Origin of the sequence: Anaeromassilibacillus sp. D41t1_190614_C2 (assembly GCF_015558525.1) — a bacterium.
In the GTDB taxonomy this organism is placed as follows: Bacteria; Bacillota; Clostridia; order Oscillospirales; family Acutalibacteraceae; genus Anaeromassilibacillus; species Anaeromassilibacillus stercoravium.
In genome coordinates, this window is the sequence record NZ_JADMOD010000001.1 from 609217 (window position 1) to 666637 (window position 57421).

62 protein-coding genes (1 of these 62 cut by a window edge) are annotated in these 57421 nt (G+C 52.9%); 56 read left to right on the top strand and 6 right to left on the bottom strand.

Annotation, left to right across the window (positions count from 1 at the left end; translation table 11 throughout):
• Window positions 1–135: 135 nt before the first annotated feature.
• The 38 genes from I2G69_RS02645 (at window position 136) to nagA (ending at window position 22249) form a co-directional block, all read left to right on the top strand.
• Entirely contained in the window at window positions 136–354 is a 219-nt protein-coding gene (locus tag I2G69_RS02645; protein ID WP_087230490.1) for a hypothetical protein, read from the top strand.
• 7 nt (window positions 355–361) lie between these two features.
• Window positions 362–1798 carry a proline--tRNA ligase gene (gene proS, locus I2G69_RS02650; RefSeq protein ID WP_195560153.1) on the top strand — a complete coding sequence of 479 codons (1437 nt, stop codon included), beginning with the start codon at window positions 362–364 and terminating at the stop codon, window positions 1796–1798.
• Between the two features lie 61 nt (window positions 1799–1859).
• Window positions 1860–2402: a PH domain-containing protein gene (locus I2G69_RS02655; RefSeq protein ID WP_195560154.1), complete on the top strand. Its 543-nt coding sequence runs from the start codon at window positions 1860–1862 to the stop codon at window positions 2400–2402.
• Between the two features lie 131 nt (window positions 2403–2533).
• Window positions 2534–2803 (top strand): hypothetical protein, encoded by a 270-nt coding sequence (locus tag I2G69_RS02660; protein WP_191441150.1) that lies wholly within the window; start codon window positions 2534–2536, stop codon window positions 2801–2803.
• Between the two features lie 444 nt (window positions 2804–3247).
• Entirely contained in the window at window positions 3248–3559 is a 312-nt protein-coding gene (gene rpsJ / locus I2G69_RS02665; protein WP_038325938.1) for a 30S ribosomal protein S10, read from the top strand.
• A 69-nt stretch (window positions 3560–3628) separates the two neighbouring features.
• On the top strand, window positions 3629–4261 hold the full coding sequence (gene rplC, locus I2G69_RS02670) for a 50S ribosomal protein L3 (protein ID WP_054324015.1): 633 nt from the start codon (window positions 3629–3631) through the stop codon (window positions 4259–4261).
• A 17-nt stretch (window positions 4262–4278) separates the two neighbouring features.
• Complete coding sequence (gene rplD / locus I2G69_RS02675) at window positions 4279–4902, top strand: 50S ribosomal protein L4 (RefSeq protein WP_087230503.1); 624 nt, start codon at window positions 4279–4281, stop codon at window positions 4900–4902.
• On the top strand, window positions 4902–5192 hold the full coding sequence (gene rplW / locus I2G69_RS02680) for a 50S ribosomal protein L23 (protein ID WP_191363108.1): 291 nt from the start codon (window positions 4902–4904) through the stop codon (window positions 5190–5192). Before rplD ends, rplW begins: the two co-directional genes overlap by 1 nt.
• 99 nt (window positions 5193–5291) lie before the next feature.
• The gene (gene rplB / locus I2G69_RS02685) at window positions 5292–6125 is read left to right on the top strand and encodes a 50S ribosomal protein L2 (RefSeq protein WP_087230509.1); all 834 of its coding nucleotides are present in this window, start codon (window positions 5292–5294) and stop codon (window positions 6123–6125) included.
• A 26-nt stretch (window positions 6126–6151) separates the two neighbouring features.
• Window positions 6152–6427 carry a 30S ribosomal protein S19 gene (gene rpsS / locus I2G69_RS02690; RefSeq protein WP_054324019.1) on the top strand — a complete coding sequence of 92 codons (276 nt, stop codon included), beginning with the start codon at window positions 6152–6154 and terminating at the stop codon, window positions 6425–6427.
• Window positions 6428–6448: 21 nt separating this feature from the next.
• The gene (rplV, locus tag I2G69_RS02695) at window positions 6449–6790 is read left to right on the top strand and encodes a 50S ribosomal protein L22 (RefSeq protein ID WP_087230512.1); all 342 of its coding nucleotides are present in this window, start codon (window positions 6449–6451) and stop codon (window positions 6788–6790) included.
• A 19-nt stretch (window positions 6791–6809) separates the two neighbouring features.
• Window positions 6810–7475, top strand: coding sequence for a 30S ribosomal protein S3 (rpsC, locus tag I2G69_RS02700; protein ID WP_087230515.1), 666 nt, complete (start codon window positions 6810–6812; stop codon window positions 7473–7475).
• Entirely contained in the window at window positions 7475–7900 is a 426-nt protein-coding gene (gene rplP / locus I2G69_RS02705) for a 50S ribosomal protein L16 (RefSeq protein WP_054324022.1), read from the top strand. Before rpsC ends, rplP begins: the two co-directional genes overlap by 1 nt.
• Window positions 7900–8106: a 50S ribosomal protein L29 gene (rpmC, locus tag I2G69_RS02710; protein WP_054324023.1), complete on the top strand. Its 207-nt coding sequence runs from the start codon at window positions 7900–7902 to the stop codon at window positions 8104–8106. Before rplP ends, rpmC begins: the two co-directional genes overlap by 1 nt.
• An 18-nt stretch (window positions 8107–8124) precedes the next feature.
• The gene (gene rpsQ, locus I2G69_RS02715) at window positions 8125–8382 is read left to right on the top strand and encodes a 30S ribosomal protein S17 (RefSeq protein WP_054324024.1); all 258 of its coding nucleotides are present in this window, start codon (window positions 8125–8127) and stop codon (window positions 8380–8382) included.
• Window positions 8383–8415: 33 nt separating this feature from the next.
• Window positions 8416–8784: a 50S ribosomal protein L14 gene (gene rplN / locus I2G69_RS02720; protein ID WP_087230518.1), complete on the top strand. Its 369-nt coding sequence runs from the start codon at window positions 8416–8418 to the stop codon at window positions 8782–8784.
• Between the two features lie 16 nt (window positions 8785–8800).
• Complete coding sequence (gene rplX, locus I2G69_RS02725) at window positions 8801–9121, top strand: 50S ribosomal protein L24 (protein WP_087230522.1); 321 nt, start codon at window positions 8801–8803, stop codon at window positions 9119–9121.
• Between the two features lie 13 nt (window positions 9122–9134).
• The gene (gene rplE, locus I2G69_RS02730) at window positions 9135–9674 is read left to right on the top strand and encodes a 50S ribosomal protein L5 (RefSeq protein WP_191405187.1); all 540 of its coding nucleotides are present in this window, start codon (window positions 9135–9137) and stop codon (window positions 9672–9674) included.
• Between the two features lie 12 nt (window positions 9675–9686).
• On the top strand, window positions 9687–9872 hold the full coding sequence (locus I2G69_RS02735; RefSeq protein WP_054324028.1) for a type Z 30S ribosomal protein S14: 186 nt from the start codon (window positions 9687–9689) through the stop codon (window positions 9870–9872).
• Between the two features lie 23 nt (window positions 9873–9895).
• Window positions 9896–10294, top strand: a complete 399-nt coding sequence (gene rpsH / locus I2G69_RS02740) for a 30S ribosomal protein S8 (protein ID WP_087230528.1) — start codon at window positions 9896–9898, stop codon at window positions 10292–10294.
• Window positions 10295–10310: 16 nt separating this feature from the next.
• Window positions 10311–10859, top strand: coding sequence for a 50S ribosomal protein L6 (gene rplF, locus I2G69_RS02745; protein ID WP_087230531.1), 549 nt, complete (start codon window positions 10311–10313; stop codon window positions 10857–10859).
• A gap of 14 nt (window positions 10860–10873) precedes the next feature.
• Window positions 10874–11233, top strand: coding sequence for a 50S ribosomal protein L18 (gene rplR, locus I2G69_RS02750; protein ID WP_087230534.1), 360 nt, complete (start codon window positions 10874–10876; stop codon window positions 11231–11233).
• A gap of 57 nt (window positions 11234–11290) precedes the next feature.
• Window positions 11291–11758 (top strand): 30S ribosomal protein S5, encoded by a 468-nt coding sequence (gene rpsE, locus I2G69_RS02755; RefSeq protein WP_087231000.1) that lies wholly within the window; start codon window positions 11291–11293, stop codon window positions 11756–11758.
• 15 nt (window positions 11759–11773) lie between these two features.
• Window positions 11774–11953, top strand: coding sequence for a 50S ribosomal protein L30 (rpmD, locus tag I2G69_RS02760; protein ID WP_087230537.1), 180 nt, complete (start codon window positions 11774–11776; stop codon window positions 11951–11953).
• A 28-nt stretch (window positions 11954–11981) separates the two neighbouring features.
• Entirely contained in the window at window positions 11982–12422 is a 441-nt protein-coding gene (gene rplO / locus I2G69_RS02765; protein WP_087230540.1) for a 50S ribosomal protein L15, read from the top strand.
• Window position 12423: 1 nt separating this feature from the next.
• Window positions 12424–13755 (top strand): preprotein translocase subunit SecY, encoded by a 1332-nt coding sequence (secY, locus tag I2G69_RS02770; RefSeq protein WP_087230543.1) that lies wholly within the window; start codon window positions 12424–12426, stop codon window positions 13753–13755.
• A gap of 15 nt (window positions 13756–13770) precedes the next feature.
• The gene (locus I2G69_RS02775; protein ID WP_087230546.1) at window positions 13771–14403 is read left to right on the top strand and encodes an adenylate kinase; all 633 of its coding nucleotides are present in this window, start codon (window positions 13771–13773) and stop codon (window positions 14401–14403) included.
• A 2-nt stretch (window positions 14404–14405) separates the two neighbouring features.
• A complete protein-coding gene (gene map, locus I2G69_RS02780) occupies window positions 14406–15158 on the top strand; it encodes a type I methionyl aminopeptidase (protein ID WP_087230551.1) in 753 nt (250 codons plus the stop codon).
• A gap of 12 nt (window positions 15159–15170) precedes the next feature.
• Window positions 15171–15458 carry a KOW domain-containing RNA-binding protein gene (locus I2G69_RS02785; RefSeq protein ID WP_237966303.1) on the top strand — a complete coding sequence of 96 codons (288 nt, stop codon included), beginning with the start codon at window positions 15171–15173 and terminating at the stop codon, window positions 15456–15458.
• Window positions 15440–15658, top strand: a complete 219-nt coding sequence (infA, locus tag I2G69_RS02790) for a translation initiation factor IF-1 (RefSeq protein ID WP_054324038.1) — start codon at window positions 15440–15442, stop codon at window positions 15656–15658. Before I2G69_RS02785 ends, infA begins: the two co-directional genes overlap by 19 nt.
• 69 nt (window positions 15659–15727) lie before the next feature.
• Window positions 15728–15841, top strand: coding sequence for a 50S ribosomal protein L36 (rpmJ, locus tag I2G69_RS02795; protein WP_054324039.1), 114 nt, complete (start codon window positions 15728–15730; stop codon window positions 15839–15841).
• A 129-nt stretch (window positions 15842–15970) separates the two neighbouring features.
• Window positions 15971–16339 (top strand): 30S ribosomal protein S13, encoded by a 369-nt coding sequence (rpsM, locus tag I2G69_RS02800; RefSeq protein ID WP_054324040.1) that lies wholly within the window; start codon window positions 15971–15973, stop codon window positions 16337–16339.
• Between the two features lie 19 nt (window positions 16340–16358).
• Window positions 16359–16766, top strand: a complete 408-nt coding sequence (rpsK, locus tag I2G69_RS02805; protein WP_054324041.1) for a 30S ribosomal protein S11 — start codon at window positions 16359–16361, stop codon at window positions 16764–16766.
• 24 nt (window positions 16767–16790) lie between these two features.
• Window positions 16791–17384 (top strand): 30S ribosomal protein S4, encoded by a 594-nt coding sequence (gene rpsD / locus I2G69_RS02810; protein WP_087230554.1) that lies wholly within the window; start codon window positions 16791–16793, stop codon window positions 17382–17384.
• 72 nt (window positions 17385–17456) lie between these two features.
• Window positions 17457–18410 carry a DNA-directed RNA polymerase subunit alpha gene (locus tag I2G69_RS02815; RefSeq protein WP_087230557.1) on the top strand — a complete coding sequence of 318 codons (954 nt, stop codon included), beginning with the start codon at window positions 17457–17459 and terminating at the stop codon, window positions 18408–18410.
• A gap of 35 nt (window positions 18411–18445) precedes the next feature.
• On the top strand, window positions 18446–18787 hold the full coding sequence (gene rplQ / locus I2G69_RS02820) for a 50S ribosomal protein L17 (protein ID WP_054324043.1): 342 nt from the start codon (window positions 18446–18448) through the stop codon (window positions 18785–18787).
• A gap of 276 nt (window positions 18788–19063) precedes the next feature.
• Window positions 19064–20641 (top strand): leucine-rich repeat protein, encoded by a 1578-nt coding sequence (locus I2G69_RS02825; protein ID WP_191362932.1) that lies wholly within the window; start codon window positions 19064–19066, stop codon window positions 20639–20641.
• A gap of 471 nt (window positions 20642–21112) precedes the next feature.
• Entirely contained in the window at window positions 21113–22249 is a 1137-nt protein-coding gene (gene nagA / locus I2G69_RS02830) for an N-acetylglucosamine-6-phosphate deacetylase (RefSeq protein WP_191448319.1), read from the top strand.
• Between the two features lie 163 nt (window positions 22250–22412).
• On the opposite strand, the gene I2G69_RS02835 is transcribed toward nagA, so the two are convergent.
• The 3 genes from I2G69_RS02835 to serC form a co-directional block, all read right to left on the bottom strand.
• Window positions 22413–22640 carry a helix-turn-helix domain-containing protein gene (locus I2G69_RS02835; RefSeq protein WP_087230566.1) on the bottom strand — a complete coding sequence of 76 codons (228 nt, stop codon included), beginning with the start codon at window positions 22638–22640 and terminating at the stop codon, window positions 22413–22415.
• A 107-nt stretch (window positions 22641–22747) separates the two neighbouring features.
• The gene (locus I2G69_RS02840) at window positions 22748–23911 is read right to left on the bottom strand and encodes a 3-phosphoglycerate dehydrogenase family protein (protein WP_195560155.1); all 1164 of its coding nucleotides are present in this window, start codon (window positions 23909–23911) and stop codon (window positions 22748–22750) included.
• Window positions 23912–23978: 67 nt separating this feature from the next.
• Window positions 23979–25064, bottom strand: coding sequence for a 3-phosphoserine/phosphohydroxythreonine transaminase (gene serC / locus I2G69_RS02845; RefSeq protein WP_195560156.1), 1086 nt, complete (start codon window positions 25062–25064; stop codon window positions 23979–23981).
• Window positions 25065–25428: 364 nt separating this feature from the next.
• Between serC and I2G69_RS02850 the strand changes: the two genes are divergently transcribed.
• The 10 genes from I2G69_RS02850 (at window position 25429) to I2G69_RS02895 (ending at window position 36130) form a co-directional block, all read left to right on the top strand.
• Window positions 25429–25740, top strand: a complete 312-nt coding sequence (locus I2G69_RS02850; RefSeq protein ID WP_191362935.1) for a hypothetical protein — start codon at window positions 25429–25431, stop codon at window positions 25738–25740.
• 42 nt (window positions 25741–25782) lie between these two features.
• Window positions 25783–27795 carry a V-type ATP synthase subunit I gene (locus I2G69_RS02855; RefSeq protein WP_195560157.1) on the top strand — a complete coding sequence of 671 codons (2013 nt, stop codon included), beginning with the start codon at window positions 25783–25785 and terminating at the stop codon, window positions 27793–27795.
• A 2-nt stretch (window positions 27796–27797) separates the two neighbouring features.
• Window positions 27798–28280, top strand: coding sequence for a V-type ATP synthase subunit K (locus tag I2G69_RS02860; protein ID WP_087230583.1), 483 nt, complete (start codon window positions 27798–27800; stop codon window positions 28278–28280).
• Window positions 28281–28323: 43 nt separating this feature from the next.
• Window positions 28324–28926 carry a V-type ATP synthase subunit E gene (locus I2G69_RS02865; RefSeq protein WP_195560158.1) on the top strand — a complete coding sequence of 201 codons (603 nt, stop codon included), beginning with the start codon at window positions 28324–28326 and terminating at the stop codon, window positions 28924–28926.
• Window positions 28923–29900: a V0D/AC39 family V-type ATPase subunit gene (locus I2G69_RS02870; RefSeq protein ID WP_442858877.1), complete on the top strand. Its 978-nt coding sequence runs from the start codon at window positions 28923–28925 to the stop codon at window positions 29898–29900. The genes I2G69_RS02865 and I2G69_RS02870 overlap by 4 nt, the downstream gene beginning before the upstream one ends.
• 11 nt (window positions 29901–29911) lie before the next feature.
• Window positions 29912–30229: a V-type ATP synthase subunit F gene (locus I2G69_RS02875; RefSeq protein WP_087230589.1), complete on the top strand. Its 318-nt coding sequence runs from the start codon at window positions 29912–29914 to the stop codon at window positions 30227–30229.
• A 77-nt stretch (window positions 30230–30306) separates the two neighbouring features.
• Complete coding sequence (locus tag I2G69_RS02880) at window positions 30307–32076, top strand: V-type ATP synthase subunit A (protein WP_195450502.1); 1770 nt, start codon at window positions 30307–30309, stop codon at window positions 32074–32076.
• Window positions 32077–33474 carry a V-type ATP synthase subunit B gene (locus I2G69_RS02885; protein ID WP_191362940.1) on the top strand — a complete coding sequence of 466 codons (1398 nt, stop codon included), beginning with the start codon at window positions 32077–32079 and terminating at the stop codon, window positions 33472–33474.
• A gap of 36 nt (window positions 33475–33510) precedes the next feature.
• Window positions 33511–34182 carry a V-type ATP synthase subunit D gene (locus I2G69_RS02890; protein WP_087230598.1) on the top strand — a complete coding sequence of 224 codons (672 nt, stop codon included), beginning with the start codon at window positions 33511–33513 and terminating at the stop codon, window positions 34180–34182.
• Between the two features lie 382 nt (window positions 34183–34564).
• Window positions 34565–36130, top strand: a complete 1566-nt coding sequence (locus I2G69_RS02895) for a hypothetical protein (RefSeq protein WP_191441144.1) — start codon at window positions 34565–34567, stop codon at window positions 36128–36130.
• A 204-nt stretch (window positions 36131–36334) separates the two neighbouring features.
• On the opposite strand, the gene I2G69_RS02900 is transcribed toward I2G69_RS02895, so the two are convergent.
• The 3 genes from I2G69_RS02900 to I2G69_RS02910 all read right to left on the bottom strand — a co-directional run bounded on the left by I2G69_RS02900 (window position 36335) and on the right by I2G69_RS02910 (window position 40485).
• Window positions 36335–38275 (bottom strand): fructose-1,6-bisphosphatase, encoded by a 1941-nt coding sequence (locus I2G69_RS02900; RefSeq protein ID WP_195560159.1) that lies wholly within the window; start codon window positions 38273–38275, stop codon window positions 36335–36337.
• 84 nt (window positions 38276–38359) lie between these two features.
• Entirely contained in the window at window positions 38360–39163 is an 804-nt protein-coding gene (locus I2G69_RS02905; protein ID WP_191405181.1) for a TIGR03915 family putative DNA repair protein, read from the bottom strand.
• 2 nt (window positions 39164–39165) lie between these two features.
• Window positions 39166–40485 (bottom strand): putative DNA modification/repair radical SAM protein, encoded by a 1320-nt coding sequence (locus tag I2G69_RS02910; RefSeq protein ID WP_195560160.1) that lies wholly within the window; start codon window positions 40483–40485, stop codon window positions 39166–39168.
• 198 nt (window positions 40486–40683) lie between these two features.
• On the opposite strand from I2G69_RS02910, the gene I2G69_RS02915 reads away from it, so the two are divergent.
• The 8 genes from I2G69_RS02915 to I2G69_RS02950 form a co-directional block, all read left to right on the top strand.
• A complete protein-coding gene (locus I2G69_RS02915; protein ID WP_087230608.1) occupies window positions 40684–41136 on the top strand; it encodes a C-GCAxxG-C-C family protein in 453 nt (150 codons plus the stop codon).
• Entirely contained in the window at window positions 41124–41588 is a 465-nt protein-coding gene (locus tag I2G69_RS02920) for a helix-turn-helix domain-containing protein (protein WP_195560161.1), read from the top strand. Before I2G69_RS02915 ends, I2G69_RS02920 begins: the two co-directional genes overlap by 13 nt.
• 891 nt (window positions 41589–42479) lie before the next feature.
• Window positions 42480–49151, top strand: coding sequence for a glycoside hydrolase family 2 TIM barrel-domain containing protein (locus I2G69_RS02925; protein WP_195560162.1), 6672 nt, complete (start codon window positions 42480–42482; stop codon window positions 49149–49151).
• Window positions 49152–49591: 440 nt separating this feature from the next.
• Window positions 49592–50590: a sugar ABC transporter substrate-binding protein gene (locus I2G69_RS02930; RefSeq protein WP_087230618.1), complete on the top strand. Its 999-nt coding sequence runs from the start codon at window positions 49592–49594 to the stop codon at window positions 50588–50590.
• A 15-nt stretch (window positions 50591–50605) separates the two neighbouring features.
• Window positions 50606–52108, top strand: coding sequence for a sensor histidine kinase (locus tag I2G69_RS02935; RefSeq protein ID WP_087230621.1), 1503 nt, complete (start codon window positions 50606–50608; stop codon window positions 52106–52108).
• A 106-nt stretch (window positions 52109–52214) separates the two neighbouring features.
• Window positions 52215–53822 (top strand): response regulator, encoded by a 1608-nt coding sequence (locus I2G69_RS02940; RefSeq protein ID WP_087230623.1) that lies wholly within the window; start codon window positions 52215–52217, stop codon window positions 53820–53822.
• Window positions 53822–54868: a sugar ABC transporter substrate-binding protein gene (locus I2G69_RS02945; RefSeq protein ID WP_191405904.1), complete on the top strand. Its 1047-nt coding sequence runs from the start codon at window positions 53822–53824 to the stop codon at window positions 54866–54868. The genes I2G69_RS02940 and I2G69_RS02945 overlap by 1 nt, the downstream gene beginning before the upstream one ends.
• Window positions 54869–55110: 242 nt before the next feature.
• Window positions 55111–57421, top strand: the beginning of a protein-coding gene (locus I2G69_RS02950) for a carbohydrate-binding protein (protein WP_195560163.1). Its footprint extends 3599 nt past the window's final position; the window shows 2311 of its 5910 coding nt (coding positions 1–2311); it begins with the start codon at window positions 55111–55113; the stop codon falls past the right edge of the window.

A 57421-nucleotide genomic window follows, 5' to 3' on the forward strand; every position in this document is an offset into this window, starting at 1 on the left:
CTCCTGACTCAAAATCCGCCGTGCACCGCACGGCGGATTTTTTACTTGAAAAGCATGGAGCCTTCTTATATAATGAAAGTTACGATATGGAATGTTTTTCAGTAGAAAACGCCGGACACGCTTGAGGTGATAACAATGGATCAATTGGATGCGCTGGCGTTGGCAGGGCAATGCCTGTTGGGAGTTCTCGGCTTTATGGCGCTGATCGGGCTGGCGTTGCTGCTGGTCAATTGGATCGGGCGCAGGCGCGGGGAAAAGACGGACGCGCCGGCCTCCCAGAACGCCGGGGACACGGGCGAAACTGCCGGACACAAAACCATAGAACAATCGACCAAGAAGGATAAAGGGGAGTAAACGAACAATGGCGGATCAAAAGAAGATGGTAGAGGCAATCACCCCCATGGAGGAGGACTTTGCCAAGTGGTATACCGATATCGTCAAAAAAGCGGAACTGATGGACTACACCAGTGTGCGCGGCTGCATGGTGATTGAACCGTATGGGTTTGCGCTGTGGGAGAATATCCGTGACAATCTGGATGCGCGCTTTAAGGAGCTGGGGCATGAGAACGTCTCCATGCCGATGTTCATCCCGGAGAGCCTCCTTCAGAAGGAGAAGGACCACGTCGAGGGCTTTGCGCCCGAGGTGGCTTGGGTGACGATGGGCGGCAACGAGCAGCTGGAAGAGCGCCTTTGTGTGCGCCCGACCTCTGAAACGCTGTTCTGCGACCACTATGCGCGCGTGATCCACTCCTGGCGCGACCTGCCGAAGCTGTACAACCAGTGGTGCAGCGTTGTGCGTTGGGAGAAGACCACCCGCCCGTTCCTGCGCAGCGTGGAGTTCCATTGGCAGGAGGGCCACACCATGCACGAGACGGCCGAGGAAGCCATGGCGGAGACGGAGCAGATGCTCAAAGTCTATGCAGACTTCTGTGAGAACGACCTCGCCATCCCGGTCATCAAGGGCCGCAAGACGGACAAGGAGAAGTTCGCAGGCGCGGAGGCGACCTACACCATCGAGGCAATGATGCACGACGGCAAGGCGCTGCAGAGCGGCACGAGCCACTATTTTGGCGACGGTTTTGCCCGCGCGTTTGGCGTGACCTTCACCGGGCGCGACAACTCCATCCAATATCCGCATCAGACCTCCTGGGGCATGAGCACCCGCATCATCGGCGGCATCATTATGACCCATGGCGACAACAACGGCTTGGTGCTCCCGCCCGCCGTAGCGCCAGTCCAGGTGATGATTATCCCGATCGCCCAGCACAAGGAGGGCGTGTTGGAGAAGGCGGGCGAGCTGCTTGCGCGCTTGAAGAAGTCCTTCCGGGTGCGCATGGACGATTCCGAGCAGTCCCCCGGCTGGAAGTTTGCACAGTATGAGATGAAGGGCGTGCCGCTCCGTTTGGAGATCGGGCCCAAGGATATTGAGAAGAACCAGTGCGTCCTGGTGCGCCGCACGGACCGTGAGAAGGTCTTTGTGCCGCTGGATCAGCTGGAAACCGCCATTGCGGAGCAATTGGAAATTGTGCGCAAAACGATGTACGATACGGCGCTGGCCCGCCGCGAGTCCATGACCTATACGGCCACGACGCTGGATGAACTCAAGGAGATCGCGGAAAACAAGCCGGGCTTCATCAAGGCGATGTGGTGCGGGGACCAGGCGTGCGAGGAGAAGCTTAAGGAAGTGGCGGGCGTATCCTCCCGCTGCATGCCGTTTGAGCAGGAACACCTTGCAGATACCTGCGTGTGCTGTGGGAAGCCCGCAAAGGCCATGGTCTACTGGGGCAAGGCGTATTAATCAATAACAAACCGGCCCGCTGTGGAGGCGGACTGGCTGCACGGGGAGGAAGATGAGAGCCATGCGCAAAGCTGCTGCAATGGAAACGGGGACCAAATATAAATCCAAGATTGACCGGGCGTTTTACATCAAAGTGCTGGTGACACTCCTGTTGGGCATCGGCCTTTTGGTATTCTATTTCATTTTCCGCAACGTCATTGTTGGAATTCTCGGGACATGGATGTTTGTAGCGTTGCTGCTGATCTTCCTTCCGGAGTATCGGAGTACATATTACATCATCCGCGACAACGGCCTGCTCGTCAAAAACGGCTTGTTTGACAAGGTGACGATCCTGTACCGCCAGATGATGGAGGTTGCGGAAGAACAGGGGGAAGCCCGCCACGGGTCCTCCAAGGTTGCTTTGAGCAAGGACCGCCTTTACATCCGCTACCGTGTGAAAAAGAAAGAGTATTGGATGGCGATTTCCCCGGAGAACAAGGAGCAATTCCTGGAGGAGATCCAGGAGAAGCGCATCGCGATGCCGAACCGCAAACATCTGGCGGAAGCAGCGGAACAGCAGCGGGCGCTGGAGGGGACTGTGGCCCAAGGAGAGAAAACCGAGTGAATCCAAAAGCCCTTCCCGCAGGGGGCAAATAAGGACAATGGGATCAAAGGGCTATTGCGGAGATGGATCTGGCAATAGCCCTTCTTCTATTTTATTATGTGGGGAAATCAAAGGTCGAAAGGGGGGAGGATTTGAAAAACGGATGGTTTGGTTTGGCGCTCCTCTTCAGCGTGCTTGGCGCAGTGGGAGTTGCTTGCCAGAAGTTAAGCAGGCCTCCGAAGATCCACAATGCGCAGGGACAAGCCGTCACCGTCATCGGCGGGGCGGATGGGCCGGCGGCAATCGTTGTGGCAGGGCATGGCCGCCCGTCCCTTTGGCGGACGGTTTGGGTACACGCCTGCATCGCCGTTTCGAGATGGGCGCGATTCCGTGCCCGGTGGAACCGCCGGAAAAGGCGATGAAATCGCGGGTTATCGCCCTTGTGGGCCGCTTTTGGAGCGAAGAAACTCCCTTTTTGGGGCGTTCTGGAAGATATAGGCGAAATAACCAAAAAATTGCAGGAAAATTCTTGCAAAAAAGAGAAGATAAGTCTTGCTATTTGGGGACCTATATGGTATTATAATCTAGCATGACTGCGACAGATATGCGTTGAAGCGGGAGGTTGCGGCTGAAACACGCCGGTTTTTCCGTGGAGTATGTCCGATTTTAAACCGGGCGACAGATATTTTGAGCATGCGAAGGGCTTGGGTTGCAATTGCGCCCTTTTGCGCTCAGACGTTTTTGCCTACACCCGGATACATCTTGCAAAAGATGATCCGGTTTTTCAATGCCGGTTGAAGAAACACCCGGCGCCGTGTTAGGATTTAAAAACGCCGCCCGCCAACTACAATAAGGAGGCGATTCAAGTGGCAGTCAAGGAAAAAATCAGGATCAGAATCAAGGGGTACGACCATCAGCTGGTTGACCAGTCCGCAGAGAAGATTGTGCAGACGGCGAAACGCACGGGCGCAAGAGTTTCCGGACCGGTGCCGCTGCCGACCGAGAAGCAGATCATCACGATCCTGCGTGCGGTCCATAAGTATAAGGACAGCCGTGAGCAGTTCGAAATGCGCACCCACAAGAGATTGATCGACATTCTCAGACCTTCCAACAAGACCGTTGAGGCTTTGATGGGTCTGGAACTCCCCGCAGGCGTTGAAATCGAAATCAAACTCTGATTTTAACCTACCAGCGGTCGAGGTCAAGTTGGCGCGAGCCAACCAATAACCTGTACAGGAGGTAAAATAATGCAAAAAGGTATTATCGGCAAGAAGATCGGCATGACGCAGATCTTCGACGAACACGGGAAAGTGGTCCCGGTAACCGTCATCGAGGCGGGTCCCTGCGTGATTTCGCAGAAGAAAACCGTTGAAAACGACGGCTACGCAGCAGTCCAGATGGGCTATGGCGACATGAAGGCGCACAAGGTTAACAAGCCGATGCAGGGTCATTTCGCAAAGGGCGATGTCGCTCCGAAGAAGGTCCTGCGCGAGTTCCGTCTGGAAAACACGGATGCCTACAATGTGGGCGACCTCGTCAAAGTCGACGTCTTCGCGGCTGGCGACAAGGTGGACGTGTGCGGCACCAGCAAAGGTAAGGGCTATGCCGGCGGCATTAAGCGCTGGAATTTGCACCGGCTCAAGGAAACCCATGGTTCCGGTCCTGTTGCCCGCCACGCTGGTTCCAACGGCGCATGTTCCGATCCGTCCAGAGTGTTCAAGGGCAAGCATCTGCCCGGCCACCTCGGTGCGGAGAAGGTCACCGTCCAGAACTTGACCGTCGTCAAGGTGGACGTCGAAAACAACCTCATCGCCGTCAAAGGCGCAGTACCGGGTCCGAACGGCGGCACCGTCGTGATCCGTGACAGCGTGAAGGCGTAAGGGAAGGAGGATTTGGTATGCCTACAGTAGCAGTACTCGATATGGCTGGCAAGGAGATCGAAAAGATCGACCTGTCCGAGTCCGTATTTGGAATTGAGCCCAATGTGAGCGTGATGCACGACGTGGTTAAGAATTACCTCGCCAACCAGCGCCACGGCACACAGTCGGCACTGACCCGCGCTGAAGTTTCCGGCGGCGGCAAGAAGCCGTGGAGACAGAAGGGCACCGGCCATGCCAGACAGGGTTCCACCCGCGCGCCCCAGTGGACGCACGGCGGCATCGTGTTTGCGCCGAAGCCGCGCAGCTATCGTTATACTTTAAATAAAAAGGTACGCCGTCTTGCAATGAAGTCCGCGCTCTCCAGCAAGGTTGCCAGCAGCAACATGATCGTTCTGGATAAGATCGCACTGGACGAATACAAGACCAAGACCATTGCTAACATGCTTAAGGCAATCGGCTCCGAAAAGAAGACGCTGATCGTTCTGCCCGAGCTCAACAGCAAGGTGGTTGCTTCCGCAGCAAACATCCCGGGCGTGAAGACCGCAATGGTGAACACCTTGAACGTCTACGACATCCTCAACGCCGACAAGTTCGTCGTTGTGAAGGACGCCGTCTCTCAGATTGAGGAGGTGTATGCATAATGGTAGCACAGGACATCGTCATCCGCCCCATTATCACGGAAAAAAGCATGGCCGGTATCGGCATGAAGAAGTACACCTTTGAAGTCGCAAAGAGCGCGACAAAGGTTGACATCAAAAGAGCGGTAGAAGAGCTCTTTGGCGTAAAGGTCAGCAAGGTCAACACCCTGCATGTGCGCGGACATCTCCGCCGCCAGGGAAGAACCGAGGGCTACACTCCTTCTTGGAAGAAGGCCGTCGTTACCCTGACCGAGGACAGCAAGTCCATCGAATTCTTTGAAGGTATGATGTAAGAAGACCGGATGCGCCCCTAGAGCGCGCCCAATGTCTTCGGCAAGGTATGGGGCGTCGGCAACGTCCCGCAAAGCCATCATGAGGAGTGTGAAACCGAAATGCCTATTACTAACTATAAACCGACAACCAATGCCAGACGGAATATGTCCGTAACGGATTATACGGGCCTTTCCAAGGTTGCACCGGAAAAGAGCCTTTTGGCTTCCAAGAAGAACCATTCCGGCCGCAACAGCTATGGCAGAATCACCGTCCGTCACCGCGGCGGCGGCAATCGCAAAAAGTACCGCATCATCGATTTCAAGCGCCAGAAGGCGGATATGCCGGCAACCGTGCTCACGCTGGAGTACGATCCGAACCGTTCCGCGTTTATCGCGCTTGTTCAGTATGAAGACGGCGAGAAGCGCTACATCATCGCACCGCACGGCCTGAAGGTCGGCGACGTGGTCGTCTCCGGCGCGTCTGCGGACATCAAGCCGGGCAACGCGCTGCCGCTCGCCAATATCCCGACCGGTACCTTTGTCCACAACGTTGAGCTGTATCCCGGCAAGGGCGCACAGCTGGCACGTGCAGCTGGTAACATGGCGCAGCTGATGGCAAAGGAAAACGGCATGGCTCTTCTGAGACTGCCGTCCGGCGAGCTCCGCAATGTCCCCGCAACCTGCATGGCTACCGTTGGCCAGGTCAGCAATATCGACCACGAGAACGTGAAGATCGGTAAAGCGGGCCGCAAGCGTCACATGGGTTGGAGACCGACCGTCCGCGGTTCCGTCATGAACCCGAACGACCACCCGCACGGCGGCGGCGAAGGCAAATCGCCGATTGGACATCCGGGCCCGATGACCCCGTGGGGCAAGCCGGCGCTCGGCTATAAGACGCGCGCCCACCACAACCGTTCCGATAAGTTCATTGTGAAACGTAGAAACGGCAAATAAGGCGTACGGAAAGGAGCTTGTAACGTATGAGCAGAAGCATTAAAAAGGGTCCTTTTGTACAGCCTGTGCTGCTGAAAAGGATTCAGGAAATGAATGCGGCCGGCGAAAAGAAGATCGTGAAGACCTGGAGCAGAGCGTCCGTGATCTTCCCGGATTTCGTAGGCCACACCATCGCGGTCCATGACGGCCGCAAGCATGTTCCGGTGTATGTCACGGAGGACATGGTTGGCCACAAACTCGGCGAGTTTGCCCCGACCAGAACCTTTAAGGGCCATGCCGGTTCCAAAACAACTGGTAAATAAGGGCCGAAAGGAGTATAGACAATGGAAGCAGAAGCAAGGGCTTATCTGAAATACGCCCGTATTTCTCCCCGTAAAGTGTCCATCGTACTGGACCTGATTCGCAACAAGCCGGTGGACGTTGCAATGGCTATCCTCAAGAATACCCCCAAGGCCGCTTGTGAATATCTTCAAAAGCTGTTGAAGTCGGCCATGGCGAATGCTGAGAATAACCATAACATGGATGTATCCAGACTGTACGTAGCAGAGTGCTTCGTATGTCCGGGCCCGATCCTCAAGCGCATCCGTCCCAGAGCGCAGGGCCGCGCGTATAGAATCGAGAAGAGAACTTCGCACGTCACCCTCGTGCTCAAGGAAAAAGAATAAGCAGATGAGGAGGTAAACTATGGGCCAGAAAGTAAATCCACATGGTTTCCGTGTGGGCGTAATTAAAGATTGGGATTCCCGCTGGTTCGCGAAGGACAATGTTTTCGGCGATACGCTCGTTGAAGATTACAACCTGCGCAAGACCTTGAAGAAGCAGCTGGCAGCCGCTGGCGTTCCCAAGATTGAAATCGAGCGCGATGCCTCCAAGGTGCGCGTTCATATCCACTGTGCAAAACCCGGCATGGTCATCGGCAAGGGTGGCGCAGAGATCGAAAAGCTCCGCCTCCAGTGCGAAAAGATGCTCGGCAAGCCGGTTGCCATCAATATTGTTGAAGTGAAGTCCCCGGACCTCAACGCTCAGCTGATCGCAGAGAACATCGCACAGCAGCTGGAAAAGAGAATTTCTTTCCGCCGCGCGATGAAGCAGTGCATCGGCCGCGCGATGAAGCTCGGCGCAAAGGGTATCAAGACCCAGGTCTCCGGACGTCTGGGCGGTGCAGAAATCGCTAGAACGGAGCAGTATCACGACGGAACGATTCCGCTGCAGACCATTCGCGCGGACATCGATTACGGCTTTGCAGAAGCCGCCACCACCTATGGCCGTATCGGCGTTAAGGTGTGGCTCTACAAGGGCGAGGTTCTCAACGATAACCGCAAGCCCCGCAGGGAAGGAGGCAATAAATAATGCTGTTGCCTAAGCGTGTAAAATACCGCAGAGTGCATCGTGGCCGTCTGACCGGCAAGGCATATCGCGGCAATACGGTGACCTACGGCGATTTTGGCCTCCAGGCCATGGAGCCGGCGTGGATCACCTCCAACCAGATTGAAGCAGCTCGTGTTGCTATGACACGTTACTGCAAGAGATTCGGTAAAGTTTGGATCAAAATTTTCCCGGATAAGCCGATCACTGAGAAACCGGCTGAAACCCGAATGGGTTCCGGTAAAGGTTCCCCGGAATACTGGGTGGCCGTTGTTAAGCCAGGCAGAGTGATGTTTGAAATCGGCGGCGTCTCCGAGGAGACCGCCAGAGAAGCATTGCGTCTTGCATCCAACAAGCTGCCGATTAAGTGCAAGTTTGTCAAAAAGGAAGGAACGGGTGGTGAGCAGTAATGAAGGCCTCAGAAGTCAGAGATTTAACAACTGCAGAACTGGAAAGTAAGCTGAAAGACCTCAAGGCCGAGCTTTTCAACCTGCGCTTCCAGCTTGCTATTAATCAGCTCGATAACCCGATGCGCATCTCCGCTGTGAAGAAGGACATCGCGCGCGTGAAGACGGTTCTGCGCGAGAACGAGATCAAGGACAGCGCGAAGGCGTAACGGAAGGGAGGATTAACTGTGAGCGATCGTAATTTGAGAAAAACAGAGGTTGGCAGAGTTGTCAGCAACAAGATGGATAAGACCGTCGTCGTTGCCATTGAGGACAGCGTGAAGCATCCGCTGTATAAGAAAGTTATCAAACGTACCGTTAAGCTGAAGGCACATGATGAGAACAACGAATGCTCCATCGGTGACCGCGTGCGTGTGATGGAGACCCGTCCGCTCAGCAAAGAGAAGAGATGGCGTCTCGTCGAGATTATTGAGAAGGCCAAATAAGTTCGTTTGGCTTAAGCGAAGGAGGAACGCACTGTGATACAACAGCAGACCTACCTGAAAGTGGCCGACAACACCGGCGCGAAGGAGCTTATGTGCATCCGCGTTCTCGGCGGTACCGGCAGAAGGTATGCAAATATTGGCGACGTGGTCGTTGCTTCCGTTAAGAAGGCAGCGCCCGGCGGCCAGGTGAAAAAGGGCGAAGTTGTGAAGGCGGTTGTTGTCCGCACCGCTTCCGGCGTACGCCGCGACGACGGCACCTACATCCGTTTTGACGAGAATGCAGCCGTCATCATCAAAGAAGATAAGAATCCGAGGGGGACGCGTATCTTTGGGCCTGTGGCAAGAGAGCTGCGCGATAAGGATTACATGAAGATCCTGAGCCTTGCCCCCGAAGTGCTGTAATGGGAGGTGCTCACTGATGAATAACAAAGTTCATGTAAAAACGGGTGACACCGTCATCATTATCAGCGGAAGAGACCGCGGCAAGAAGGGCAAGGTTCTCGCCGTGAGCCCGAAGGAAGGCAAAGTGATCATCGAGGGCCGCAACATGGTCAGCAAGCATGTGAAGGCCCGCAAGATGGGCGACCAGGCTGGCATTGTCCAGGCTGAAAGCGCTATCTATGCCTGCAAGGTCCAGATTGTCTGCCCGCGCTGCGGCAAACCGACGCGTGTCGCACATAAGGTTTATGAAGACGGCACCAAGGAACGCATTTGTGCAAAATGCCGTGAGTCGCTGTAAGGGAGGATAAAACATGGCCAGACTTAAGGAAACCTACAAAAAAGATGTCGCTCCGGCGCTGATGAAGAAGTTTTCCTATAAAAGCGTGATGCAGATCCCGAAGCTCGACAAGGTCGTCATCAATGTTGGCGCCGGCGAAGCGAAGGACAACGCGAAGGTGATCGACGCCATTATGACGGATCTCGCAGCCATCACCGGCCAGAAGCCGATGATCTGCAAGGCGAAGAAGTCGGTTGCAAACTTCAAGCTCCGTGAGGGCATGAACATTGGCGTGAAGGTAACGCTCAGAGGAGACCGCATGTATGAGTTTGTGGACCGTCTCTTCAATGTTGCGCTCCCGCGCGTCAGAGACTTCAGAGGCATCAACCCGAACTCTTTTGATGGCCGCGGCAATTACAATTTGGGCATCAAAGAACAGTTGATCTTCCCGGAGATCGACTATGATAAGATCGATAAGGTCCGCGGAATGGACATCTGTTTCGTGACTACCGCAAACACCGACGAGGAATCCAGAGAGCTTTTGTCCCTCATGGGCGCCCCGTTTGCGAAATAAGGAGGGATTATTGTGGCCAAGACTTCTATGAAAATCAAACAGCGTAGACCGGCGAAGTATTCTTCCCGTGCGTATAACAGATGCAAAATCTGTGGCAGGCCGCATGCCTATCTTCGCAAGTTCGGAATTTGCCGCATCTGCTTCCGCGAGCTCGCCTACAAGGGTGAGATTCCGGGCGTGAAAAAGGCCAGCTGGTAAAGCTTAGCAAAGGAGGTAACGGTATGCAAATTACAGATACAATTGCTGATTTGCTCACCCGTATTCGCAATGCGGTTTCCGCAAAGCATGATTCCGTTGACATCCCCGCTTCCAACATGAAGAAGGCCATCGTGCAGATTCTGGTGGACGAGGGCTATGTAAAGAATTATACGGTCGTTGAGGACGGCAAGCAGGGCATCATCAAGGTCAATTTGAAATATGGCGAGGGCAAGACCCCGGTCATCAAGGGTCTGCGCCGGGTATCCAAGCCGGGCCTTCGCATTTATTCCAGCGCTGAGGAGCTGCCGAAGGTCATGAAAGGCCTGGGCGTCGCGATCATCTCCACGTCCAAGGGCGTCATGACGGACCGTCAGGCCCGCAAGGAGAATGTTGGCGGAGAGGTCCTCGCATTTATTTGGTAATTAAGGGGGTGCAGAAATGTCTCGAATTGGAAGAAAACCCATAAATATTCCCGCTGGCGTCAACGTCAAAGTCGACGGCAACGTTATCACGGTCAAGGGCCCGAAGGCAACCCTCACCCAGCAGTTCCACCCGAACATGACGGTGGCTGTGGAGGGCAATGAGATCCTTGTGACCCGTCCGAACGATGAAAAACAGAACCGCTCTCTGCACGGCCTGACCCGTACGCTCATCCACAACATGGTGATCGGCGTAACGGAGGGCTTTAAGAAGGAGCTGGACGTCAACGGCGTCGGCTACCGTGTGCAGAAGCAGGGTAAGAACCTCGTTATGAACCTGGGCTATTCCCATCAGGTGATTGTTCCGGAGGTTGACGGTATCACGATTGAGTGCCCGTCCGCGAACAAGATCGTGATCCTGGGCCCGGACAAACAGAAGGTCGGCCAGTTTGCGGCGGAAGTCCGCGAGAAGCGTCCGCCGGAGCCGTACAAGGGCAAGGGTATCCGCTATACTGGCGAATTTGTCCGTCATAAGGAAGGCAAGGCCGGTAAGGGCGCCAAGAAGTAAGGAGTGAATGACAAATGGTGAATAAGGCTGATACAAACAAAGCCAGATTGAACCGCCACAAGAGAGTGCGCGGCAAGATTTCCGGCACCGCAGAGTGCCCGCGCCTGAATGTATTTCGCTCTACCAAAAACATCTACGCCCAGATCATCGACGATGTAAAAGGAGTTACCCTCGTGGCAGCTTCTTCCCTGGACAAGGAGTTCAATGGTAACGGCGGAAACAAGGAAGCCGCACGCAAAGTTGGCGAGATGATCGCTAAACGCGCCGCTGAAAAGGGCATTTCCCAGGTCGTATTTGACCGCGGCGGTTATATTTTCCACGGCCGCGTCAAAGAGCTGGCCGAAGGCGCCCGCGAGGGCGGCCTCAAGTTCTAAGAAGGAGGGATACTTTTGGCTAGATTTGACGCACCCAGACAGCAGTCTCAGGATGAGATGCAGGAGCATGTAGTCGCAATCAACCGTGTAAGTAAGACCGTCAAGGGCGGCCGTATCTTCAAGTTTGCTGCGCTCGTCGTGGTGGGCGACGGAAAAGGCACCGTTGGTTTCGGCATTGGTAAAGCAGGCGAAGTTCCCGAGGCGATCCGCAAGGGCATTGAGGACGCCAAGAAGAACCTGATCAAGGTCGCTATGCGCGGCGGTACGATCCCGCATGAGATCATCGGCGAGTACGGCGCAGGCCGCGTCCTGATGAAGCCTGCGGCACCCGGTACCGGCGTCATCGCCGGCGGCCCGGTTCGTGCGGTGGTCGAGGCTGTGGGTATCAAGGATATCCGTACCAAGGCGCTGCGTTCCAACAATCCGTGCAATGTTGTCCGCGCGACGTTGGCCGGCATGGCCCAGCTGCGCACGGCGGAGGAAGTTGCCGCAATCCGCGGCAAGTCCGTGCAGGATATTCTTTAAGGAGGGGGAAGCAAGATGGCACAGATCAAAGTAAAGCTGGTAAGAAGCCTTATCGGCAGCAAAAAAGACCAGATTGCAACCGCCCAGGCGCTTGGTCTTCGCAAAATTGGTGACGAGTCCGTTCAGCCGGACAACGACCAGACCAAAGGTAAGGTGGCCAAGATCGTCCACCTCGTCGAGGTAGTCGAAGCGTAAGCTAAGCAAGCAAGGAGGTGCGAGTAAAATGAATTTGCATGATCTAACTGCGACGCCGGGTTCCACAAAGGAATCCAAGCGGATCGGCAGAGGCCACGGCTCTGGACAGGGCAAGACCGCGGGCAAAGGTCACAAGGGTCAAAAGGCCAGAGCAGGCCACGGCATGCGTCCGGGCTTTGAAGGCGGCCAGATGCCTCTGCAGAGACGTGTTCCGAAGAGAGGATTCAACAATATTTTTGCCAAAACCATCGTGGCGATCAATGTAAGCGCGCTGGAGAAGTTTGAGACAGGCGCGGTTGTTGACGCGCAGGCGCTCAAGGATGCGGGGATCGTCAAGAAAACCTGCGACGGCGTTAAGATTCTCGGCAACGGCGCACTCACAAAGAAGTTAACCGTCAAGGTCACTGCCTATTCCGAAGCTGCAAAGCAGAAGATTGAGGCCGCCGGTGGGAAGGCAGAGGTGATCTGAGTTGTTTAAGACAATTAAGAATGCCTGGAGTATCCCGGATCTGCGCAAAAAGATCCTCTTTACTCTGTTGATTATCGTGGTGTTCCGTTTCGGCGCCACGATCCCGGTCCCGTTCCTGGATGTCGATGCCTTGCAGGGCTTGATGGGCACGGTCAACGAGACGGGGAATGCACTCAGCTACCTGGATATGTTGTCCGGCGGCGCCTTCGCAAATGCGACCATGTTTGCAATGGGCATTAGCCCGTACATCAACAGTTCCATCATTATGCAGTTGTTGACAGTTGCCATTCCTCCCCTGGAGCGTATGGCGAAGGAAGGCGAGGAAGGGCGCAAGAGAATTGCGACCATTACACGTTACGTCACAGTTGCTTTGGGCTTGATCCAAGGTACCGCGTATTACTTCTATCTGCGCAACAGCACCTATCAGGGCGCTCCGATTGCCCTGTATACCTCGGGCTGGGAGCAGGTATTCGCAGCGATTGTCATTATCCTGGCGTTTACCGCTGGTACGGCAATCATGATGTGGATGGGCGAGCAGATCAACCAGAAGGGCATTGGAAACGGTATTTCCATCCTCCTGTTTGCTGGTATCGTGGCAAGAATGCCGCACACCATCCGTTTGCTTACCCAGTATATCTCGGCTGCAATTGCAGACCCGTCCAACTATGGACAGTATTATGCATTTGTCCCGCTCTTTGTGATCCTGTTCCTGGCTGTGATCTGGGTAATCGCTTTCATGAACGATTCCGAGCGCCGCATCCCGGTTCAGTATGCAAAGCGTGTGGTTGGCCGGAAGATGTACGGCGGCCAGAGCACGCATATCCCGATCAAGGTTGCGATGTCCGGCGTTATGCCGATCATCTTCGCAAGCTCGATCCTCTCCATTCCGAGCACAATCCAGCTCTTCATGGGCACCAATGTGTCGGGCTTCTGGCAGTCCTTCTTTGAGGCATTTTCTTCCACGGGCTGGCTCTACTCGGTATTGTATTTCATTCTGATTATCCTGTTTGCTTACTTCTATGTAACCATCCAGTATAATCCGATTGAGATGGCCAATAATCTTCGTCAGAATAATGGCACCATCCCGGGCATCCGCCCCGGCAAGCCGACTTCTGATTTTATTTCGAAGATTCTTTCCAAGATTACGTTGATTGGCGCGTTGTTCCTCGCGGTGATTGCGTTGCTGCCGATTCTCTTCGGTGCTGTTACTGGTATGCACAACCTCTCCTTGGGTGGTACTTCTATCATCATCTTGGTTGGCGTTGCGCTGGATACCATGAAACAGATGGAATCCCAGATGATGATGCGCCATTACAAAGGTTTCCTTGACTGATAAGGAGGAAATGGTATGAATCTGATTCTTCTTGGCGCACCGGGCGCCGGTAAAGGAACCCAGGCAGAGGTCATCTGCCAGCATTTATCCATCCCCGCGATTTCCACGGGGAATATGATCCGCGAAGCGCTGAAGAGCGGCACGGAGATGGGCTTGAAGGCAAAGTCCTTCATGGACGCAGGCAAGCTTGTACCCGATGAGGTCGTGATCGGCATCGTCAAGGAGCGTTTGGCGCAGGACGATTGCAAGAACGGTTTCGTGCTGGACGGTTTCCCGCGCACCATCCCCCAGGCCGAGGCTCTGGACAAGATGGGCATTGTCATCGACAAGGTGATCGACATCGAAGTGGCCGATGACAAGATTGTGGAGCGTATGTCCGGACGCCGTGTCTGCGAAACTTGCGGCGCCACCTACCACCTGCTTTACAATAAGCCGGAAGTAGAGGGCAAATGCGGCAAGTGCGGAGGCGCCCTCGTTCAGCGCAAGGATGACCATCCGGATACAGTGAAAGAACGCCTGCATGTCTACCACGAGCAGACCGAGCCTCTCAAGGATTACTATGAGAAGCAGGGCAAGCTCCGCATTGTAGAAGGTCAGGAAGAAGTGGCCGACACCACCAAACTGACGTTGGCAGCATTAGAGGCGTAACCATGATTGTGCTTAAAACCAGCCGCGAGCTCGCAATTATGCGGGAAGCGTGCCGGATCTCTGCGAAAGCACTGAGGCTGGCTGGCGAAGCGGTCGAACCCGGGGTTTCCACCTGGGAGATCGACCGCGTTGTCCGCCGCGCGATCGAGGAAGAGGGCGGAAAGCCCAACTTCCTTGGTTACGGCGGTTTTCCGGGCAGCGCATGTGTCTCTGTAAACGATGTGGTGATCCACGGCATACCCCATAAGGAGATCATCCTCAAGGAGGGCGACATTGTCAGCATTGACACTGGCGCCTTTTACGAGGGATTTAATGGCGACAATGCATATACCTTCCCGTGTGGGGATGTAAGCGAGGAAGCCAAGCGCCTTATGGATGTCACACGCGAAAGCCTCTTTGAGGGCATCAAGGCCGCCCAGGCCGGGGCCCGCATCGGGGATATTGGCAGCGCGGTCCAGCGGTATGTCGAGGCGCGCGGCTACTCGGTGGTACGGGATTTTGTCGGCCACGGAGTAGGTGCGAAGCTGCATGAAGACCCAAGTGTTCCCAATTACGGCACGCCGGGCAGAGGCGTGCGCCTGTTACCAGGCATGACCATCGCAATTGAACCAATGATCAACGCCGGTGTGAAGGAAGTCAAAACGCTGAAGGACGGTTGGACGACCGTCACGGCGGATGGAAAGCTTTCTGCGCACTTTGAGCATACCATCGCGATCACCCCGGACGGACCGGTGATTATGACTCTGCCGGAATAAAAGGGGGAGACCATGGATTTTGTCAGAGGACTCGTCGTCCGCGCCCTTGCCGGGCGGGACAAAGGCGGCTTCTTCGCGGTGCTGGAGGCCGACGGCGACATGGCCGTGATTTGCAACGGCAGGCGGCGCAGCCTTTCACATCCAAAGAGAAAGAAGCAAAAACATCTTCTAGCGACCAAGACGGTCTTGGAAGAGGGTTCATTGCAAACCAACCGTGAAATTCGCCACGCTCTTCGTCCGTTTGAAGAGAAGAGCTGTTTTCCACAAGAGGAGGCTACTGTATGTCAAAACAGGACGTAATTGAAACCGAGGGCATTGTGACGGAAGCACTCCCAAACGCAATGTTTATGGTAGAGCTTCAAAACCACCACCAGGTGCTGGCCCACATTTCCGGAAAGCTCCGGATGAACTTCATCCGCATCCTTCCGGGCGATAAGGTCACGATCGAACTTTCTCCGTACGATCTGACCCGCGGCCGCATCACGTGGCGTTCGAAATAAAGGGATTTCGCAGGGCCAAGACAGCTTGCGGAATTTCAACACGAGACTTCACTAAGGGAGGGCGCACAAATGAAAGTCAGACCTTCTGTCAAAAAGATTTGCGAGAAGTGCAAAATCATTAAGCGCAAGGGAAAAGTCATGGTCATCTGTGACAACCCGAAGCATAAACAGCGCCAGGGTTGAAAGCTGCGCTTTCAGACACGGCCCGCCTGATGGCGGGGACCGCGAGGCTGGGAAAGAATCCCAAGCCCGTGTTCCGCTTAGGGGAAACGATCCCCATCAATTTGAAAGACTAATTGGAGGTGCAACAGTATGGCGCGTATAGCAGGTATTGATCTGCCCAGAGACAAGCGCATCGAAATTGCTCTTACCTATATTTATGGCATTGGCCGCAAGACCGCCACGGATATTTGCAAGGCAACGGGTGTGAACCCCGACATCCGCGTAAGAGATCTGACGGAAGACGACGCATCGAAGCTGAGAGAATATATCGACCACAACTGCCGCGTGGAAGGCGACCTTCGCCGCGACGTTGCGTTCGACATCAAGAGACTGATTGAAATTGGTTGCTATCGCGGTCTCCGTCACCGCAAGGGTCTGCCCGTAAGAGGCCAGCGTTCGAAGACCAACGCACGTACGCGGAAGGGTCCGAGAAAGACCATGGCCAACAAGAAGAAATAAGCAGGGAGGGATTTAAAAGATGGCAGCACAGAAGGGCGCTAAGAGAGGTACTACTGTTCGCAGACGCCGTGAACGCAAAAATATTGACCGTGGAGCTGCTCATATCCAGTCCACCTTTAATAACACGATTGTGACCATCACCGACACCCAGGGCAACGCGATTTCCTGGGCGAGCTCCGGTGAGCTGGGCTTCAGAGGTTCCAGAAAGTCCACCCCCTTTGCCGCACAGACCGCAGCGGAAACCGCAGCAAAAGCAGCGATGGAGCACGGCATGAAGACGGTTGAGGTTTATGTGAAGGGACCGGGCGCAGGCCGTGAGGCTGCAATCCGTGCGCTGCAGGGCGCGGGTCTCGAAGTCAGCATGATCAAAGATGTCACCCCGATTCCGCACAATGGATGCCGTCCTCCGAAGAGAAGACGTGTATAGTTTTGTAAAAGGAGGAAACGAGCTATGGCGAAAAATATGCAGCCGATCCTGAAAAGATGCAAGGCACTGGGAATCAGCCCCACCGTTATGGGCATCAACAAGGAGACCAGACGCAACCCGAAGCCGGGTAGAAGAAAGCAGAGCGAGTATGCTGTCCAGCTGAATGAGAAGCAGAAGGCAAAGTTCATCTATGGCGTGCTCGAGAAGCAGTTTAGACATTACTATGAGCTGGCGAGCAAAACCCAGGGTGTTACGGGTGAAAATTTGCTCCAGCTTTTGGAAAGAAGACTTGACAACGTTGTTTACCGCCTCGGTTTTGCCAACACGAGAAGAGAGGCAAGACAGATGGTCAACCATGGCCATATTACGGTAAATGGCAAGCGCGTGGATATTCCGTCCTATCAGGTTAGCCCGGGCGAGGTAATCTCCATCCGCGAGAAAAGCCGTGGTTCTGAGCATGTGAAGCAGATTCTGGAGAAGAATGCGGCTACCATGATTCCGAAGTGGCTGGAGCTGAACAGAGAGACTCTGCAGGGCAAGGTTGTTGCACTGTCTGAGAGAAGCGACATTGATTTCGACATCAATGAGACTTTGATCGTTGAGTTGTACTCCAAGTAATGCAGTTGCCTAACCGCATAAAAACCAGGATGGCAGGCAGAATCATCCGCTTTATGTCAAGGAGGGTCGCTAATGATCGAGATTGAGAAGCCAAAAATTGAAACAGAAATCCTGAGCAATGACGGAACCTACGGTAAATTTGTAGTGGAACCGCTGGAACGCGGCTTTGGTACCACGCTGGGCAACAGCCTGCGCCGGGTACTGCTTTCCTCCCTGCCGGGCGTTGCGGTCACGTCGATTAAGATCGACGGCGTGCTGCACGAGTTTTCTACCGTCCCGGGCGTTAAGGAGGATGTCACCGAGATTGTTCTGAACATCAAAGGTTTGACCGCGAAACTCCATTGCGACGGCCCCAAAACAGTGGAAATCTGTGCGGAGGGCCCGTGTGAGGTGACGGCCGACTCTATCAAGTGCGACAGCGAGGTTGAGATCCTGAACCCGGAGATGCACATTGCAACGCTGGGCGAAGGCGCGAAGCTGTATATGGAACTGACCCTGGACAAAGGCCGCGGGTATGTCCCCGCAGAACGGAATAAGCAGAACATGCCTGCGGGTGTGATCGGCGAGCTTCCGGTTGATTCTATCTACACTCCTGTTTATAAAGTGAATTATAATGTGGAACCCACCCGTGTGGGCCAGCGCATTGATTACGATAAGCTCACCTTGGAGGTTTGGACCAATGGGGTGATCGGGGCGCAAGAGGCGGTTTCTTTGGCCGCGAAAGTCCTGACTGAGCATTTGAATCTCTTCGTCAACCTGTCTGATAAGGGCAGCAGCACGGAGATTATGGTCGAAAAGGACGACAAGGGCAAGGAGAAAGTGCTGGAAATGACGATTGAAGAGCTGGATCTCTCCGTCCGTTCCTTCAATTGCCTCAAGCGCGCTGGAATCAATACGGTGGAAGACCTCATCAACAAGTCCGAAGAGGACATGATGAAGGTCCGGAACTTGGGACGCAAGTCCCTGGAGGAGGTCGTTTGGAAGCTGGCCTCCCTCGGCTTTAATCTGCGCAAGGACGACGAATAAGACCTTGCAAACCAAAGGTAAAGGAGTGATATTCGATGCCCGGAACCAGAAAGCTCGGAAGAGCGACCAGCCACAGAACGGCAATGCTGCGTGCGATGGTCACATTCCTTCTTGAGAACGGCAAGATCGAAACCACAGTCACACGTGCTAAGGAGGTCCGCTCCCTGGCCGAAAAGATGATTACGATCGCAAAGACGAACGATCTGCACAGCAAGCGCCTTGTGATGGGATTTGTCACAAAGGAAGCTGTTACAAATAAGCTTTTCACGGAGATTGCGCCGAAGTATGCTGACCGCAACGGCGGTTATACGCGCATCACGAAGCTCGGGCCGCGCCGCGGCGACGCAGCGGAGATGGCGATCATCGAGCTGATCTAATCGATCCATAATCATAAGAGAATGGGGCTCTGCACTTGGTGCAGGGTCCTTTTTCTATGCGAAGAAACTCCCTTTTGGTTTCGAAATCGGGGAAGAAATTTCTGGCATTCTTTATCCAAATATTGTCATCTGAAATTACACAAGTGTAACCGCCTGTATGCTTGCCAATCATGTGCGGGTGGAGTATAATAGTACTTACCAAAACCGCCAAATTTGGGTAAAAGTACCGTCATGTTTCGGAGTTAATTTGAATGAACATAAAAAGGAGAGGAACGTATGAGAAAAGCCAAAAAGCTATTGTCGCTGGCTTTAGCGGCAATGATGTTTGTTTCTGCGTTCAGCAGTACAGCGTTTGCATCCGATATGGACGATGCATATGAGGTTGACCGCGTGGATGGGAAATATGCGGTCGTGCGTGTGGAGGATGATGGAGAATACTACGATTCCAAATCTTCCATCACCATCCCCAGTAAGATCAACAGCCGCACGATTACCCGCATCGGCGACGGAGATTCCTCCATCTTTGCGAGTGGTGGTTCTGAGAAAAATATCTACCTTCCGAATACGGTTGACATCATTTCAGATGGCGCTTTTGAGGATTCCACTGTGAAGCGCGTATCAATGGAAGAAGGGCCGGTAGAGATCGGTGAACGTGCTTTTGCAAGTTGCGAAAATTTAACATCGGTCACATTTGCAGATAGCATCACAAAGATGGGGATTGAGGCGTTCAGCGGTTGTACATCCCTGAGAAGCGCGGTATTGCCCGCAAGCTTAACAAAAATCCCGGACAATGCATTCCAGGATTGCATGGACTTACGCTCGGTTACCATCGGAAGCCATGTCACCAGCATCGGCGATAGCGCTTTTTCCGGTTGCGATAGCTTGGAAGAAATAACCATCCCGCCGAACGTAACCCGGATTGGCTATGATGCCTTTGACGATTTTATTTTGATTAAGGGTTATAATGGAACGGCTGCACAGAAATATGCGGAGGAAAACGACATTGATTTTGAGAATTTGGGTTCCTCTTATAGTGCGGCAGTACGTTTGAGCACCTCTTCCTTGACTGTTCCGGTCAATGGGAGCAATACCTTTACGGTTACCAACCCAACCAATGGAAGCTTTAGCGTTACTTCGAATTCCAGCGCGGTCAGCGTGACACAGAGCGGTTCTACGGTAACCGTGCGCGGTGTTTCTTCGGGAACCGCTACCTTGACCGTTTCTGCGACTGGCTATGCATCTGCCAGCCTAACAGTCACGGTGTCCACAAATGCAATTGCTAACTCAGGTTCTGCTCTTTCTTTGGACACCAGTTCCTATTCCTTTAATGTAGGAAATGTCTATTATCCGCTGGCAAGAACCAATTCCGCGACGGCGCCGACCTGCACCAGCAGCAATCCAAACGTCGTGACGGTCAAGTATCAGGCAGACCGCTCCAATCGTGCAGATCTGCGCGGCAGCTACACACATGCGTATCTGTATCAGATTCAGGGAAAGTCTGCTGGTACAGCCACCATCACCATTACGAGCGGCAGTTACAGCGCGTCTTTCCCGGTGACGGTAGGGACCTCCCCGAATGGTTCTGCTTTCTGCAATCCGAGCGTCAATTTCGGTGTATATAAGGGAAGAAGCTACGATGTCCAGATGACAGTGACGGGTTCCAATAATATGCCGAGTTTTACGGTAGGAAATGGCAATGTGTTCAAAACACAATACGTAGGGAAGAGCGGCAATGTCTATACGTTCCGTGTATGGGCTATTGGCAATCCTGGTGAAAAGACGGGGCTGTATACACAGATGCCGGGCGATTCCAAGGTTGTCTTACATTGCGAGGGGCAAATTGCATACGGTTGATCGGAAATAGGAAAAGTTTAAAGGAAGGGCTTCCGCAGTTGCGGAAGCCCTTTTATAATCGTACTATTTTAATAGATTTATACAATGAGTAAAATATTAGATGGATACGGAGTTGAGCCTTGATGAACAACGCTGAGTCATAAGATATACGAATTGTATAATTTATATATTTTAATACAAATCTAAAATAAAAATATTTATAAAAAGAATTTTATGAAGCTAAAACGTGCATAATTGTGTATTCTTTTGACATTTCCAGTGCGTTGAGTTGTAACTCGAAACTATTTGGGCTATAATGAGTGTAACAAAATAGAATGGGCTTCCAGAAACTAGGCTCAACCTATCTTCCATTGGATAATAAAAAATGGATGGAAATGCTTCAAAACATATGGGCCGTTTTCAAAGGAATCGTTCCTTCATAGGAGACAGATTCCAGCTTGTGGAATGCCCACAAAGATGGGGTGAATTCGCATGATTTTGAAAAATGCAAAGATTATGGACGACACATTTACATTGGTGGATGCTTGCCTGTCAACCGAAGGGGAGCGGATTGCCGACATTGCCCCGGATCTCCATGGGGAGGAAGAAATCGACCTCACGGGCTGTGTGGTAGTCCCTGGGTTTGTCGATATTCATATCCACGCCTGCGTGGGAGCGGATACCTGTGATGCCTCCACTGCGGGCTTGGCGAAAATGGCAGCGCACTTGGTGACAAAAGGGGTAACCAGTTTTTGCCCGACGACCATGACTGTCTCCCATGAAGAGATTGAGGACGCCTTGGCGACCGTCAAAGCCTGCATGGACGACCGCCCGTTTGGCGCGGCAATTATGGGTGTCAATATGGAAGGTCCGTATATCTCGATCAATAAGAAGGGTGCGCAGAAGGGCGAGTACGTCAAAAATCCCGATTGGGAAGAATTTAAAGGGTTCTATGACGGCTGCGGCGGCATCATCAAGCTGGTGGATATTGCGCCGGAATGCGAGGGGGCCGATGAATTTATTAAAAAGGCTAGTAAGCTTTGCACCGTCTCGATTGCCCATACGGATGCGGATTATGACCAGGCAAAACATGCTTTCAATATTGGCATTACCCACGCGACACACTTGTACAATGCGATGAGCGGGATGACGCACCGCTCCCCGGGCGTGGTTGGCGCAGTGTTTGACGACGAGCGCGTGCGTGCGGAGATCATCTGCGACGGCTTCCATATCAATCCGGCGGTGCTGCGGGTCACTTTCCGTCAGCTCGGCGAGGACCGGAGCGTGATTGTCAGCGACTCCATGCGCGCCGCCGGCGAACCGGACGGCATTTCCGAACTCGGCGGACAGACGGTCTACGTGAAGGACGGGCAGGCCCGCTTGAAAGATGGAACAATCGCTGGTTCCACAACCAACATGCACCAGGAGGTTTGCAATCTGGTGCGGTTTGGCGTGCCGTTCAAGCAGGTGATTAAGAGCGCAACGATCAATCCGGCGCGCGAAATCCATGAAGACGCCGACATCGGCAGCATCAAGGTGGGGAAATTTGCCGACCTCGTGGTGCTGGACAATGATTTGAACATCAAAATGGTGATTGCCCGTGGGAAGATTGCAGTGGACAACCGGTAAATGGGAATTTTTCCGTATGTGAGGAAGATTGGCCCAGGGACGGTTATCGAGAATCCTTCTTGCGCTTTACGTATGGAAATGGATGCATAATTTTAAAGGGTGGGACGGAATCCGTCCCACCCTTTTGCCGCTAATAGTATTACGAAAGAGAACCGAACGATCGTTAAAGAATAGAATCTTCCTTTTCCGCTTCCTCCGGTAGATATTCCGCAATTTCATAGAGCTTGCAATCCAATATCCGGCACAATTTATCCAGCGTATCCGTCGTGACAGTTTGATTGGCCCGCAGCCGGCGGATGGTCCGGCTGTCGATGTCGAAACGGTCCCGCAATGCATAGGTGGACACATGTTTTGCCTTCATGGTCTCCCAAAGCTTGTCAAAAACAATCATCTGCTTCCCTCATATCCAATCGCAGTTTCATATACATGGAATTTAGTAAAACAGCCTGCTGTAAAAACTTACAGCAGGCTGTCGTTATCCAATCACGTTTTTAAAATTTAGATGACACGGACTCTGATGATATCCTCGGATTCTTCCATCTTCTTGGCCGAATCACTGCTGAAATCTCCCGTTACATCCAAAATGGTGTAAGCATAATCCTTGCGGGATTTGCTCTGCATGTTCTCAATGTTGATGCCTGCATCCGCGAGCTTGCCGGCCAACAGGCTGATCGTGTTGGGAACATTGCGGTGAATAATGCACACACGGGTGAACGCCGGATCGCGCGGCATGGAGACGTTCGGCAAGTTTACCGAGTGCAGGATATTGCCGTTTTCCAGATAATCCTTGAGCTCGTCTGCGGCCATCCGTGCGCAGTTGTCCTCGCTCTCCGGGGTGGAAGCACCCAGATGCGGAACGGCAATTACGCCCTCCGCGCCGAGCATTTCGTCGGTCGGGAAGTCGGTCACATAGGAGGCGACTTTCCCATCTGCCAGCGCCTTGAGAATATCTCCGGAATTGACCAGATCACCGCGCGCGAAATTCAGGATGCGCACGTGATCCTGCATCTTTGCAATGCTCTCTGCATTGATCATTTCCTTTGTATCCGGGGTAAGCGGCACATGCAGGGTGATATAATCGCAGTTCGCATAGATTTCATCCAGTGTCTGGGCGTGCTTGGTCGAGCGGGAGAGGCCCCACGCCGCGTCAACGCTCAGATACGGGTCGTATCCATAGACTTCCATGCCCAGGCTCTTGGCGGCATTGGCCACCAGAATGCCGATGGCGCCCAAGCCGATGACGCCAAGGCGTTTGCCGCTGATTTCCGGGCCAACAAACTGGCTCTTGCCCTTTTCGACCAGCTTTCCGACTTCTGCACCCTTGCCCTTCAAGCCCTTTGCCCATTCGATGCCGGGGACGATCTTGCGGGAGGCGAGCAGCAGGCCTGCGATGACAAGCTCCTTCACCGCATTGGCGTTGGCGCCCGGCGTGTTGAAGACACAAATACCCGCTTCGCTGCATTTATCCAACGGGATATTGTTGACGCCTGCACCTGCACGGGCGATGGCCAACAGGCTGCTGGGCAGCTCCATTTCATGCATGGAAGCGGAACGGACCAGAATTGCCTCCGGGTTTTCTACGTCTTCGCCGCAGGTGTAGTTCGCCCCAAAGCGCGCCAGACCAACGGGGGAGATCTTATTCAAGCATTTTACATTGTACATGTCTATCACCTGTATCTTTCAAAAGTAAAATATCTTCTTAAAAGCCATACTATGTTGGGAGGGAACCTTATGCGTTCTCCTCTTCAAACTTCTTCATGAATTCGACGAGCTTCTCCACGCCCTCGATCGGCATTGCGTTGTAGATCGAAGCGCGCATTCCGCCCACCGAACGATGGCCCTTCAGGTTCACAAAGCCCGCAGCTTCCGCTTCCTTAACAAACTTTGCGTTCAGTTCGTCGCTGCCTGTGACAAACGGGACGTTCATCAGGGAGCGGTCCTTCGGGACAACCGTGCCACGGAACATCTTCGAGTTGTCGAGATAGCCGTACAGGATGCCGGCTTTCTTTTCGTTCAGCTTCTTCATTTCCTCCAGGCCGCCGATGGTGTTTTTGATCCAATCGAGCACCAACATGCTGATGTAGATCGAATAGCACGGCGGTGTATTGAACATGGAGCCGTTGTCCGCATGCGTTTGATAGTTGAACATGGTGGGCGTGATGTCCATCGCATGGCCAATCAGATCTTCACGGATGATGACGACCGTCAGGCCGGCCGGTCCCATATTCTTCTGTGCGCCCGCATACAACACGCCGAACTTGCTCACGTCGATGGGTTCGCTCAGGATGCAGGAGGAAATGTCCGCCACCAGCGGCACATCGCCGGTTTCCGGCAGCTTGGTGAATCTGGTGCCGTAGATGGTGTTGTTCATGCAGATGTGGAAATAATCCGCATCCTTTGTGAAAGTGGCGGGGTCGAGCTCCGGAATGTAGCAGAAGGTCTGATCCTTGGAAGAGGCCACAACATTGGCTTCGCCATAACGTGCGGCTTCTTTATAGGCCTTGGTAGCCCACTGGCCGGTGAGGACAAAGTCCGCTTTGCCGCTCTTGGTCATCAGGTTCATCGGGACCATTGCAAACTGGGAGGAAGCTCCACCCTGCAAAAACAAAACTTTATAGTTGTCCGGAATATTCATGACTTCGCGGAGCAGACTTTCGGCAGAACCGATAATACCCTCGTAGACCTTAGAACGATGGGACATTTCCATAACGGATTGGCCGCTGCCCTGGTAGTCCAGCATTTCGTCCGCAGCACGGCGGAGAACAGCTTCGGGCAGCATCGAGGGGCCCGCGGAAAAGTTATAAACGCGTTTCATAGTGGTGCAACCTCCTAGTAAATTACTGCTTCAAATGAGCAGACTATAATACTATTAATTATACCGATTTAGTGCGATGAAATCAATGGAGCGAAATTCATAAATTTATTGACGAAACAAAGAAAATTTCGTCTGATTTTGGGAAGTGATAAAACGGGAAATGTGGTAACCTTTTGACAAAAAATCAAAAAAGCGAGAAAAATTGATCGAATCATACAAAAATTAAATAACATAATAAAAACAATCATATATATCGTTGCATTTTCCATCATTTTCATGTACAATAAATATAATTTTTAAATTCATGAGGCGTCTATCCAAAGGCGATACGGTCAATAAAAAGAACGGGAGGTGATAGGAACCAATGGCACAGCAGACAATCGACGCCGTCCGCGAGGCGGAACGGAAAGCGGATCAGGCCGAACGCGACGCTGCCCAGCAGGCAGAGGAAATCCTCTGGAAAGCCCATGCGGACGCCGAACGGACAACGGCGCAAATTACGTCCGAGGCGGACAAGTTGGCACAGGATTCCTTGGAAGCGGCCCGCGCGCAAGGAGAACGCTATGCGGCAAAGGCTGCCCAGGAAGCGGAACAGGAGATTGCAGCACTGCGTGCGCTTGCACAGAAAAGGGAAAAAGAAGCAATTGCCTGCGTGATTGCGGAGCTTGTCGGTTAACGGGGGAGCCCCAAACCGGCATAGAAAGGAGGAATGGAATTTATGGCGGTATTGCAGATGCAGCGCATCAGCATATACGCTCTCAGAAAAGACCGAAAACCCATCTTGGAATGGATTCAACGGCGCGGTGCGGTGGAAATCAACGACGCATTGGAAGAGGACAATGTATTCCAACGGATGGATGTGTCCACCCAAAAGGCACAGATTGAAAAAAATATCGCGGCATCCAAACAGGCGTTGGAGATTCTCAACCGGTACGCGCCGGAGAAAAAGTCCTTGTTTGCCGTCTTGGAGGGGCGGACCGAAATCCCTGTAGAACAGGCCAACGCCTTTGGCGGCAAAAGCGACGATGTGCTCCGTGTGGCACACCGGCTGAATGAACGTTCGAAGGACATCGCAGATTGTCGGGGGTTGATTCAAAAGCTCCAGACGCAGATGGAGGCGCTGAAGCCCTGGATGAATCTGGATATTTCCATGCGTACAAAGGGGACAAAGAGCACCACGGCGTTTGTCGGATCGTTCCCAGCGGGCTATACGGCCGGAGATTTGGAGGAGCAGATTGCGCTTCTTGCTCCAAAGGTCCCTGTTTATGCGGAGGTCATCAGCACTTCCCAGGAACAAACCTGCACATTTCTATTGTGCGGCCGCGCCGATGCTCAGGTGCTGGAAGAAGCCCTTCGCACTTTGGGGTTTGCACGGCCCTCCTCCCCAACCAAAACACCGCCGGCAGAGCGCATGCGGGTTTTGCAGGAGCGGATGGAGGAGCAGGAGCAGATCATCCAAGAGGCGGAGCAGGAGATCACAGGCTACGCGTCACAGCGGGACGACCTCAAATTCCTGGTGGACTACCTGACGATGCGCAGTGAGAAGTACGATGTGATCGGGCGGCTGATGCAATCGCGGCGCACCTTTGTCTTGACCGGCTACATTCCCCAGCAGGACGCCGGAAAACTCACACAGGAGCTGGAAGGGCAGTTTGGCGCGGTGGTAGAGTTGGAAGCGCCTGCCCAAGAGGACGATGTGCCGGTGCTTCTCAAGAACAACAAATTTTCCGAGCCGGTGGAGGGCGTTTTGGAGTCGTTCAGCCTTCCGGGGAAAACGGAGGTGGACCCCACCTCCATTATGGCGATCTTCTACTATATTCTATTCGGCATGATGCTTTCCGACGCCGCATATGGGCTGATTATGGTGATCGGCTGCGGCTTGGCACTGCTCAAGTTTAAAAACATGGAACCCAGCATGAACAAATCACTGCGGATGTTCTTTTTCTGCGGCATTTCGACTACGTTCTGGGGATTCCTGTTCGGCAGTTTCTTTGGGGACGCCGTAGCGGTGATTTCCCGCACCTTTTTCGAGCACGAGGTCGTGCTTGGGCCGCTCTGGTTTGAGCCGATCAAAGAACCCATGCGGATGCTGATCTTTGCCCTTTTGGTGGGCGTCATCCACCTGTTCGCAGGGTTGGCCATGAAGTTTTACCAGCTTTGGCGGCTGAAATGCTATAAGGATATCCTGTATGACGTTATCTTCTGGTATATGCTGGTGGGGGGCGCAATTGTGTTTATGCTTTCCAGCCAGACTTTTGTGGATATTGCGCAGCTCAGCTTTATCCTTCCCGCACAGGCGGGCACTGCCGCGGCGGTTGTCGCGGGGATCGGCGCCATCGGCATTGTCCTGACGTCGGGGCGCGAGTCGCGCAATCCGGCCAAGCGCCTGCTCAAGGGGCTCTACGGCCTTTACAACGTCACGGGGTATTTGAGCGACATCCTGTCGTATTCCCGCCTGTTGGCCCTGGGGCTCGCAACGGGCGTGATCGCGACGGTGATCAACCAGATGGGCAGCATGGGAGGCGGCGGAATCGGCGGCGCGATCATGTTTATTCTGGTGTTCATTGTCGGACATACCATCAATTTGGGAATCAATTTGCTAGGGGCTTATGTGCATACGAACCGCCTCCAATTTGTGGAATTTTTCGGAAAGTTTTATGAGGGCGGCGGCCGCAAATTTGCGCCGTTTGGCATTCACACAAAATATTACAAAATTAGGGAGGAAAAATAATCATGGATAACATCGGTGTTGTACTTGCTTTGCTGGGAGCTGTTCTAGCGGCGCTGTTGGCGGGCGCTGGTTCCGCGGTGGGCGTTGGCCGCGCAGGTGAGGCGGCCGCGGGCGTTGTGACGGAGGACCCATCCAAATTCGGTAAAGTCCTGATTTTGCAGCTGCTCCCCGGCACACAGGGCATCTATGGCCTGTTGATCGCATTCATCACCCTTTCGCAGATCGGCATTCTCGGCGGGGATTCCAATATTTCGCTGGCAAAAGGCATCTTGTATTTTCTGGCCTGCATGCCGATGGCCATCATCGGCTATTGGTCCGCATTAAAGCAGAGCCGTGCATCCATCGCCTGCATTGGCTTGATTGCAAAGCGTCCCGACCAGCTCGGAAAGGCCATCATTTTCCCGGCGATGGTGGAGACCTATGCGATTCTGGCGCTGTTGGTTTCCATTCTGGCTGTCACGGGCATTGCCGGATTGCCGGTATGATCCGCTCCAATCCCCACATTGATACGGAAAAGGAGCGCTGCGCATGACTGGATTGGAACAAATCATCAGACAGATTGAAGACGATGCGGCGGCCTCTGCGGTCTCCATTCGTCAAAAGGCGGAGGAGGAAGCGGCGCAAATCGCACAGGAGGCCCGCTCGCGCGGGGAAGCGCGCGCGCAGGAGATTGCCAATCAGGCGAAAGAACAAGCAAAAAGTATCCAAAGCCGTGCGGAATCGGCCGCGGCCCTACAGAAGCGGCAGAGCGTTCTCGCTGCGAAACAGGCGATCATCCGCGAGCTGCTGGAAAAGAGCCGCCAGGACATGGAAACCCTTCCAGAGGCGGAGTATTTCACAAACCTTCTAAAATTGGTCCGCCGGTACGCGTTGCCACAGGAGGGGGAGATCCTCTTTTCCCAGAGGGATCTGGACCGCCTGCCCAGCGGGTTTGAACAGGAACTGGCGCAGGCCCTGCCGGCCGGCGGGAGCCTGAAGGTTTCCCGTGAACCGAGGAAGATCGACGGGGGCTTCGTGTTGGTCTACGGCGGCGTGGAGCAGAATTGTTCCTTTGCCGCGCTGTTTGACGCGGCAAAGGACCGCTTGCAGGACAAACTGCACGCGCTGCTCTTTGCAGGAGGGCAGGCATGATGGCGGAAAAGTATTACGCATATGCGGTAGCCCGTATCCGCACGAAGGAGCTCGGCCTGTTGAAGGGCGCGTTCCTGGAGCAGTTGCTGGCGGCCAAAAGCTATGAAGAATGCATCCAGCTTTTGTCCGAAAAGGGCTGGGGAGACGGGACCACCATGGACGCTGAGCAGATTCTCAGGGGCGAGGAGGAAAAGACCTGGGCGCTGCTGGAGGATCTGGTGGACGACCTTTCGGCCTTTGACGTCTTTCTCTATGCAAACGATTATCACAATTTGAAGGCCGCCATCAAACTGGTATATCTGGATATGGAGCGGCCCGAAGCATTTTTCTCCCACGGGACCGTGGAACCGGAGACGATGCTGCAAGCCATCCGGGAACAGGAGGATTCCCTGCTGCCCGAGGCGATGCGCGCCCCGGCGAAGGAGGCGTTTGACCTGCTCCTACACACGCGGGACGGCCAGCTCTGCGATGTTGTGATCGACCGCGCGGCGCTGGATGCGATCTATGCGGCGGGAAAAGCGGCGGACCACCCGGTGATCCGGGACTATGCCGAAATGACCGTGGCAGCGGCGGATATCAAGATTGCGGTCCGTGCGCAGAAGACGGGGAAGCCCCTGGACTTTCTACAGCGCGCATTGGCTCCATGCGATTCGCTCGATGTGGAGCAGCTAGCGAAAGCGGCCGTTGAGGGCCAGGACGCCATCTACAGCTATCTGCAAAAGACCGCTTATGCGGACGCAGTGCCCGTATTGCAGGAATCGCCCTCCGCATTTGAGCGTTGGTGCGACAACCGCATCATCCGCGAGATCCGCCCGCAGCAGTACAACCCGTTTACGGTCGGCCCGTTGGCTGCATTTCTCCTGGCAAGGGAGAACGAGGTGAAGACGGTTCGGATCATCCTCTCCGGAAAATGGAACCATCTGCGGGAGGAAGCGGTCCGCGAGCGGATGCGGGAAATGTACCGCAATGTTTAGGGAGGGACGCCATGTATAAGATTGCAGTGATGGGGGACCGCGACAGCATCTATGGCTTTGCCGCCCTGGGGCTGGACACATATCCTGTAACCGACCCGGTTGAGGCCGCCCGGCGGCTGCGCAGCCTTGCGGAGCAGGAATATGCCGTCATCTATATCACCGAGGCGTTGGCGGATACCCTGGAAGCGGAAATCGACCGTTACCGCGAGCAGATGCTGCCGGCGGTGATTTTAATCCCAGGCGCGTCCGGCAACACCGGAAAGGGCGTCGCCGCGGTCAAGAAGAGCGTAGAACAAGCGGTCGGCTCCGACATTATCTTCAATAACTAATTTTTGGAATCGGATAGGTTTCCGGCATTCTGGGAAAGCGCTGCGGCGCTTTTCCGCAGAAAGGAACGGTCAGAATCATGAGCAAAGGAACCATAAAAAAGGTTGCCGGCCCGCTGGTCATCGCCGAGGGGATGCGCGACGCAAATATGTTTGACGTGGTGCGCGTCAGCAGCCAACGTCTCATCGGGGAGATCATCGAGATGCACGGCGACCAGGCTTCCGTCCAGGTCTACGAGGAGACCTCCGGGCTTGGCCCGGGCGAACCGGTGGAATCCACTGGGGCGCCGCTCTCCGTGGAGTTGGGCCCCGGCCTGATCGGGAGCATCTTCGACGGGATTCAGCGTCCGCTGGAGGAGATCATGAAGGTGTCCGGCAACAACCTTCAACGCGGCGTGGAGATTCCCGCGCTGGATCACAAAAAGAAATGGCATTTTACGCCGCTCAAAAAGGCGGGGGACTCCGTCACAGGCGGCGATATCATCGGCACGGTGCAGGAGACGCCGATTGTCGTCCATAAGATTTTGGTGCCGCATGGATTGATGGGCACCATTCGCTCGATCAAAGAAGGCGATTACAACATTGACGAAACCGTTGCAGTGGTGGATACGCCGAACGGGTCCAGCCAGGACCTGACCCTGCTGCAAAGATGGCCAGTGCGCGTCGGAAGGCCATATAAACAGAAATTGTCCCCGGATATGCCGCTTGTCACCGGTCAGCGCGTCATCGATACGCTGTTCCCGATTGCAAAGGGCGGCGTGGCGGCGGTCCCCGGTCCGTTCGGCAGCGGCAAGACCGTCGTGCAGCATCAGCTGGCGAAGTGGGCGGAGGCGGACATCGTGGTCTATATCGGCTGCGGCGAACGCGGCAACGAGATGACGGATGTTTTGAACGAGTTCCCGGAGTTGAAGGACCCGAAGACAGGGTTCTCCCTGATGGAACGCACCGTCCTGATCGCCAACACCTCTGATATGCCGGTTGCGGCGCGTGAAGCGTCCATCTACACCGGCATTACGATCGCAGAGTATTTCCGCGATATGGGCTATTCCGTCGCGCTGATGGCGGATTCCACCTCGCGTTGGGCGGAGGCATTGCGTGAGATGTCCGGCCGCCTCGAGGAGATGCCCGGCGAAGAGGGTTACCCGGCTTATTTGGGCAGCCGCTTGGCGCAGTTTTATGAGCGCGCGGGCCGCGTGGTGACCATCGGCAGCGAGGGACGCGAGGGTGCGCTGTCCGTCATTGGCGCCGTTTCCCCACCGGGTGGCGATATTTCCGAGCCGGTTTCCCAGGCGACGCTGCGCATTGTCAAGGTGTTCTGGAGCCTGGACTCCGACCTCGCCTATAAGCGCCATTTCCCGGCGGTCAACTGGCTGACCAGTTATTCGCTCTATGTGGATACGATGGAGAAATGGTTTAACGAGCATGTGGACGCCCATTGGATGGACCTGCGCGCGCGGTTGATGCGCCTTCTGCAGGAGGAAGCCGAGTTGAACGAGATCGTCCAGCTGGTCGGCATGGACGCCCTGTCCGCGCCGGACCGCCTGAAGCTGGAGGCTTCCCGCTCTATCCGCGAGGACTTCCTGCATCAGGACGCCTTCCACGAGGTGGACACGTACACGCCGCTGCAAAAGCAGTTTACCATGATGCAGTTGGTGTTGGACTATTATGACAAAGCGGTGGAGGCCCTGGATCAGGGGGCGTCCATCGAGGATTTGGTAAAGCTGCCTGTGCGCGAGCAGATCGGCCGCTTCAAGTATGTGCAGGAGAAGGATATACAGGCCGAATATGAGGCCGTTTTGAAAGCGCTCTCCAAACAGATCGACGAGCTTTTGCAAAAGGAGGACTTCTAAATGCCAAAGGAATACCGAACCATACAGGAAGTTGCGGGTCCTCTGATGCTGGTGCGCGGCGTGGAAGGCGTGACCTATAACGAGCTGGGGGAGATCGAGCTGTTCAGCGGGGAAAAGCGCCGCTGCAAAGTGCTGGAGATCGACGGGGGAAACGCGCTGGTTCAGCTGTTTGAGAGCTCCACCGGCATCAACCTGAGCAACAGCAAGGTGCGCTTTTTGGGGCGCAGCATGGAACTGGGCGTCTCCGAGGACATGCTCAGCCGTGTCTTTGACGGCCTGGGCCGCCCGATCGACGGAGGGCCGGAGATCCTTCCGGAGAAGCGCCTGGACGTCAACGGCCTGCCCATGAACCCTGCGGCGCGCAACTATCCCCAGGAGTTTATCCAGACGGGAATTTCCGCCATCGACGGTTTGAATACGCTGGTGCGCGGTCAAAAGCTCCCGATTTTTTCCGCCAGCGGCCTGCCGCACGCGAATTTGGCAGCGCAGATTGCGCGCCAGGCCAAGGTGCGCGGCACCGACGAGCCGTTTGCGGTCGTGTTTGCCGCTATGGGCATCACATTTGAGGAATCCAATTTCTTTATCCAGAGCTTCCAGGAGACCGGCGCCATCGACCGTACCGTGATGTTTGTCAACTTGGCGAACGATCCGGCAGTCGAACGCATCGCCACCCCCCGCATGGCGCTGACGGCTGCGGAGTATCTTGCGTTCGAAAAGAATATGCACGTGCTGGTCATCCTGACCGATATTACGAACTATGCCGACGCTTTGCGCGAGGTTTCCGCTGCGCGCAAAGAGGTGCCCGGCCGCCGTGGATATCCGGGCTATATGTATACGGACCTCGCGTCCCTGTACGAGCGCGCCGGACGGCAGAAGGGGAAAAGCGGCAGCATCACCATGATCCCCATTTTGACCATGCCCGAGGACGACAAAACCCACCCGATCCCCGACCTGACGGGCTATATCACAGAGGGGCAGATCATCCTGAGCCGTGAACTGTACCGCAAGGGCGTGACACCGCCGATCGACGTGCTGCCCTCCCTGTCCCGTTTGAAGGATAAGGGCATCGGCGAGGGCAAAACCCGCGCCGACCACGCCAACACGATGAACCAGCTCTTCGCCGCCTATGCGCGCGGCAAGGAGGCCAAGGAGCTGATGACCGTTTTGGGCGAAGCAGCCTTGACAGATATGGATAAGCTGTATGCGCAATTTGCAGAGGAATTCGAGCGGAAGTACGTCTCCCAGGGGTACAATACAAACCGCGACATTGAGGAAACCCTGGAGATCGGCTGGAAATTGCTCTCCATTTTGCCGCGCAGCGAATTGAAGCGTATCAAAGACGCCTTCCTCGATGAATATTACGACAAAGCAAAGGAGCAGCGTGAGCGGGAGGCATAATCCGCCGCGCAGCCGGACAGAAAGGGGGAGACATCTTTGGCGGCAACCCATGTAAACCCGACGCGGATGGAGCTGACGCGCCTGAAAAAGAAGCTGGTCACAGCCACGCGGGGCCACAAGCTCCTAAAGGATAAGCGCGACGAGTTGATGCGCCAGTTCCTGGATCTGGTGCGGGAGAACAAGGCCCTGCGCGAGAAGGTGGAGGCGGGCATCGCCGCCGCCAACCAGAATTTTGTGTTGGCGCGGGCGGGGATGCAGGCCCCGGTGCTCGATGTGGCGCTGATGACGCCGAAGCAGGAGGTCTTTTTGGAGTGCAATGCCCGCAATGTGATGAGCGTGGAAGTCCCGGTGTTTACCTATCAGACCCGGACTTCCGACGCAAACGACATCTATTCCTATGGCTTTGCCTTTACATCCAGCGATTTGGATGCAGCGGTGAAGTCCTTGGCGGACATTTTGCCCGACATGCTGCGCTTGGCAGAGGTTGAGAAATCGTGCCAGTTGATGGCGGCGGAAATTGAAAAGACTCGCCGGCGTGTCAACGCGCTGGAGCATGTGATGATCCCGCAGATGCAGGCGAATATCAAGTATATCACCATGAAGCTCGATGAAAACGAGCGCAGTACACAGATTCGTCTGATGAAGGTCAAGGATATGATGTTGGAACAGGCGCATCATTACAGCGAGCATGTGCCCGAACCAGCTTGATGAAAATGCGATAATAAGGAAAAAGCGGATGCAATACCCGTATTGCATCCGCTTTTTTCGGTGGGAGGACTGGCGTAAAAGCTAAAAATAGGTCAATAAAATTCACATATAGCAAAAAATTGAGAATACAATCGAGTGAGTGACAAAACAAGAGGGGAGTCACGCTTTTTGAGTGCGGCGCGCTTTATTATGGATTTGAAATTCACACGAAAATGATATACTATTTATAAAATGGGTTTTAATAAATTTTAGTTAAGATTTAGGTGAAAAGTATTATTTGGAAGCAAGGGAAAGAATGTAAAGCCGTATATTGCGCAATGCGCATAAATGGCGGGGCGGATTACCGTGAAGTTTTATCTTTGGATAAGAGCAGGAAAGAAAGATGAAAAAACTTGTTGCTCTACTGCTGTCGTTTGTTTTGTTGCTATCGTTGGCAGCTTGTACTGGCAATGTCTTTGGAAAAAATGGCGGAGAAAATTCGGATGGCCTTCAGGCGGATGAGGAATTATCTGATGTAACTGTACCTGCTCCTTTTTTTGATGGCATGACAGAAGATAAAATCGAAAAGAAAGTAAAAGAAAACGGGTATAGCGGTTATGTCATGCATGAGGATGGCTCTGTCACCTATACAATGACAAAAACCAAACAAGATGAGATGCTCAAGAAAATTAAGAAACGTATGAACGATACCATTAAGAATGTGCTACAGGGCCAGGATGCGGTGGATTCGTTTGTATCGATCGATTATACAGATGATTATTCTGAAATAAATATCCATGTAAATGCTGATAAATATACAAAATGGGATGATTTGTATGCATTTACTTTCTATATGACCGGAGCCTACTATCAATCTTTTATGGGGATAGAATCCGGCAAGATTGATACGGTTGTCCGTTTCATTGATAGCGACACAAAAGAAGTTTTGCATACGGATTCTTACAAAGACTATGTAAATGATCCGGGTTCTTCTGAAGATCCGGATCATTTGAACGAGAGCAGTGATATTGAAAAGGACACGACAACCCCGCTTGCTATACAAGAGCATGTGGTTGTGTCCGATATTTATGAGGCCTTTGTTGATTACGCACAGATAACTTCCGATGTGGTACCGCCGGTTCCTGGAAGTTGGTATTCCCATTATCAAGCAGAAAACGGGAAAGCCTATATTGATGTTTGTGTTGGATATAAGAACTTGTCAACTCGAAACCAACGTGCGGATGAAATTATAGATGCAACGCTACTTTATGGCGGAAAATATCAATATACCGGTTTTTCTATAGTTGAAGAGCGAAACCGTAGTGATTTTACGTACTCCAATATTACAGACATTTCACCACTAAGCATGGAATATTTGCATTACCTGTTTGAAGTTCCCGCTTCAGTACAAACATCGAACGGTTCTTTGGTCGTGTTGATGAATATTGGCAGAAATCAATATCGCGTTGTTGTTCGTGAGGGCGAGGACGGTGAGGTCGATTCCCCCAATGGAAATGCGGTAGCCAAAACGAGCGGCGAAGTAAAGACAGACGAAATTGTAGCCGTAATGAACGACTGTGAGTTCTATGTAGATTATGCCAATATTACGAATGATGTAAAGCCCCCACAGCCTGGGGAGTGGTATTCGCATTATGAGGCGGATGCTGGAAAGGTATATGTAGATTTTTGTATAGCATACAAAAATTGGAAAACTGAAAGTATAGGGGCTGAAGATATATGTTCTGCGACTCTTACTTATGCCGGGAAATATAAGTACAGCGGCTTCTCTATGGTTGAGAAAGAAAGCCGCGGTGACTTTACCTATTCCAACATCACAAGCATTGCGCCGCTGACTACGGGATATTTGCATTATCTTTTTGAAGTTCCGGAAGAAGTAGCAACAAGCAATGGGTCTGTAACAATAACATTCACAATTAGCAATAATACTTACTCGTACACAGTGAGGTAACGTTTTCATTCATAGAAGGATATTCCTTAATAGGGCGGCTATTTCAACCGGAAGTAGCTGCCCTTATTGTCATCGGAACCCGTTTGCCCAGCAAGTGTAAGTGCCTTTTATAAAATAACAAGGGAGGACGCCCGATGCACAAAAGGCCGGGCGTCCTCCTTGTTCAGATGTATGTATCGTCCAAGGACCTCACAAAGAACCGCTTTATTTCTCCTTGATCTCGCCGTTCCGGTACGCTTTCAGCAGTTCGGTGAGCTCTTCGATCTGTTGGGCGACCTGCTTGCCGTTGTCCGTATCGCCAACGGTTAGGCGGCGGGGCATAATCTCCACAATCTGCATCGTGGGGGCGTTTTTGGAAAAATCCTGTTTAGCAAGCTCATACGGCTTATGCTGCGCCAGCGCCAGATGGTGGGAATTGTAGATCAACGTATAGCCGCCAATGCCGGTCTGCTTCTGATAGGCTTTGGAAATGCCGCCGTCGATGATAAACAGCAGGCCGCCGGCTTTGATGGGGCTTTCCCCCTGCCGGATCTTCACCGGCACATGGCCGTTCACAATATGGGAATGCGCCGGGTCCAGGCCAAATTCCCGCAGGATTTTCTCGCACGTTTCGCGCTGTTCGATCAGATTGTAATAGGGGTTGCGCGCCTCGGTGTGCGTCTCCGGCTCCAAAATAAAATACCGTTCAAATGCGGCCATTTTGCTTTTGCCAAACAGCGGGGATTTGGGCCCGCACCAAAGATACCAGAGGAAGTCGCTCGCATTGCGCTGCTCTTCCGACCCGGGCGCTGCGAAATATGCGCGGCGCACCTGCGTGTCGATATAGTCCAAGTACTCCTTGCCGGAAAGGGTTATATCCCCGATGGATACCGTATCAAATTCCCCATCTTCCGTCATCAAAATGCAGCCGTGATACAGCAGATTGGAGTTCACACATTTGTACATGCTGCCATGCGAATAGAGGAACCGGATATGCTTGCGCAATTTCTCGCTGTGTGAGAACGAGAGTGCCAGTGTGTGGATCAGTTCTTCCTCCGCGGGCGTAAGCTCCAAAGGATGCTCTGGCGAAACCGTGGGGAAGAGGCGGTCGGTCAACGGGTAGGTGGTTTCCCCAATGGTGATGGTGCCGTTCTGGAAATCAATTTTATCCAGCAAAACCCGGTCTTCCATATGGTACTCCGGATGCCGGGCGATCAATTGGCCCTCCAGCTTGAATTGGATGATGGCAATGGCCTTGTGCATCTTTGCTGCCAGCGGGATATCCACCGGGTCGTAGGTGTTTTCGTCCAGAATGTGCGGGGTGAAGATGGTGCAGGGGTCGTCCTGATAGACTTCCGCTGCAAACATGGATAGCGCGCGCAGGTTGATGCCATAGCCGTCCTCCAATAGGTCGAAATTGTTGTAGCTGATGCCAAGCCGGACCACATTCGCAACCAGCGCCAGATTGCCTGTGGCCGCGCCCATCCAGGAAACGTCGTGGTTGCCCCATTCGATGTCCACATCGTGAAAGCCCATCAGTTCGTCCATCACCAGATCGGCATGCGGTCCGCGGTCGAAGATATCGCCGATGATATGGAGCATGTCGATGCTGCATTGGCGGATCAGGCGGCTGATGGTGATGATGAATTTTTCCGCCATGCCCGTGCGGGTGATGGAGTGGATGATCTCACCGTAATATTGCTCTTTGGTGTCCTCCGTGTCCGCATGGAGCAATTCGTCGATGACATAGGCGAAGGTTTCCGGCATCTTTTTGCGGACCTTGGAGCGGGTGTATTTGGAGGCAACCGTTTTGCATACCTGTACCAGGCGGTAAATGGTGATTTCACACCATTCGCAGTAGGAATCGTCCCCTGTATCCTTTTGGGAGAGCACCTGCTCCGGGGCGTATACCAGATTGGCGAGCTCTTCCCGCTCGCGCAGGCTCACCGATTTTTGGAACAGCCATTCGATTTTATCCCGGGTGATGCCGGAGGCGCTGTTTAACAGATAGCCAAACGCTTCGGATTCGCCATGCAGGTCGCTGAAAAAATACTCTGTCCCCTTGGGCAGGCAGAGGATTGCATTCAAATTGATGATTTCAGAAGCAGCAGCGTCGGCATTGGGGTATTCCCGTGCCAACAGGCGCAGATAATGCGGATCGGTCATAAACATCCACCTTTCCGGTCTTTTTTCTCATGCTACCACAGGCTGGAAGCCGGTGCAAGCCCTTTCCCGATAGATTGGGAAAAATTAACAGAGGCGCTCCCTGTTCGTGGAGGAGAAGAGGGCATCCGCCCGCGGTTTGCCGTTGGGAAGGGCGGGCTCCAGGAATTCGGTCATATTTTCCCAATAGCGTTTGGGCATATGGGTCATGCGGCATTTGGGGTTGTACCGCCCTTCAATCCCAATGGTATGGTAAAACTGTTTCCAAAGGGCGCGGAATTGCCGTTCCGTTTCATCCGGCTCTTCCAACGAAAAATGTTCCATGGGGATGATCGCATCCTGGCCCGGGCGGTGGACCAGCGCCATGTGATGGGTCTTGTCATAGATCAAGAAGGTTTCCGCGTTGAAACGGCTGCTGAAATGCTCCAGGATTAAAGGAAGCACGCGGTTTTTCGGGGTGATGATGGCGGCCAGCGTGCCGTTTTGCTCGGAAAAGCGGAGAAACCCGGTCAATAGATGGGCCTCATGGCCAGCGGAAAAGGCCGCCTTGCGCAGCGTGCTGACCGTATCGTCGGCAAGCCAGCTCGTGACCTGCGCGCCATGCCGGTACCCCATGCGGATAAAGCGGTAGAGCAGGCGTTCCCGTTCCGGAAGGCAGGTGAGGAAACCGGTTTCCACCAACTCGCGGGCTTCCGGGGAGATTTTGCGGGAGAGGGATGTGTAGACGCGCTCCGCACGGTCAGGATCGGTTCCAATCCATTTTTCCGGGTATAAGGACACCTGTGCTTCTTCCTCGGGCAGAATTTGCACAGGGACCTCCCGCCTGATATAGCTTTCAAAAACACAGCAAAGAAAGCCGTCGAAGCTTCCGTCGTAGCGATAGGCAACCATGGTCAGGCCTCCTTTTGGGCAAGTTCCGGAAAGGCAACCGGCGCTTGTGGTTCTGTCGTGGGGGATGGGGTGAAAAAGGAGAGCTGTTCCGGGACATCCTGTGCCGCAAGTTTCTGTTTTTCCTCGGAGATCAGGGCGCGCAGGACGCTCTCTGGGGTAAAGCGCAATCCCTCCCGCATCTTTCCGGAACAGGTGATGAAATACTGCGCGCGCTTTAAGACCACGCCGATTTTTTTCAGGCCGTCGAAGTCGAGGGAACGGCAGCGGCGCGCCGCCCGGATACGCTGGGCGCTGCGCACGCCGATCCCTGGAACGCGCAATAGCATCTCATACGGGGCGGTATTGATTTCCACCGGGAACTGTTCCATATGGTTGACCGCCCAACCGCATTTGGGGTCCACCAGGGGGTGGAAGTTTGGATGATGGATGTCCAAAAGCTCGTCGGCGGTGAAGCCGTAGAAGCGGAGCAGCCAATCCGCCTGGTAGAGCCGGTGTTCCCGTAGAAGCGGCGGTTTTGTCCCCTTGGGGGGCAGTAGGGCATTTTCCGAGACCGGCATATAAGCGGAGTAAAAAACACGCCGCAGGCCATACTTCCTATAAAGCCCCTCGGTCAGGCGGAGGATATTCCAGTCAGTGTCCGGGGTGGCGCCGATAATCATCTGTGTGCTCTGGCCGGCAGGGGCGAATTTCGGCGTACTGCGGTACCGTATCAAGTCGTGGCGTGTCTCCTGGATTTTGCCTGCGATCAGGCCCATCGGCTGTAGGATGGAACGCTTCGATTTGTCCGGCGCAAGCAGCTTGAGACTGCGCTCGGAGGGCAGTTCGATATTCACGCTCATACGGTCCGCGAGCATCCCGAGAAGCGTCAGGAGCCGGTTGTCCGCACCGGGGATGGCTTTGGCATGGATATACCCCCGGAATCCGTATTCCTCCCGCAGGAGGCGCAGGGTTTGGATCAACAGCTCGCAGGTGTAGTCGGGGTTTTTGACGACAGCAGAGCTTAAAAATAACCCTTCGATATAATTGCGCCGGTAAAACCCAATGGTCAGGTCGGCCAGTTCGCGCGGGGTAAACGTTGCCCGGGGCGTATCGTTGGACCGGCGGTTTATACAATATTGGCAATCATATATGCAAGCGTTGGTCATCAGCACCTTCAATAAGGAGATGCACCGCCCGTCAGATGCAAAGCTGTGGCAGATGCCCATTTTCACAGCGCTGCCCAGTTTTCCTTTTTTCCCGCCGCGGTCGATCCCGCTGGAGGTACAGGCCACGTCATATTTGGCGGCGTCGGTCAGGATGGTCAATTTTTCAATGGTTGTCATAGAAAACCCTTCTTATAAACATATGTTCGATACAAACAGTATAAGGAACTTTTCTGCCAAAGTCAAGCGGAAATTGCAACCATTGCCGATTTGCGTTATAATTTTAGAAACAAACCGATTGGACAGGTTCTGTTTTGCAAAACTCCATGGATGGTTTTGATCGGATTCCTGTCCAAACATTCGGAAGGAGAAATCAAGATGGGCGATAAGGCAGAGAGGGCAAAGGCCCTCTTTCTGGAAGGATACAATTGCACACAGGCGGTGGTCGGCGCTTTTGCGGAAGAGATCGGCATGGATTTTGACACCGCCGTCCGCTTGGCCTCCGGCTTTGGCGGGGGTATGGGACGCTTGCGGCAGGTATGCGGCACAGTCTCGGGCATGGTGTTTGTCGCAAGTGCGAAACTTGGCTACACGGACCCAAAGGCCAAAGTGGAAAAGAAAGAGCTCTATCAGGAGATTCAACGGCTGGCGGAGTGCTTCCGCAAGGAAAACGGCTCGATTGTGTGTGCGGAATTATTGGCAGGGGTCAAGGACGCAGACAATTCCCCGGTTCCAAGCGAACGGACAGCGGAATACTATAAAAAGCGCCCATGCCCGGAGTTGGCAGCATGTGCGGCGCGGATTTTGGAGGACTGCGAATGGATACGGTGACGCTCTATCGGATCAATTGTTACCATGCCCCGCGCGAGGAGTTGATCGGAGAGAGTTTTTCTCTGGTGCCCTGGGATGAAGACGACGCCACCATGAAGGGCGAGGACGACGGGGGAAAAGATTATGAATTGCCAAAGGGCTATGAATTGAGTGCAGAGGACGGCGTGCCGGTGATTTTGAATCCGGATGGGCAACCCTGCGGTTTGCAGGGGCACAACGGATGCCCGCTGTTGATCGACGAGGCGAAAAAGCTTGCGATTTTGATGGAGCGCGATAAGAAGATTCTGCGCCAGAGGGAACTTGCCCATCTGACCCGCGCACAACTGGCGGAGCGGTTAGAGGTTTCACAAGCGTTGCTGTATCAATGGGAGCACTGTGAAGTGGAGCCGGATGTCCGCACGCTGAAGCGCATCGCGGATATTTTGCAATGCGAGATCTTGGAATTGATCTAAACCGAGGCTACGTGGAAATTCATAACGACAACGAAACATAAAAGGAAGCTGCGGAGGATGTTCCTTCGCAGCTTCCTTTTATGTTTTTTTAATAAATTCTGTATGGCAAACCGGGCAGGTAATCTGAATTTTCCCTTTTCCACGCGGAACGCGCAGTGTACTTTTGCAATTGGGGCATTTGTAATACCGATGGGTCTTGGAATCCTTGAACCGGGCCTTTTTCTTCTGAAACCAGCTTTTAATGGGATTCCAGAACGCTAAAAATTTGAGGTTTTCCTGGTAGCGTCTTGCTGTGTTGCGAGAAAGCATACGGAATAGGCACAAAATTAAAACGGCCAGCGCAAACAGGCGGAAAATCCATAGGCCAGTAAGAGGGGCAAAGAAAATGAGAATCAGATAAACAATCAGTAAAGCAACCCCCAACTGATCCGGGCCGTACCGCCCTATCATAAACCTTCTCAACCAATCCAAATTGTGAACCTTCTCTCTTGTGGAAATTCTGTATCCATTAGTCTAAACGTTTCACAGGGCGATTTCAATACGAATTTGTAAACAATTTGACAATTTTGGATTTTGACCGGTTACCCACTATATTCTATATAATATTATCAAATAAAAAATTTTTTCAAGAAAATTTTATCAGAACTATTGCATTATATATTGATGAAATATATAATAACAACTGGAAACGTTGGTTGAAATTAGGTAACCTATCTAATATCGGGGACGCTTCTTTTTTTGTGGCAAAAATTTTGTGCGTTGTATGCACAGATTTTTTAATGTTCTTTAGAAAGGGGCCTGATAGCGAAACGGTTCTGAACCTGGCGGAGAGGTCCGCGCAGGTGTTCTTTTGGGAGAGAAAAAATGTATGTTTTGAGAAGGAGGATCCAAGTGAAGAAAGAAAGAAAAAAGCAAGCTAGAAAAACCATATCTTTGGTTCTGGCATTTGCCTTGGCTTGCACGACGTTCAGTGGATTAAGTACCATTGGTTCCGCTGTCCCGGTCAATCCGGCGTTCCAGGGAGAAGAATGGTACGACCAGCTGACGACGTATGAAGTGAACCGGGAGCCTGGCCATTCGCTGTTTACTCCGTATGAGAGCGCGGAAAAGGCTCTGGAAAACGAGGCGTCCGCTTTGGACGAGGACGAGCCCTCTGCTTATTACCAAAAGCTGTCTGGGAAAGAATGGGATTTTGCCCTGGTGACCACCCCGGCAGAGGCAAAGGAGAAGGATGAAGCTTGGTTGGCCGAAACGCTCAGCGCAGAGGACCAGGCAGCATTCAACAAAGAATATGTGCCGCAGAGCTGGCAGACATACCGCGACGAGCGCGGGGACTTCAAATACGATTCCCCGATCTATACCAACCAGTCTTATCCGTGGCAGAATTTCGAGTCCAGAAACGATTCGGCTAACGGATATGCCGCAACGGTTTACAACCCGGTGGGCTATTACCGCACCACCTTTGAAACGCCTGAGAGCTTTGAAGGCCGTCAGACTTTCATCACCTTCGAAGGCGTGGAGTCCGCCTATTATGTCTATGTGAACGGCCAGGAAGTTGGCTATTCCGAAGATAGTTACACGGCGCACGATTTTAACATTACGCCGTATCTGCACACAGACGGAACCCCGAATACGTTGGCCGTGAAGGTATTCCGTTGGTCCGACGGAAGCTTCCTGGAGAACCAGGACTTCATCCGTCTGAGCGGTATTTTCCGCGATGTTTCCATTTATTCCAAGGACAATGTGGAGCTGCGCGATTTCTTCGTACATACCACGTTGGACAACACAGAGGACGCTGTCAATTCGGACGCGACGCTGGCTCTGGACGTAGACGTCAGAAGCCTGAGCCCGGAAGTGTCCGGCGATTACAATGTTACGGCAACCCTCTATGATATGGACGATCAGGCGATCACCTCCATGGAGATCCCGGTCAACGGCGTGGAAGCCGCTCCGGAGAACTTCGAAGAGCGGATCGACACCACCGGCACCCGTGCAACGGGCAGCATGAAGGTGGAAAATCCGAAGAAGTGGTTCGCAGATACGCCGAACCTCTATAAGCTGCTCATCGAACTGAAGGACAGCGAGGGCAATGTGATTGAAACCGCTTGCCAGCGCGTTGGCTTCCGCGAGATCGATAAGGTGATTATCAACGAAGACAATCAGCAGCAAATCCAGATCAATGGAGAAAAAATTGTCTTCCGTGGTGTGAACCGCCACGAATCTGAGATGAACACAGGCCGTGCGCTCAGTAAGGAAGAAATCATCTCGGATTTGAAGATGATGAAGCAGTTCAATGTCAACGCCATCCGCACCTCCCATTATCCGGAGAATAAGCTTACCTATGAGCTGGCGGACGAGCTGGGCCTGTATATCTGTGCGGAGGCAAATATTGAATCCCACAGCGACCTGCCTTCTGCAAATCCCGTGTTTAACTCGATGGTTCTGGATCGTACACAAATTATGGTGGAGACGCTAAAGAATCATCCGTCCATTGTGATCTGGTCGCTGGGCAATGAGGCTACCTATGGAAGCTCCGGAACGAACCGTGATGATTACTGTTTCCGTATTTCCTCCAATTGGATCTTGGAGCGCGATCCCAGCCGTATTAGAAAATACGAGCGCGACAACAAGGGCTATAACATTGATACGGAAGACCCGATGGATACAGATTACCGTGAGCAGTGTTTGGTAGACGTTTATAGCGTGCAGTATCCGGCACAGGGCGGCGCAACTGGCTATGCACAGAATACGAATAATAAGATTCCGTATATCTGGTCGGAATATGCGCATTCCATGGGCAACGCGTTGGGAAGCTTTGATGAGTATTGGAAAGAAGTCCGCAACAATGTAAATGTGCAGGGCGGCTTTATTTGGGACTGGATGGATCAGTCGATCCTGACCCGTTTCCCGAAGAATGTGGATTACCGCCAGCTGCAGGATTCCAAGACTGGCTTGATGAGCACCACGCAGATCATGGATATGGAAGAAGCGTTCGGCGAAGGACGCGACGGCACTTTGGCCTCTCAGTCCCCGATCTTTATGCCGGCTGACGAGCAGCTGAATGCCAACAGCACCGAAGGCCTCACTTTGGAAGCTTGGGTAAAGCCCAATTCCATGCCTTCTGGCGACCAGGCGATTATCTCCAAGGGTGACGGCAGCTATAACCTGAAATATAGCGCAACGAATGGCAGCCATCTGGAATTGTTCGTCAACGGTTGGAGTGCAGGCACCTTAACGGTTAATCTCCCGGACGATTATGTCGGGGAATGGCATCATCTGGTAGGTACTTTGGATGCGAACGGCGTTTACACCATCTATATTGACGGCGAGGCAGCCGGAAGTAAGACGGTCAACGTCTCCAAGCCGTATGATAATTCTCTGGACTATGGCATTGGAATTGGCAATGACCCGCAGTACACCAGCAGAGCATTTGACGGCCTGATCGACAGTGCCCGCGTTTACAATCGCGCGTTGACTGCGGAGGAAGTGGCAAATGCCTATGCAGGAAACGGGATCCCGGTCTCGGACGGCAGCGTTGTCTTTGCAACCGATTTTGCAGAGGAAAATCTCCCGGTTACCGGCGGCACCAATTATCCGGAAGAGGGTTACTTCTGGGGCTACGGCGGCGACTGGATCGACGCGTCGGTCAACGATAACTGGTTCTGCGGCAACGGCGTTGTCTTTGCAGACAGAACGCCCAGCCCGAAGCTCTATGAAGTCAAGAAGGTTCATCAGGAAGTCAGCTTCTATGATGACGGCAATATTGAAAATGGCGATGTCCGCGTTGTAAATGAATTTTTAAATACCAATCTGGATCAATATGACATCACTTGGGAGCTCAAGGAAGACGACACCCTCATCAACAGTGGCACGTTGGATCTTTCCACAGCCCCGCAGGAAGAGGAAACCGTTCACATTGATCTGGGAATCAATCCGGAAACCATCAAAGAAAATTCCGATTATCTGCTCAACTTCAGCGTGAAGTTGAAGGAAGCAACCTCCTGGGCGGAAGCAGGCCATGAAATTGCGTACGAGCAGTTCGAGCTGGAATTTGATCCGGCGGTCAAGGCGGAAGCGCTGAACGTGAGCGGCATGAATCCGTTTACCTCGGTCGAAGGGCTTGAGGACGAAGCAGATGTATTGAAGGCATCCGGCGTGACGGATCAGGGCCAGGAGTTTAGCTTCACCCTGAACAAGACCAACGGCGTGATTGAGAATTATACGGTCGACGGAAGAACCCTCATCGAAAAGGGCCCGATCCTGAACCTGTACAGAGCGACGATCGACAACGACGGCAACATGGGACAGGATCTCAAGAACATCTTTGATACGATGGTAGACCCGCAGGTGAAAGTTTCCATCCCGACCGCGAAAGACACCAAGGATAAGGTAATCATGGTATCCCTCAAGGGAGACCTGGGCATCAATGCGGCGAACCAGGTGGACTATAAGTTCTACAGCAATGGCGAAATTGTTGTGACAAACAGCCTGCTGCCGAACGCAAGCCTTGGTAACCTGCCGCGCTTCGGCATGAAGATGGAAGTCAATTCCGACCTTCAGAATATGGAATACTTTGGACGCGGCCCGGTTGAAAACTACAGCGACCGCAACAGCGGTTCGCTCGTCGGCGTATACAACACCGATGAAAACGGCAACAAGTTGACCGTTGATGGCCAGGAATTCAAGTATCTCCATCCGCAGGAGTTTGCAAACCGCACGGGCGTCCGTTGGACTTCCCTGACGGACGACAACGGCAACGGCCTGATGGTCGCCGCAGAGGATACCATGGAATCCGGTGCGACCCGGTATCAGCCGGAAGCGATGGGCATCGGCAACCGCAACTCCAGTGCGACAGCTCCCGGAAGACACATCTATCAGATCGAAAAGAGCGACAATATCGTCTGGACGTTGGATTATATGCAGAGAGGCCTCGGCAACAACAGCTGCGGCGGCACCACGGCCCTGCCGGCCTTCCAGGTCCCGAACAACCAGAATTTGACGCATTCCTTCCGCATCATCCCGATCACCAGCGATACGGATAAGATGGCGGAGAGCAACCTGGACTTTGATACCATCTTCAACGTGATCGATAAGGTTACGATCAACGGCGCTGAGATGGTGAGCTTTGATCCGGTTAAGACCGATTATAAGATGTCTTATTTGGAGGGCTCGTTTGTTGGCGTCCCGCTGATCGAAGTGGAAAAGACGTCTGAAGACGCTGGCACTGTGGAGATTCAGCAGGCCGAAGGCGTTCCGGGCACGGCGGTGATCACTGCGACCGACAAGTATGGCGTGACCAAAACTTATACGATCAACTTCACGGAAACCACCAGCGCCTATGCAGGCGATATGTCCTGGATGGTGAGCGAATGCGGTTGGGGAGATACCCAGATCGACCGTTCCATCGACGGCAACCCGCTGAAACTGACGGTTGACGGCCAGGAAAAGACCTTTGCAAAGGGCATTGGTACCCATGCGACCTCCCGCATTGTCATCGATATTTCCGGTAAGGGCTATACCCGCTTCCAGGCGATGGTCGGCGTTGACCGTGAACAGTATGGCAATGCCAATTCCAGTGTTGAGTTCAAAGTTTACTTTGATAATGACAGCGCAAATCCAGTATTTGAGAGCGGCACGATGCGCTCCACAACAGAAGCAATGCCGGTGGATGTAGAAATCCCGGTAGATGCGAAGACGATTACCCTGTATGTGGACGAATTGGGCGGCAACGGCAATGACCATGCGGACTGGGCGGATGCACAGTTTGTCTGCAATGCAGCAGAGCCTGTGATCGAATCCATCCAGAATCCGGAGAAGGTCACTGTTGAGACGGGCACCAGCTTTGAAGAGCTGTCTGCTAAGCTCCCGACTCTGGTAGCGACCATTCTGGATAGTGGCAAAGTTGCATACCTGCCGGTCACCTGGGAACAGGGCGACTATAACGGCGATGTAGCGGCTACTTATACGCTGAATGGTACGATGGAAGTTCCGGAAGGCGTCATCAACAACGCTGGACAGCCGGCGATCGAGGTAGAAGTTTCTGACGAGACGCCGACCCCGAGCCCGTCCAAGCTGGTTGTGAACTACAACAGCGCGAACGTGAACCTCACCATCGACGGCGAGCCGCAGAAACTGGCGGACCTCCTTGGATCCTATCGCAGTGATGCAGAAGCCGGCACGGAGCTGGAGCTGGTCTTCAAGCCCGCAGTGGATGGCCGTGTGATCCAATCTGTGACAATCAACGGCGAAGAGGATGAGACCTTCACCGGCGGCACCGAGTATGTCTACAACCTCACGGTTGGCGAAGAGGACGAAGTGGTCGATATCCACTTCAATGTCACCGACAGAACCGTTCTGAACAGCGTGATCGAATATGCAAACGATTTGGTTGAGCAGGGTGTTCTGGAGGATGAGGACCGTCTGGAAGCTGTGAAAGAACAGTTCAAGACCTGCCTGGATGCAGCTGTTGCCGTGCAGGAAGACTATTCTGCAACGCAGGACGAAATCAATACAGCATGGTCCGATTTGCTGGATGCAATCCATGTGATCGACTTCAACAAGGGCGACAAGACCGAACTGGATGCCCTGATCGCAATCGCGGAGCAGCTGAAAGAAGACGGCTTCACCAGCAGCAGCTGGGCAGAGTTTGAGAAAGCTCTGGAAGAAGCCAAGAAGGTCAGCAGCGACGAGGACGCTATGGAAGATGAGATCACGGAGGTTTATGATGCACTTTATAATGCGATCGTAAACCTGCAGCCCATCTCCGAGAAAGATCAGCTGAGCATGGTCATCGCAGAGGCGAGGGAAGTCCTGGATAACCTGGATGAATACAGCAATGTTCAGGAAGAAAAGGACGCTTTGCAGGATGCGTATGACACAGCAGTTGCTGTTTACGAGAACGAAGAGGCAACGCAGGACGAGGTAGCAGAAGCAACGTTGAATCTGAACGCAGCTTTGGCAGTGATGCGCCGCGTACCGAGCAGAGATGCCCTGGCAGAGCTCGTGAATGAGATGAGCAACAAGGATCTGAGCAAGTATACCTCCGCTTCTGCTGCAGCGTTTAGAACCGCTTTGCAGGAAGCAAATGCGGGATTGGCAAATCCGAACCTCACGGAAGAAAAAGCAAAAGCTTTGATTGAGGGCCTTGAGACTGCGGAAGAGAACCTGAAGACCGTGTCCAAGGGCAGCGGCTCCGGTTCTTCCTCCACCTCTAATAGACGGCCTACAGCCAGCACGTCCGGAGAAGGCACAGCTGTAGCGGTGTCGAATGGGGCTTCTGCTGTTGCGAAGGCAGCATCTGTTGTTTCGGATACTACCATTAACTTCACGATGAAGAGAGGCAGCGCGTACTGCTTCAAGATGACGGTTGTCAATGGCAGCAACCTGACGCCGAGCTTTACCGTTGGCAACGGCAATGTGCTGAAAACCCAGTTCGTGGCGAAGGTTGGCAATGACTACTACTACAGAGTGTATGCCACCGGTACGCCGGGCCAGAGCACGGGCGTTTATACGACCTTGCCGGGCCAGAACGCTGTGAAGCATTGCACCGTAACGGTCGGCTAATTGCTTCCATAGGCGCAAATGACCGTTATGCGTCTGATTGACGAATCAAAAGCAGGGGAAAAGCTTCCTCCCCTGTGAATATTAAGGACCCAGCCCCAGGAACTTCCTGGGACTGGGTCCTTGTTTTTTGCCGCATATCTCCAGATAGCAGCTTTTTCTCCCTGTATGGCTTTCGCCTGTACTTGTGGGATCTCCCCCGATATAGGGAAGGCAAAGCGTATAATAAGCGGATTATGTAGCTTTTGCCATTGGCGTATGCCAGCCAGAAAGTCCCCTTTTCCTTTAGCAAAAGTTTTCAGCTTACAGTTTTTCTTGTCAAATTGTGTTGATTCGCTTAAAAAAAGTATCTATAATAAGACAAAGATAGCAAAAGGAACAAAAATCATGCCTTTGATTGAGAATCATAGAAACATTTAATTGTTAGAAATTGGAGAAAAAACATGAAATATTTTTTTGCAACTTTGAGTGCCGTCTTTGTTTTGTTGCTGGTGATGGTGGGGTATACATACGTATCCGCAGCGCTTCCAGAGGAAAATGTTGCAGTTTTGGACGAACCTAAGGCACATATCCAGCTGATTACACAGAATTCCAACGAACACTTCTGGTCTACCTTCAAGCGAGGGGCCCAGGATGCCGGCGTGGAGCAGAATGTCTATGTAGAATTTGCCGATGTGTCTGCGAAAGATCCAGGATTGATTGCCGAGGCGGCAGAGCAGGCGGTTTATTCGGCGGTGGATGGCCTAGCCCTACAAGCAGCGGATGAAGAACGCACAGCGGAGGTGCTGCAACAGGCAGAACGCGCGCAAATCCCGGTTTTAACGTTTGAGAGCGACCTTTTCCCAACAACGGATATCCCGACTGTTGGGTCGAATAGCTATGATGCGGGATATTCTTTGGGCAGGATGGCCGTGCAAGCCTGCGATGGGAAGGCAACGGCGGTGATTTTGGTAGAGAGCGCTTTGGAAGATACCCCCTCTTCCTCGCGGAATTTAAAAGTGCAGGGGATTATGAATGCCCTTTCCGATACCCCGGGGATTGAGGTTGCACAAGTTTATCCTGTCAATGTTGAACATTTCGAGGTGGAAAAATCGACCAACGAAATTTTGGACGAACGCCCCGATGTGGACCTGATCTTGTGTACTGGTGAAACCAGTACGCCAGGGGTGGCCCAGGTGCTTGTAGATGCGAACCGGGTAGGGGATATCTGTGTAATTGGATATGGGGCTATGCCGCAAACACTCGATTATATTGAACGCGGGGTTATTTACGGCTCTGTGTGCCCGGATGCCTATCAGATTGGCTATCAATCAGTCAAACAGCTCTGCCGGATGCTGGATGGGGAAACTGTGAGCAACTCGCTGAACACGAGCATGTACACGGTTACGGCAGATAATTTGGAAGAATTTCGGGAACAGACGGCACAACAAAATGTGGATTGAAGGAGGTGCATACCGATGAGGCTGCCCAGCAGTATTCGTTATCAAACAAAGCTGGTCGCATTTCTGCTGCTATCCATTGGCATCACGATGCTGGCAGGTTTATATTCCTACCTGTCGATTCAAAATTTAATGGATGATAGTGTCGAAACATTTCAAAAGAATTATCAGCTAGCAAATGCGTATCGGGAAGTTGAGTTGATGCAAAAGGAATTCGAGACATATTTTTCTACCAGCAGTTCTGATAGCCTAGTCGCCTTTTATAACCACTCCGCCGCAGTGGGAAGCAACATTGAAGAGCTGCGCAAGACGGTCACTTACACAGAACGCGGCATCCATGTCAAAAACATCTCCAATATGATGGATCACTATCTCCAGTGCGCGGACGACGCTGTTCGCGCAAAGCGCGGCCGTATGGTGGATAACTATACGCAAGGGTATGCCGACACCGTCAAGGAAAACCGGTATATCACACGATATATGGAAAAAATGATGAGTACCGACTTGATTGGAAGCGCAGAACGCTATGCGGAAATCAGCCGTAATGTCGGACAAATTACGATGTTTAACAATTTGCTAATCGCTGCCGTCGCCATATTTATGACCGTTGCGATTGGTTTCTTCAGTGCAGAGATGACCAGGCCCCTTTCCCAGCTTGCCTCTTACGCGCAAGAAATTTCTGGGGGGAATTTTGACGTCCAGATCCCAGAAAACCATACCAGCCGGGAAGTAAGCGTTTTGTACCGCACCTTTCGTTTGATGGCAGCCAACATCAAGGAACATGTGGAAGAGCTCCGGCAAAAGCAGCGGATAGAAAGTGCCTTGAGCGAGCAGAAAGTCAATAACTTAAAAATGAAGACAGCCCTACGGGAATCCGAACTGCTGGCCCTTCAGTCCCAGGTTAATCCGCATTTTATTTTTAATACGATTAATATCGGCGCGCAATTGGCAATGTTACATGGGGATGATATCACCTGTACCTATTTTCAGAATGCAGCGGACATCTTTCGCTATAATCTGCGGGGCCTGGATACCAACGCAACCCTGCGCCAAGAGCTTGAAAATATCAATGCCTATATGAACCTGCTGCAAACCCGTTTTGGGGATACCGTGCAGTTTAGGCAACAAATTGAGGAAAAAACGGATCTGTTGGACTTTGTCTTACCACGCATGACCCTACAACCGCTGGTAGAAAATGCCTATATCCACGGGATCAGCGAGCGGGAGGACGGCGGTGTTATACGCTTGGCAGCCTGGGAGGAGGGCGATGAAATACGCGTAGCGGTGTGCGATAATGGAAAGGGCATGACGCCGGAGAAAATAGAGGAGTTGCTGCATGTGGACCCTGAAGAACAGGAACAAGCTTTGCGTATTCGAAAGAGCCATGTATCTGGGATCGGCGTGGACAATGTGTTGCATCGGTTGCGCCTTTTCTATGGAAGGACGGATGTCATGGAGATTACCTGTGAAGAGGGGGAAACCTGTTTCCTGCTAAAGCTTCCAAAACAAGTGATGCCCTAGGACCGTTCCGAAGAACGGTTTTTATAGTATAAATCCCAAGCGAAAGTAGGAAGGGATTAAGAAAGCGATAGGTGGGGAAATAGAATGATGAAGGGATGTGGCGACTATGTATCGGGTATTGTTGGTAGATGATGAACCGATCGCACTCGATTCATTGGAATACATGCTTCGGAAAAACCGAAAAGACATAGAAGTAGTGGGAAAGGCGCGCTCCGGGCGGGACGCTGTAGAAAAAGCGTATAATGCACGCCCTGATATTGTTCTGATGGACATCAATATGCCAGGGATTAATGGCTTGGAGGCAATCCGGCGGATTAAGGAGACAAATTCTTCCGCGCAGTTCATTATTACGACTGCTTTTGATTATTTTGATTACGCAGTGGAAGCTATGGAGTTGCAAGCGACAGAATACCTTTTAAAACCGATCCGGGAAGCCAAGTTGTTAGAGGTGATGGAAAAAGTTACCGCCCGGGTAGACGCCCGGCGGGAGCAATTGCGTAAAGAGTTGGAGATCAAAGAGAAATTTGAAATAATTGTCCCCATGATGGAAACCGGTTTTATCAACGCGCTATGTATGTTTGAAGATAGCGAAGAGGAACTACAGCGTTACCATTACCTTCTCGGCATCACAGGCAAGGGCGGCTATGTGATGATCATTGCTTTTGAAGATAAGGATAGCGGAGGCGGCAATAACCGCGTAGGGGCAGGCGTGCGGGGGCAAGCGCTCTATAGCCGCTATCGAGAGGTCCTGAAGGCGACGTGTTCCTGCATTGTTGGCCCGATTATGCTCAACCGGGTGGTAGTCTATATCTGTGAGGATGAACCCACAGATGCGCCGTTTGAACAGAAGGTTGCCGCCATAAAACTCGCAAACATGCTTTATCAACGGGTTGGGAACCTATATCCAGAGATATCCATTGGGATCGGCCGGTTCTATAGCCGCGTGGAAGAGGCGAAAAAGAGTTACCGGGAAGCTCTGCAGGCCCTTGAACTCGCCAGCGGCCATTCCAAAGAGATGAGCATTTTGCATATTGACGACGCGGTGCGCGACATGGAAGACCTCCCAGCGGATGAGGACGAGCGGTTGGAGCGCAGTGTCCTCCAAAAGACCTCGGATGGGGATTCGGCCGGGGCAGTCCTTGCATTCGAGCATCTCTATGCACATTTATGCAAAAGTTTAATGCCTGATTTTGATCGTGTAAAAAATCGCGCCATCGCCTTGGTGGTGGATTTTGGGAAACGTTGGGGAAATGTCATTGGGAACTCTTGCCCGGTATTATCCCAACTTTTAGATGCAAAAGATGCCGATACGCTCTATGATATTGAATGCCGGTTTATCCGGGATACAGCTGTCCGTATTGATTCAGGCAAGCAGAAAAAAATCGGCACCATTATTGACCGGGCAAACCAATATATTCAAGAGCATTTCCATGAGGAGATCGCGTTGGAGGATGTGGCGCGCGCCGTCAATTTGAGCCCCTACTATTTTAGCCGTTTTTACAAAGAGGAAACGGGGGTTAATTTTATTGATCGCTTGACTGCGGTGCGCGTAGAGAAGGCAAAGGAGTATTTGACGCGAACAGAATATACGGTGAAAGATGTGGCGCGTGCAGTTGGATATGCTGATCCTAACTACTTTTCAAAGTTATTCAAAAAGGTCACAAATATGACTGCGACCGAATATAAAGAATCGCGCGGAAGGAGGAACCAGTGATGCGTATAGGGAAATTTTTGCAAAGGGCTGCCGTGTTGGCATTGGCCACATCATTGCTGTTGGCCGGATGCCAAAACGAGACGCCTGTTCCTGCATCGAGTGAAGAAGAGGGGCTGCTCGTGGGTTTTTCTATGGCAACCCTCAAAGAGGACCGTTGGTTGCGGGACCGCGATATTTTCTCTGCTAAGGCAAAACAGGAGGGGATCAATGTGTTGATCTCCAATGCCAATAACGACGCGGAGCGGCAGTATGAGCAGGTGGTGGACATGGTGGAGCAGGGGGTAGACGTCCTGGTGATTGCGCCACATGACTGCGATAATTCTGCCCGGTGTGTGACATTGGCGAAGCGCGCGGGAATCCCGGTGATTTCCTATGACCGTTTGGTCAAAAATGCGAATGTGGATGTCTATATCTCCTTTGACAATTATAAAGTGGGGGAATTGCAGGGAAAAGCGATTTTGGAAGCAGTCCCAGAAGGTGGATATATCTTACTGAACGGTTCGGAGGACGACAGCAACAGCCAGATGTACTATCAGGGGTGCATGGATCAGCTCCAGCCTGCCATTGATGCAGGGAAAATCCAGGTTGAAGCCGAAACGTGGGTGCAGGATTGGCGGCGGGAAACCGCTTTTTCGTTTACCTCGGACGTACTTCGGGAAAAAGGGGACAAGATCGATGCAGTGGTCGCTGCAAACGATTCACTCGCTTGGGCGGCAATCGATGCACTTTCCGAAGCGCGGCTGATGGACCAGGTGAAAGTAGTTGGGCATGATGCGGACCTTGCCGCTTGCCAGCGGATCGTCAGCGGGACACAGTTGATGACGGTTTATAAGCCGATCCCGGATCTGGTGGATAAAACCATCGAAGCATGCAAAATTCTTGCACAGGGGAACAAGATCGAAAGTGAAAAGACGATTGACGACGGAACCTATCAGGTCCCCTACTGGATGATTGATGTCATTGCTGTAACCAAAGAGAACATGGACGATACAGTGATTAAAGATGGGTTCCATTTGAAAGAGGATGTTTACCGGCAAGAAACGTAAGAAATGAGAGAGACAGGCGCGGGTTTTTGTACCCAACGTCTGTCTTTTTTTGTTGCAATAAATTACAGAAGGGATATAAAATAGAATATTCACATAAAAGAGAATAAAAAAGAGCAAGATTTTTATTGATTTTTGGGGGATAAGAGGTTATGATTAAGACATAGAAGCTGTGAGAAGATGTACCCAATCTTTTCACAATCTAAGTAGGCCGAAAAATCGGAGATGAAGAGAAAGGAGCATGTATGAGAAAGAAGAAAGTGCTTAGCCTGTTTTTGGCGATTGTCATGGTTTTCTCCGTGATGATCGTCCCAGGGACTTCTGCCCTTGGAGCGCAGCAGGCGACGACAACAGACATCGGTGACGTAACCGATCAGACGGAAGACGGAAACATTCTGATCTTCCAGGTGGGCGGGCAGGAAGTTCGCGTAGAACTCTGCACGCCGCGCACGGTCCGTGTGCAGCTTTCCCTGGATGGACCGGACGGTTACCGGCCGGAGGACCCGCAGTACTATATGGTACAGAAAAATGAGTGGGACCCGGTGGAAAAAACCGTGACCGAAGAGGATGGTGTGGTAAAGATCCGCACATCCGAAATGGAAATCCGCGTACAGAAGAGCCCGCTTCGTATCGGTATGTATGACTTGGAGGGCAATTTGCTCAGCAAGGATGCAGACGATCAGGGCCTCTATTGGAGCGACGACGGAACCCGCGGCGTCAAGAAAGTGGAAGGAACCCAGAATGCCGGCGGTATCTTCGGCTTTGGTTCCGGAGACCATGGACGCAGGAGCAACCTCAACCGCTATGACCAAGACTTCACGGAGTTCTCCATGAGTCACGGACGTGTCATCGCGCCGTTCTTTATGAGTACGGTGGGATATGGTATCTTTCTCAATACCATTGAGAAAGACACCACGTTCTTTAAGCAGGGCGGCGGTTTTGAAACACAGGGCTATCTGGATTATTACTTTATGTATGGCCCGGACTTCAAGACCATCCTGAATGAGTATGCAGAGATCACCGGCCGTATGGAGCTCTATGGCAAGTGGGCGCATGGCTTTATGCTCTCCAAATACGGCAATGACAACGCGACGCAGGCAGAATTCCTGGAGTGGATCCACCGTCTGCGCGACGATGGATATCCGGCAGACTGCTATGTGTTCGACTACGGTTGGCGCGGCGATGTAGCAGACAATGACATCCCGCAGCACGGCGCCGGCCAAAAATGGGGCAAGCAGATGTGGAGCAACGACACGACGAAGTTCCCGGACATCGATGCTATGTTCCAAGAGGCGGACGAGCTGGGCTTCCATGTCGGCCTGCACAACAACGCTGGCACGCCGGAGGCGTCCGGCGGTGACAAGCTGTATATGCCAGAGTACGAAGAGAAGTGGGTCCAGTCCTATATGGACAGCGTGATCACAACCGGCTATGGCGACTGGTTCTGGCCGGATGAGTTCGACGTATTGGGTTCCAACACCGCCCCGACCTTCTCCTCGAAGGGTGCATATGAGGCTTGGCAGGAATACACCGTCGAGTCCCGCCCGATGTTTATCACCCGTGGCAGCTATGCGGGCCAGCATTATGCAACCGCATGGTCGGGCGACATCAACAACACCAGCGCAGAGCTTGAAAACCAGATCGGATTCAGCATTGATGCCGGGTTGATCGGCTATTGGGCGTCTTCTCATGACTTGGGAGGCTTTATGAGCCGGCCGACCGATGAGCTGTATACCCGTTGGGTTTCTGAATTTGGCGCTTGGAATGGTATCATGCGTACGCATGGACACGATGGCCGTGAGCCTTGGACCTATGACGAGACGGCCCAGGAAACATTGAAACAAAATTTGAAGATCCGTTATGCTCTGTATCCTTATGTCTATTCTCTGGCATGGCAGGGCTACAGCCAGGGCGTGCCGATCATGCGCGCAATGCTCCTGGAGGACGGCAGCCAATACAACCCGGACGCATGGGATCTCAACAAGCAGTATTACTACGGCGATTGGTTCCTCGTAGCGCCGGCATCCGCAACGACGGATACGGTTGTGAGCGTATGGCTCCCGCCGGAGACCACCTGGTACAACTACTACACCGGCGAGCGCTATGAGGGCGGCGAAATCGGCAAGACCATCCATGTAGCAGCAGCTCTGGATGAAATCCCGGTATTTGTCAAGGCTGGCGCAATCGTCCCGATGGGCCCGGATGTGAACTATGCGGATGAGAAACCGCTCGATCCGTTGACTTTGGACATCTATCCGAAGGGGACGACGACCTTTACTCTGTATGAAGACGACGGCGAGAGCCGCAGATACATCACAGAGGATGCTTACAGCACAACTACCTTTGAAAGCGTACAGGATGGCAAGGACATTTCCTTCAAGATCCATGCGCGTGAGGATCACAACCCCGACGTTTATACGCCGGACGAGCGTTCCTACAATTTGAAGTTCAACCATATCGCGGAGATCAACGGCGTGACCATCAACGGCACCTCGATTGAAGCAGCTGAATCCCTGGAAGCTTACAATGCAGCGGAGCAGGCCTATTGGTTGGATG

Bases quoted from the DNA above. Each gene is read 5' to 3' on its own strand.
- I2G69_RS02645 (WP_087230490.1), top strand. From the start codon at position 136: ATGGATCAATTGGATGCGCTGGCGTTGGCAGGGCAATGCCTGTTGGGA.
- proS (WP_195560153.1), top strand. From the start codon at position 362: ATGGCGGATCAAAAGAAGATGGTAGAGGCAATCACCCCCATGGAGGAG.
- I2G69_RS02655 (WP_195560154.1), top strand. From the start codon at position 1,860: ATGCGCAAAGCTGCTGCAATGGAAACGGGGACCAAATATAAATCCAAG.
- rplC (WP_054324015.1), top strand. From the start codon at position 3,629: ATGCAAAAAGGTATTATCGGCAAGAAGATCGGCATGACGCAGATCTTC.
- rplD (WP_087230503.1), top strand. From the start codon at position 4,279: ATGCCTACAGTAGCAGTACTCGATATGGCTGGCAAGGAGATCGAAAAG.
- rplW (WP_191363108.1), top strand. From the start codon at position 4,902: ATGGTAGCACAGGACATCGTCATCCGCCCCATTATCACGGAAAAAAGC.
- rplB (WP_087230509.1), top strand. From the start codon at position 5,292: ATGCCTATTACTAACTATAAACCGACAACCAATGCCAGACGGAATATG.
- rpsS (WP_054324019.1), top strand. From the start codon at position 6,152: ATGAGCAGAAGCATTAAAAAGGGTCCTTTTGTACAGCCTGTGCTGCTG.
- rplV (WP_087230512.1), top strand. From the start codon at position 6,449: ATGGAAGCAGAAGCAAGGGCTTATCTGAAATACGCCCGTATTTCTCCC.
- rpsC (WP_087230515.1), top strand. From the start codon at position 6,810: ATGGGCCAGAAAGTAAATCCACATGGTTTCCGTGTGGGCGTAATTAAA.
- rplP (WP_054324022.1), top strand. From the start codon at position 7,475: ATGCTGTTGCCTAAGCGTGTAAAATACCGCAGAGTGCATCGTGGCCGT.
- rpmC (WP_054324023.1), top strand. From the start codon at position 7,900: ATGAAGGCCTCAGAAGTCAGAGATTTAACAACTGCAGAACTGGAAAGT.
- rplX (WP_087230522.1), top strand. From the start codon at position 8,801: ATGAATAACAAAGTTCATGTAAAAACGGGTGACACCGTCATCATTATC.
- rplE (WP_191405187.1), top strand. From the start codon at position 9,135: ATGGCCAGACTTAAGGAAACCTACAAAAAAGATGTCGCTCCGGCGCTG.
- rpsH (WP_087230528.1), top strand. From the start codon at position 9,896: ATGCAAATTACAGATACAATTGCTGATTTGCTCACCCGTATTCGCAAT.
- rplF (WP_087230531.1), top strand. From the start codon at position 10,311: ATGTCTCGAATTGGAAGAAAACCCATAAATATTCCCGCTGGCGTCAAC.
- rplR (WP_087230534.1), top strand. From the start codon at position 10,874: ATGGTGAATAAGGCTGATACAAACAAAGCCAGATTGAACCGCCACAAG.
- rpsE (WP_087231000.1), top strand. From the start codon at position 11,291: ATGCAGGAGCATGTAGTCGCAATCAACCGTGTAAGTAAGACCGTCAAG.
- rpmD (WP_087230537.1), top strand. From the start codon at position 11,774: ATGGCACAGATCAAAGTAAAGCTGGTAAGAAGCCTTATCGGCAGCAAA.
- rplO (WP_087230540.1), top strand. From the start codon at position 11,982: ATGAATTTGCATGATCTAACTGCGACGCCGGGTTCCACAAAGGAATCC.
- I2G69_RS02775 (WP_087230546.1), top strand. From the start codon at position 13,771: ATGAATCTGATTCTTCTTGGCGCACCGGGCGCCGGTAAAGGAACCCAG.
- map (WP_087230551.1), top strand. From the start codon at position 14,406: ATGATTGTGCTTAAAACCAGCCGCGAGCTCGCAATTATGCGGGAAGCG.
- I2G69_RS02785 (WP_237966303.1), top strand. From the start codon at position 15,171: ATGGATTTTGTCAGAGGACTCGTCGTCCGCGCCCTTGCCGGGCGGGAC.
- infA (WP_054324038.1), top strand. From the start codon at position 15,440: ATGTCAAAACAGGACGTAATTGAAACCGAGGGCATTGTGACGGAAGCA.
- rpmJ (WP_054324039.1), top strand. From the start codon at position 15,728: ATGAAAGTCAGACCTTCTGTCAAAAAGATTTGCGAGAAGTGCAAAATC.
- rpsM (WP_054324040.1), top strand. From the start codon at position 15,971: ATGGCGCGTATAGCAGGTATTGATCTGCCCAGAGACAAGCGCATCGAA.
- rpsK (WP_054324041.1), top strand. From the start codon at position 16,359: ATGGCAGCACAGAAGGGCGCTAAGAGAGGTACTACTGTTCGCAGACGC.
- rpsD (WP_087230554.1), top strand. From the start codon at position 16,791: ATGGCGAAAAATATGCAGCCGATCCTGAAAAGATGCAAGGCACTGGGA.
- I2G69_RS02815 (WP_087230557.1), top strand. From the start codon at position 17,457: ATGATCGAGATTGAGAAGCCAAAAATTGAAACAGAAATCCTGAGCAAT.
- rplQ (WP_054324043.1), top strand. From the start codon at position 18,446: ATGCCCGGAACCAGAAAGCTCGGAAGAGCGACCAGCCACAGAACGGCA.
- I2G69_RS02825 (WP_191362932.1), top strand. From the start codon at position 19,064: ATGAGAAAAGCCAAAAAGCTATTGTCGCTGGCTTTAGCGGCAATGATG.
- nagA (WP_191448319.1), top strand. From the start codon at position 21,113: ATGATTTTGAAAAATGCAAAGATTATGGACGACACATTTACATTGGTG.
- I2G69_RS02835 (WP_087230566.1), bottom strand. From the start codon at position 22,640: ATGATTGTTTTTGACAAGCTTTGGGAGACCATGAAGGCAAAACATGTG.
- I2G69_RS02840 (WP_195560155.1), bottom strand. From the start codon at position 23,911: ATGTACAATGTAAAATGCTTGAATAAGATCTCCCCCGTTGGTCTGGCG.
- serC (WP_195560156.1), bottom strand. From the start codon at position 25,064: ATGAAACGCGTTTATAACTTTTCCGCGGGCCCCTCGATGCTGCCCGAA.
- I2G69_RS02850 (WP_191362935.1), top strand. From the start codon at position 25,429: ATGGCACAGCAGACAATCGACGCCGTCCGCGAGGCGGAACGGAAAGCG.
- I2G69_RS02855 (WP_195560157.1), top strand. From the start codon at position 25,783: ATGGCGGTATTGCAGATGCAGCGCATCAGCATATACGCTCTCAGAAAA.
- I2G69_RS02860 (WP_087230583.1), top strand. From the start codon at position 27,798: ATGGATAACATCGGTGTTGTACTTGCTTTGCTGGGAGCTGTTCTAGCG.
- I2G69_RS02865 (WP_195560158.1), top strand. From the start codon at position 28,324: ATGACTGGATTGGAACAAATCATCAGACAGATTGAAGACGATGCGGCG.
- I2G69_RS02870 (WP_442858877.1), top strand. From the start codon at position 28,923: ATGATGGCGGAAAAGTATTACGCATATGCGGTAGCCCGTATCCGCACG.
- I2G69_RS02875 (WP_087230589.1), top strand. From the start codon at position 29,912: ATGTATAAGATTGCAGTGATGGGGGACCGCGACAGCATCTATGGCTTT.
- I2G69_RS02880 (WP_195450502.1), top strand. From the start codon at position 30,307: ATGAGCAAAGGAACCATAAAAAAGGTTGCCGGCCCGCTGGTCATCGCC.
- I2G69_RS02885 (WP_191362940.1), top strand. From the start codon at position 32,077: ATGCCAAAGGAATACCGAACCATACAGGAAGTTGCGGGTCCTCTGATG.
- I2G69_RS02895 (WP_191441144.1), top strand. From the start codon at position 34,565: ATGAAAAAACTTGTTGCTCTACTGCTGTCGTTTGTTTTGTTGCTATCG.
- I2G69_RS02900 (WP_195560159.1), bottom strand. From the start codon at position 38,275: ATGACCGATCCGCATTATCTGCGCCTGTTGGCACGGGAATACCCCAAT.
- I2G69_RS02905 (WP_191405181.1), bottom strand. From the start codon at position 39,163: ATGGTTGCCTATCGCTACGACGGAAGCTTCGACGGCTTTCTTTGCTGT.
- I2G69_RS02910 (WP_195560160.1), bottom strand. From the start codon at position 40,485: ATGACAACCATTGAAAAATTGACCATCCTGACCGACGCCGCCAAATAT.
- I2G69_RS02915 (WP_087230608.1), top strand. From the start codon at position 40,684: ATGGGCGATAAGGCAGAGAGGGCAAAGGCCCTCTTTCTGGAAGGATAC.
- I2G69_RS02920 (WP_195560161.1), top strand. From the start codon at position 41,124: ATGGATACGGTGACGCTCTATCGGATCAATTGTTACCATGCCCCGCGC.
- I2G69_RS02930 (WP_087230618.1), top strand. From the start codon at position 49,592: ATGAAATATTTTTTTGCAACTTTGAGTGCCGTCTTTGTTTTGTTGCTG.
- I2G69_RS02935 (WP_087230621.1), top strand. From the start codon at position 50,606: ATGAGGCTGCCCAGCAGTATTCGTTATCAAACAAAGCTGGTCGCATTT.
- I2G69_RS02940 (WP_087230623.1), top strand. From the start codon at position 52,215: ATGTATCGGGTATTGTTGGTAGATGATGAACCGATCGCACTCGATTCA.
- I2G69_RS02945 (WP_191405904.1), top strand. From the start codon at position 53,822: ATGCGTATAGGGAAATTTTTGCAAAGGGCTGCCGTGTTGGCATTGGCC.